This is a genomic window from Capnocytophaga sp. oral taxon 336 str. F0502 (genome assembly GCF_000411575.1).
In the GTDB taxonomy this organism is placed as follows: Bacteria; Bacteroidota; Bacteroidia; order Flavobacteriales; family Flavobacteriaceae; genus Capnocytophaga; species Capnocytophaga ochracea.
Map to the genome: position 1 here is coordinate 115,343 of NZ_KE150490.1, position 57,671 is coordinate 173,013.

At 40.0% G+C, this 57,671-nt stretch carries 52 protein-coding genes, 1 tRNA gene and 2 pseudogenes (2 of these 55 running past the window's edge); 33 read left to right on the top strand and 22 right to left on the bottom strand.

Annotated features, from left to right (window positions below; genetic code table 11):
• The 6 genes from HMPREF1528_RS06345 to carA all read right to left on the bottom strand — a co-directional run.
• Positions 1-636: the 5' portion of an MBL fold metallo-hydrolase gene (locus HMPREF1528_RS06345; RefSeq protein WP_016479085.1), read on the bottom strand. Its footprint begins 126 nt before the window's first position; only the first 636 of its 762 coding nucleotides appear in the window; the start codon lies at positions 634-636; the stop codon falls past the left edge of the window.
• A gap of 80 nt (positions 637-716) precedes the next feature.
• Complete coding sequence (rpmH, locus tag HMPREF1528_RS12265; protein ID WP_002669412.1) at positions 717-875, bottom strand: 50S ribosomal protein L34; 159 nt, start codon at positions 873-875, stop codon at positions 717-719.
• A 104-nt stretch (positions 876-979) separates the two neighbouring features.
• Positions 980-1,738 carry a carboxypeptidase-like regulatory domain-containing protein gene (locus HMPREF1528_RS06350; RefSeq protein WP_009421677.1) on the bottom strand — a complete coding sequence of 253 codons (759 nt, stop codon included), beginning with the start codon at positions 1,736-1,738 and terminating at the stop codon, positions 980-982.
• A 72-nt stretch (positions 1,739-1,810) separates the two neighbouring features.
• The gene (gene eno / locus HMPREF1528_RS06355) at positions 1,811-3,103 is read right to left on the bottom strand and encodes a phosphopyruvate hydratase (protein WP_016479086.1); all 1,293 of its coding nucleotides are present in this window, start codon (positions 3,101-3,103) and stop codon (positions 1,811-1,813) included.
• A 90-nt stretch (positions 3,104-3,193) separates the two neighbouring features.
• Positions 3,194-3,664: a DinB family protein gene (locus HMPREF1528_RS06360; RefSeq protein WP_016479087.1), complete on the bottom strand. Its 471-nt coding sequence runs from the start codon at positions 3,662-3,664 to the stop codon at positions 3,194-3,196.
• Between the two features lie 108 nt (positions 3,665-3,772).
• Positions 3,773-4,873: a glutamine-hydrolyzing carbamoyl-phosphate synthase small subunit gene (gene carA / locus HMPREF1528_RS06365; protein ID WP_016479088.1), complete on the bottom strand. Its 1,101-nt coding sequence runs from the start codon at positions 4,871-4,873 to the stop codon at positions 3,773-3,775.
• A gap of 658 nt (positions 4,874-5,531) precedes the next feature.
• On the opposite strand from carA, the gene HMPREF1528_RS06370 reads away from it, so the two are divergent.
• Together HMPREF1528_RS06370 and HMPREF1528_RS06375 are read left to right on the top strand one after the other, a co-directional pair.
• On the top strand, positions 5,532-6,671 hold the full coding sequence (locus HMPREF1528_RS06370; protein ID WP_016479089.1) for a TlpA family protein disulfide reductase: 1,140 nt from the start codon (positions 5,532-5,534) through the stop codon (positions 6,669-6,671).
• Between the two features lie 28 nt (positions 6,672-6,699).
• Positions 6,700-7,956: a hypothetical protein gene (locus HMPREF1528_RS06375; protein WP_016479090.1), complete on the top strand. Its 1,257-nt coding sequence runs from the start codon at positions 6,700-6,702 to the stop codon at positions 7,954-7,956.
• A 160-nt stretch (positions 7,957-8,116) separates the two neighbouring features.
• On the opposite strand, the gene metK is transcribed toward HMPREF1528_RS06375, so the two are convergent.
• Together metK and HMPREF1528_RS06385 are read right to left on the bottom strand one after the other, a co-directional pair.
• Positions 8,117-9,370: a methionine adenosyltransferase gene (gene metK, locus HMPREF1528_RS06380; protein WP_016479091.1), complete on the bottom strand. Its 1,254-nt coding sequence runs from the start codon at positions 9,368-9,370 to the stop codon at positions 8,117-8,119.
• A gap of 277 nt (positions 9,371-9,647) precedes the next feature.
• Positions 9,648-10,193 (bottom strand): hypothetical protein, encoded by a 546-nt coding sequence (locus HMPREF1528_RS06385; protein ID WP_198010004.1) that lies wholly within the window; start codon positions 10,191-10,193, stop codon positions 9,648-9,650.
• A gap of 476 nt (positions 10,194-10,669) precedes the next feature.
• Between HMPREF1528_RS06385 and HMPREF1528_RS06390 the strand changes: the two genes are divergently transcribed.
• From HMPREF1528_RS06390 to HMPREF1528_RS06445, 12 genes are all read left to right on the top strand, one after another.
• Positions 10,670-13,726, top strand: coding sequence for a SusC/RagA family TonB-linked outer membrane protein (locus HMPREF1528_RS06390; RefSeq protein ID WP_016479093.1), 3,057 nt, complete (start codon positions 10,670-10,672; stop codon positions 13,724-13,726).
• 9 nt (positions 13,727-13,735) lie between these two features.
• Positions 13,736-15,244: a RagB/SusD family nutrient uptake outer membrane protein gene (locus HMPREF1528_RS06395; protein WP_016479094.1), complete on the top strand. Its 1,509-nt coding sequence runs from the start codon at positions 13,736-13,738 to the stop codon at positions 15,242-15,244.
• 68 nt (positions 15,245-15,312) lie between these two features.
• Positions 15,313-16,533, top strand: coding sequence for a DUF6051 family protein (locus HMPREF1528_RS06400; protein WP_016479095.1), 1,221 nt, complete (start codon positions 15,313-15,315; stop codon positions 16,531-16,533).
• A gap of 256 nt (positions 16,534-16,789) precedes the next feature.
• Positions 16,790-17,551 carry a TatD family hydrolase gene (locus HMPREF1528_RS06405; protein WP_016479096.1) on the top strand — a complete coding sequence of 254 codons (762 nt, stop codon included), beginning with the start codon at positions 16,790-16,792 and terminating at the stop codon, positions 17,549-17,551.
• Positions 17,552-17,623: 72 nt separating this feature from the next.
• Entirely contained in the window at positions 17,624-18,757 is a 1,134-nt protein-coding gene (locus HMPREF1528_RS06410) for a 1-acyl-sn-glycerol-3-phosphate acyltransferase (protein ID WP_002673277.1), read from the top strand.
• Positions 18,744-19,772: an asparaginase gene (locus HMPREF1528_RS06415; RefSeq protein WP_016479097.1), complete on the top strand. Its 1,029-nt coding sequence runs from the start codon at positions 18,744-18,746 to the stop codon at positions 19,770-19,772. The genes HMPREF1528_RS06410 and HMPREF1528_RS06415 overlap by 14 nt, the downstream gene beginning before the upstream one ends.
• A gap of 69 nt (positions 19,773-19,841) precedes the next feature.
• Positions 19,842-19,929 (top strand) — tRNA-Ser (locus HMPREF1528_RS06420).
• 72 nt (positions 19,930-20,001) lie between these two features.
• Positions 20,002-20,733 (top strand): MotA/TolQ/ExbB proton channel family protein, encoded by a 732-nt coding sequence (locus HMPREF1528_RS06425; RefSeq protein ID WP_002673269.1) that lies wholly within the window; start codon positions 20,002-20,004, stop codon positions 20,731-20,733.
• A gap of 28 nt (positions 20,734-20,761) precedes the next feature.
• On the top strand, positions 20,762-21,193 hold the full coding sequence (locus tag HMPREF1528_RS06430) for a hypothetical protein (protein ID WP_016479098.1): 432 nt from the start codon (positions 20,762-20,764) through the stop codon (positions 21,191-21,193).
• Between the two features lie 6 nt (positions 21,194-21,199).
• A complete protein-coding gene (locus HMPREF1528_RS06435; RefSeq protein WP_002673266.1) occupies positions 21,200-21,814 on the top strand; it encodes an ExbD/TolR family protein in 615 nt (204 codons plus the stop codon).
• A 12-nt stretch (positions 21,815-21,826) separates the two neighbouring features.
• Positions 21,827-22,306 carry an ExbD/TolR family protein gene (locus HMPREF1528_RS06440; protein WP_002673265.1) on the top strand — a complete coding sequence of 160 codons (480 nt, stop codon included), beginning with the start codon at positions 21,827-21,829 and terminating at the stop codon, positions 22,304-22,306.
• 118 nt (positions 22,307-22,424) lie between these two features.
• A complete protein-coding gene (locus HMPREF1528_RS06445) occupies positions 22,425-22,931 on the top strand; it encodes an outer membrane beta-barrel protein (RefSeq protein ID WP_009410900.1) in 507 nt (168 codons plus the stop codon).
• A 47-nt stretch (positions 22,932-22,978) separates the two neighbouring features.
• On the opposite strand, the pseudogene HMPREF1528_RS06450 reads toward HMPREF1528_RS06445, so the two are convergent.
• A pseudogene (locus HMPREF1528_RS06450) lies at positions 22,979-25,225 on the bottom strand (helix-turn-helix domain-containing protein); the annotation flags it as partial.
• A 362-nt stretch (positions 25,226-25,587) separates the two neighbouring features.
• Here HMPREF1528_RS06450 and HMPREF1528_RS06455 point away from each other — a divergent pair.
• Positions 25,588-27,012, top strand: a complete 1,425-nt coding sequence (locus tag HMPREF1528_RS06455) for a Gfo/Idh/MocA family protein (RefSeq protein ID WP_016479100.1) — start codon at positions 25,588-25,590, stop codon at positions 27,010-27,012.
• Between the two features lie 114 nt (positions 27,013-27,126).
• Positions 27,127-28,212, top strand: coding sequence for an ATP-binding protein (locus HMPREF1528_RS06460; protein WP_016479101.1), 1,086 nt, complete (start codon positions 27,127-27,129; stop codon positions 28,210-28,212).
• 20 nt (positions 28,213-28,232) lie between these two features.
• Here HMPREF1528_RS06460 and HMPREF1528_RS06465 read toward each other — a convergent pair whose 3' ends face one another.
• The 10 genes from HMPREF1528_RS06465 to HMPREF1528_RS06505 form a co-directional block, all read right to left on the bottom strand.
• Complete coding sequence (locus HMPREF1528_RS06465) at positions 28,233-28,901, bottom strand: hypothetical protein (protein WP_034567923.1); 669 nt, start codon at positions 28,899-28,901, stop codon at positions 28,233-28,235.
• On the bottom strand, positions 28,898-29,944 hold the full coding sequence (locus tag HMPREF1528_RS06470; RefSeq protein ID WP_016479103.1) for a WD40/YVTN/BNR-like repeat-containing protein: 1,047 nt from the start codon (positions 29,942-29,944) through the stop codon (positions 28,898-28,900). Before HMPREF1528_RS06470 ends, HMPREF1528_RS06465 begins: the two co-directional genes overlap by 4 nt.
• Before the next feature lie 181 nt (positions 29,945-30,125).
• The gene (locus HMPREF1528_RS06475) at positions 30,126-33,308 is read right to left on the bottom strand and encodes a UvrD-helicase domain-containing protein (RefSeq protein WP_016479104.1); all 3,183 of its coding nucleotides are present in this window, start codon (positions 33,306-33,308) and stop codon (positions 30,126-30,128) included.
• 15 nt (positions 33,309-33,323) lie between these two features.
• Positions 33,324-35,402, bottom strand: coding sequence for an outer membrane beta-barrel protein (locus HMPREF1528_RS06480; RefSeq protein WP_016479105.1), 2,079 nt, complete (start codon positions 35,400-35,402; stop codon positions 33,324-33,326).
• Complete coding sequence (locus HMPREF1528_RS06485) at positions 35,399-35,710, bottom strand: type II toxin-antitoxin system RelE/ParE family toxin (protein ID WP_016479106.1); 312 nt, start codon at positions 35,708-35,710, stop codon at positions 35,399-35,401. The genes HMPREF1528_RS06480 and HMPREF1528_RS06485 overlap by 4 nt, the downstream gene beginning before the upstream one ends.
• Entirely contained in the window at positions 35,698-35,913 is a 216-nt protein-coding gene (locus HMPREF1528_RS06490; protein ID WP_016479107.1) for a hypothetical protein, read from the bottom strand. The genes HMPREF1528_RS06485 and HMPREF1528_RS06490 overlap by 13 nt, the downstream gene beginning before the upstream one ends.
• 46 nt (positions 35,914-35,959) lie before the next feature.
• Positions 35,960-36,886, bottom strand: a complete 927-nt coding sequence (locus HMPREF1528_RS06495; protein ID WP_016479108.1) for a Dyp-type peroxidase — start codon at positions 36,884-36,886, stop codon at positions 35,960-35,962.
• 116 nt (positions 36,887-37,002) lie between these two features.
• A complete protein-coding gene (locus tag HMPREF1528_RS13200) occupies positions 37,003-37,125 on the bottom strand; it encodes a hypothetical protein (protein ID WP_009421682.1) in 123 nt (40 codons plus the stop codon).
• A gap of 32 nt (positions 37,126-37,157) precedes the next feature.
• A complete protein-coding gene (locus tag HMPREF1528_RS06500; RefSeq protein ID WP_016479109.1) occupies positions 37,158-38,429 on the bottom strand; it encodes an adenylosuccinate synthase in 1,272 nt (423 codons plus the stop codon).
• An 11-nt stretch (positions 38,430-38,440) separates the two neighbouring features.
• Positions 38,441-38,938 carry a Fur family transcriptional regulator gene (locus tag HMPREF1528_RS06505; protein ID WP_002673241.1) on the bottom strand — a complete coding sequence of 166 codons (498 nt, stop codon included), beginning with the start codon at positions 38,936-38,938 and terminating at the stop codon, positions 38,441-38,443.
• Between the two features lie 925 nt (positions 38,939-39,863).
• On the opposite strand from HMPREF1528_RS06505, the gene HMPREF1528_RS06510 reads away from it, so the two are divergent.
• The 7 genes from HMPREF1528_RS06510 to HMPREF1528_RS06540 all read left to right on the top strand — a co-directional run bounded on the left by HMPREF1528_RS06510 (position 39,864) and on the right by HMPREF1528_RS06540 (position 48,574).
• Entirely contained in the window at positions 39,864-40,937 is a 1,074-nt protein-coding gene (locus HMPREF1528_RS06510) for a PCMD domain-containing protein (protein WP_016479110.1), read from the top strand.
• Entirely contained in the window at positions 40,930-41,712 is a 783-nt protein-coding gene (locus HMPREF1528_RS06515; RefSeq protein ID WP_034567927.1) for a porin family protein, read from the top strand. The genes HMPREF1528_RS06510 and HMPREF1528_RS06515 overlap by 8 nt, the downstream gene beginning before the upstream one ends.
• Before the next feature lie 34 nt (positions 41,713-41,746).
• Entirely contained in the window at positions 41,747-42,310 is a 564-nt protein-coding gene (locus HMPREF1528_RS06520) for a helix-turn-helix domain-containing protein (protein WP_009418002.1), read from the top strand.
• A gap of 98 nt (positions 42,311-42,408) precedes the next feature.
• Positions 42,409-44,913: a heavy metal translocating P-type ATPase gene (locus tag HMPREF1528_RS06525; protein ID WP_016479112.1), complete on the top strand. Its 2,505-nt coding sequence runs from the start codon at positions 42,409-42,411 to the stop codon at positions 44,911-44,913.
• Between the two features lie 195 nt (positions 44,914-45,108).
• The gene (locus HMPREF1528_RS06530; RefSeq protein ID WP_016479113.1) at positions 45,109-45,783 is read left to right on the top strand and encodes a succinate dehydrogenase cytochrome b subunit; all 675 of its coding nucleotides are present in this window, start codon (positions 45,109-45,111) and stop codon (positions 45,781-45,783) included.
• 4 nt (positions 45,784-45,787) lie between these two features.
• Entirely contained in the window at positions 45,788-47,815 is a 2,028-nt protein-coding gene (locus HMPREF1528_RS06535) for a fumarate reductase/succinate dehydrogenase flavoprotein subunit (RefSeq protein WP_002673221.1), read from the top strand.
• A gap of 6 nt (positions 47,816-47,821) precedes the next feature.
• Positions 47,822-48,574, top strand: a complete 753-nt coding sequence (locus HMPREF1528_RS06540) for a succinate dehydrogenase/fumarate reductase iron-sulfur subunit (RefSeq protein WP_002673219.1) — start codon at positions 47,822-47,824, stop codon at positions 48,572-48,574.
• Between the two features lie 67 nt (positions 48,575-48,641).
• Here HMPREF1528_RS06540 and HMPREF1528_RS06545 read toward each other — a convergent pair whose 3' ends face one another.
• Positions 48,642-49,247 carry a DUF4254 domain-containing protein gene (locus HMPREF1528_RS06545; RefSeq protein ID WP_016479114.1) on the bottom strand — a complete coding sequence of 202 codons (606 nt, stop codon included), beginning with the start codon at positions 49,245-49,247 and terminating at the stop codon, positions 48,642-48,644.
• 85 nt (positions 49,248-49,332) lie between these two features.
• Between HMPREF1528_RS06545 and HMPREF1528_RS06550 the strand changes: the two genes are divergently transcribed.
• The 9 genes and pseudogenes from HMPREF1528_RS06550 to HMPREF1528_RS06590 all read left to right on the top strand — a co-directional run bounded on the left by HMPREF1528_RS06550 (position 49,333) and on the right by HMPREF1528_RS06590 (position 55,575).
• Positions 49,333-49,887 carry a glutathione peroxidase gene (locus HMPREF1528_RS06550; protein WP_016479115.1) on the top strand — a complete coding sequence of 185 codons (555 nt, stop codon included), beginning with the start codon at positions 49,333-49,335 and terminating at the stop codon, positions 49,885-49,887.
• Positions 49,888-49,898: 11 nt separating this feature from the next.
• A complete protein-coding gene (locus tag HMPREF1528_RS06555) occupies positions 49,899-51,038 on the top strand; it encodes a glycosyltransferase family 87 protein (RefSeq protein WP_016479116.1) in 1,140 nt (379 codons plus the stop codon).
• A gap of 19 nt (positions 51,039-51,057) precedes the next feature.
• A pseudogene (locus tag HMPREF1528_RS06560) lies at positions 51,058-51,985 on the top strand (glycosyltransferase family 2 protein).
• 15 nt (positions 51,986-52,000) lie between these two features.
• Positions 52,001-52,405 (top strand): hydroxyisourate hydrolase, encoded by a 405-nt coding sequence (gene uraH, locus HMPREF1528_RS06565; protein WP_016479118.1) that lies wholly within the window; start codon positions 52,001-52,003, stop codon positions 52,403-52,405.
• An 11-nt stretch (positions 52,406-52,416) separates the two neighbouring features.
• Positions 52,417-53,184 carry a polysaccharide deacetylase family protein gene (locus tag HMPREF1528_RS06570; RefSeq protein ID WP_016479119.1) on the top strand — a complete coding sequence of 256 codons (768 nt, stop codon included), beginning with the start codon at positions 52,417-52,419 and terminating at the stop codon, positions 53,182-53,184.
• The gene (locus tag HMPREF1528_RS06575) at positions 53,184-54,104 is read left to right on the top strand and encodes a VirK/YbjX family protein (RefSeq protein ID WP_016479120.1); all 921 of its coding nucleotides are present in this window, start codon (positions 53,184-53,186) and stop codon (positions 54,102-54,104) included. Before HMPREF1528_RS06570 ends, HMPREF1528_RS06575 begins: the two co-directional genes overlap by 1 nt.
• Before the next feature lie 4 nt (positions 54,105-54,108).
• Entirely contained in the window at positions 54,109-54,825 is a 717-nt protein-coding gene (bshB1, locus tag HMPREF1528_RS06580) for a bacillithiol biosynthesis deacetylase BshB1 (RefSeq protein WP_016479121.1), read from the top strand.
• A gap of 7 nt (positions 54,826-54,832) precedes the next feature.
• Complete coding sequence (locus tag HMPREF1528_RS06585; RefSeq protein ID WP_002673203.1) at positions 54,833-55,024, top strand: hypothetical protein; 192 nt, start codon at positions 54,833-54,835, stop codon at positions 55,022-55,024.
• Positions 55,024-55,575, top strand: a complete 552-nt coding sequence (locus HMPREF1528_RS06590) for an RNA polymerase sigma factor (RefSeq protein ID WP_016479122.1) — start codon at positions 55,024-55,026, stop codon at positions 55,573-55,575. Before HMPREF1528_RS06585 ends, HMPREF1528_RS06590 begins: the two co-directional genes overlap by 1 nt.
• Before the next feature lie 35 nt (positions 55,576-55,610).
• Here the strand turns inward: HMPREF1528_RS06590 and HMPREF1528_RS06595 are convergent, their stop codons facing one another.
• A complete protein-coding gene (locus HMPREF1528_RS06595; protein ID WP_016479123.1) occupies positions 55,611-56,969 on the bottom strand; it encodes a suppressor of fused domain protein in 1,359 nt (452 codons plus the stop codon).
• 145 nt (positions 56,970-57,114) lie between these two features.
• On the opposite strand from HMPREF1528_RS06595, the gene HMPREF1528_RS06600 reads away from it, so the two are divergent.
• Complete coding sequence (locus tag HMPREF1528_RS06600) at positions 57,115-57,429, top strand: hypothetical protein (RefSeq protein WP_016479124.1); 315 nt, start codon at positions 57,115-57,117, stop codon at positions 57,427-57,429.
• Between the two features lie 105 nt (positions 57,430-57,534).
• Here the strand turns inward: HMPREF1528_RS06600 and HMPREF1528_RS06605 are convergent, their stop codons facing one another.
• On the bottom strand, positions 57,535-57,671 hold the 3' portion of the coding sequence (locus tag HMPREF1528_RS06605; RefSeq protein ID WP_016479125.1) for a leucine-rich repeat protein. It continues 1,177 nt past the right edge of the window; only the last 137 of its 1,314 coding nucleotides appear in the window; the start codon falls outside the window, past its right edge — the gene reads right to left on this strand; it ends in the stop codon at positions 57,535-57,537.

Below are 57,671 nucleotides of genomic sequence, written 5' to 3' on the forward strand. Positions count from 1 at the left end.
TCCTATAATTTCCAAAGCTTCCGCTAAATTGAGGTGTGTAGGGTGCACATCATCTCTTAGGCAATTCAATACTAAAACATCTAAATCTCGTAGTTTTTCTCTTTCGCTCTTGTCTATATATTTGGCATCGGTAATATAACCCAAGTCTTCTATCCGATAGCCTACGATGGGCAAATTGCCGTGCATTATGTGTATAGGTTCAACTGTTTTACCATACAAAGTAAAAGGTGCTTCGTCTATCTCGTGAGGTATTACCGAAGGAGCTCCTTCATATCGGTTTTCAGTGGCAAAGATATAACCAAAACGCACTCTCAGTTCATCGATTACTCTTTTTAGTCCGTAGATAGGCATATCGCCTTGCAAGCGTACAAAAGGGCGTATATCGTCCATTCCGGCGGTATGATCGGCGTGCTCGTGAGTGAACAGTATAGCCTCCAAATGCTGTACATCGTTGGTGAGCATTTGCTGTCTAAAATCAGGACTGCAATCTATTGCAATATTAGTGTCTTCCCAACTGATAAGTGCCGAAGTGCGCAACCGTTTATCTTTGGGGTTGGTACTTTTCCCCACAGGGTGGTTGCTTGCTATTACGGGAATCCCTTGTGAAGTACCTGTACCGAGGAAAGTAATCTTCATAATGATAAATGATTAATGGTTAATGATTAATTTCACAAGTCATTAATCATTAACCACTAATCTTTAAACAATTAAAATTGTTATTTTTTATGTCTTGGCTCAGAGGATACAGTGAGTTTTTTGCGTCCTTTAGCGCGACGGCGTGCTAATACTTTTCTACCATTGGCAGTTGCCATACGTTCTCTGAATCCGTGTTTATTTCTTCTTTTTCTCTTTGAAGGTTGAAATGTTCTTTTCATTGCTTGTTAATCTTTAAAATCTTATTAAAAATGATACTTTATCTCTCTATTTTATCAATAGCGGGGCAAAAGTACGTCAATTTTTTGGAATGACAAAATATTTTTTATTTTTTCTTGTGTAAAACCCTATATTCTTCGTAACACTGACTGATGGCTTCAAGCACTTGCAGGTCGTTTGCCGTCATTATAAAATCGTTAGAATAGTTGCAAGAGCGAATTATATCTTCTAACTCACTACGGTCTACTTGCAAAAGTTCTAATAGGGTTTCGCGGTCGTAACGGGTGGAAAGAGCATCGCTTAATTCGTTGTCTTTGCGCATCTCTCTCAGTTTGCGCATTTCTTTCCCTTTGGCGCCAAACGAGCGACTCAGCAAGTCGGCAGGGTTCATTACAGCACTTAGCACTCTGCCCACAGCACTTGCACTAGCTCTACTTTCATAACCTATATCTAACCCCGAAATACTATAACGCGTATTGTCATTGATAGGTGCATTTTTAGCGTCAATATCCAAATAACCTGTGAGTTTATAAGGGGTTACAACCACTTCTTGTAAAGTATAAGCAAGCTCTGTCATTCCTATTTTCAACCCTTGATATTTTATCATATCGTTTGTTATGCGTATCTTGGTAGATTTATACCCTAAAAAAGAAATGTATAGCGTGTCGTTAGCACTTACTCTGATACTAAAATCACCTTTGTCATTGGTAGTAGTACCTCTTACTTTATTGAGGTTTAAGATGTGTACATTAGGCATTGGTTTATTGTTTTGCACACTGTAAATATGTCCGTGCAACACTGTTTCTTGAGCTACAAGTGTCGTCACACATAAAAACATACAAAACCATAATATCTTCTTCATCATACTTACTTCTTTTAAGGGTAAAAAAATGGGTGTTCGAGGAGTGCCCTCGAACACCCTAATCATATTAAAACATTAGTTCTTTACATTGAAGGCTTTTTCTTTTGGATAGTAAGCTACTGAACCCAAAGATTCTTCGATGCGGAGCAATTGGTTGTACTTCGCCATACGGTCAGAACGTGAAGCCGAACCTGTTTTGATTTGTCCGGTGTTCAAAGCTACTGCCAAGTCAGCAATAGTGTTGTCTTCTGTTTCTCCTGAACGGTGAGACATTACGGCAGTATAACCAGCACGGTTTGCCATATCTACGGCTGCGATAGTTTCAGACAAAGTACCGATTTGGTTTACTTTGATGAGAATAGAGTTCGCAATACCTTTGGCAATACCTCTTTCAAGGATAGATACGTTAGTAACGAACAAATCATCACCTACCAATTGTACTTTTTTGCCCAATTTGTCAGTAAGGAGTTTCCATCCGTCCCAGTCGTTTTGATCCATACCGTCTTCGATAGAGATGATAGGGTATTTAGCTACCAATTCAGCCAAGTACTCAGCTTGTTCAGCTGAAGTGCGTACTTTACCTTTAGCACCTTCAAAGATAGTATAATCGTATTTGCCATTTTTGTAGAACTCAGAAGAAGCACAGTCTAAGGCGATTTTGATATCTTCACCCCATTTGTAGCCTGCTTCTTTTACAGCTTCTTTAATAGAATCGAGAGCGTCTTCGATATCTTTAAAGTTAGGAGCAAAACCTCCTTCATCACCTACAGCAGTGCTCAATCCTTTTTTGTGCAATACCTTTTTAAGGTTGTGGAACACTTCTGAACCCATTTGGATAGCTTGTGAAAAGTTCTTAGCGTTCACAGGCATAATCATAAACTCTTGGAAAGCAATAGGCGCATCGGAGTGTGCCCCAGCGTTGATGATGTTCATCATTGGTACAGGCAAAGTGTGAGCACTTACCCCACCTACATAACGGTACAAGGGCAAACCGAGTTCTTCAGCAGCGGCTCTTGCTACTGCCAATGATACTCCAAGAATAGCGTTAGCTCCTAATTTAGATTTGTTAGGAGTACCGTCGAGCTCAATCATTGTTTTGTCGATAAGGTTTTGTTCGAAAACGTCCATACCTACGATTTCTTCTGCGATGATATCGTTTACATTAGCAACGGCTTTGAGTACGCCTTTACCCATATAACTTTTACCACCGTCGCGCAATTCAACGGCTTCGTATTCACCTGTCGATGCTCCTGATGGAACAGCAGCTCTACCAAGGAAACCATTCTCGGTCATTACATCTACTTCTACGGTTGGATTTCCTCTTGAATCCAAAATCTGACGTGCGTGCACGCTTACAATAATACTCATATATTTTGTTATTTAATTATTTACTTTGTTTAGGGGTTAGGGATATCGGACTTATCTGACTTTATAATGCTAATTGTCAATTGTCAATTATCAATTGTTAAAGCTTTCTCTTCCCCAAAAGAAAGGCGGTTCGATACCCAAAGCACGGAGGTAAGTATACCCTTGTCCGCGATGGTGACTCTCGTTTTCAATGAAGTATAATATCCATTGGGCAAAGCTGAAAGTCATTTGATAAATAGTGAATGGTTGGGTATAATCACCTACTTTTTGCCATTCACGGTCGAGAATTTCAGTAGCTCTGTCCCACAAAGTCAATACTTCCGCTTTGGTAGTAGGAAAGGCTCCTTCTAAGAAAAGCGTGTGTTGCTCCTGAAATCTCTCTTTAAAAAGATAGTCCATAACTCTCAAAAACTCTTCTACCATTCCTGAAAACGGACGCAGGTTTGCAATGTTGAACTCAAAGAGGTCTTTCTCAGGAAAAGTCTCAATCACTTTGCGGGTAAGGGCACGTACATCTTTTAGGTTAGTGAGCAATGCTTCGGGTGTAAGTAATTCTTTCATATTAATTGTTAGTGTTTAGTCCTTAGTTTTTAGCCTATATTTTGTACTCTTCTTATCCTTTTCACGGCTTGTCCCCCTTCGGGGGTTCGGGGGCAATTTTCACATTTTCTAATTCCTCAATTGCTCCACAAATTGGTCAAACAAATACGTCGCATCGTTGGGGCCTGGGGCGGCTTCAGGGTGATACTGCACACTGAAACACTTCTTGCCTTTCACTCGTAAACCCATCACAGTATTGTCGTTTAGGTGGGTATGCGTGATTTCCACATTAGGGTTAGCTTCTGCCTCTGCTCTATTCACAGCAAAACCGTGATTCTGAGAGGTAATCTCGTCCTTACCTGTAAGCAAATTCTTCACAGGGTGATTTATACCACGGTGACCGTTGTGCATTTTGTAAGTGCTAATGCCGTTTGCCAGTGCAATAATCTGATGTCCTAAGCAAATACCAAAGATAGGCAAATCTTCTGCTATCATCTGCTTTACTTGGGCAATCACCTCGGTGAGCGGTTCGGGGTCGCCAGGCCCATTAGACAAGAAATAGCCATTGGGGTTCCACGCTTTAAGCTCAGCCAAAGGCGTGTTGTACGGAAATACTTTGATGTACATATCACGGGCTGCCAAGTTGCGCAAGATATTTTTCTTGATGCCGAAATCGAGCGCTGCTACTTTGTACTTCGCTTCTGGATTGCCAAAAAAATAAGGTTCAGTAACCGACACTTTCGATGCCAATTCTAAACCTTTCATATTAGGAATCTCATTTAAGCGAGCTTTGAGCAGTGCTAAATCGTCAGTTTCTGTGGAAATAACAGCGTTCATCGAGCCATTGTCACGAATATAACTCACCAAAGCGCGGGTATCTACTTCACAAATGGCTACCAAGTGGTTACGGTCTAAAAAGTCTTTCAAGGTTTCCTCGGCAACAGCACGGGAGGCATCATAACTAAAATTTCTACATACCAGCCCTGCAATTTTCATACCATTCGATTCGTTGTCGTCTTCACAGATACCGTAATTGCCAATATGAGCATTGGTCATCACCATAATCTGACCAAAGTACGAAGGGTCAGTAAATATTTCCTGATAGCCCGTCATACCTGTATTGAAACACACTTCGCCAAAAGCAGCACCTTCATAGCCAACGCTTTTACCATAAAAGGCAGTGCCATCAGCAAGGAGTAATACCGCTTTTTTCTTTTGTTGATACTTCATTGTGCTATTTCCTTAAATCGACTGCAAAGGTACAAAATATTTTTGAAATATAAATAATCAATGATATTTTTTAGCCCCAACCTATTAAAATTATTTCAATATTACCCTGAAATACAATCAATATTCATCTTATCTTCACCTTATCTTCACCTTATCTCCATTCATCGTTCGTTTATTCTTCGTTTATTGTTCGTTGTAGAGCCACTGAAAGACCACTCATTGTTCGTCTTTTGTTCGTCTTTTGTTCGTTCATTGTTCGTCTTTTGTTCGTCATTTGTTCGTCTCACTTTTCCGTTACAACACTCCCTCTCCTTGGGAGAGGGTTGGGGAGAGGATATTTTGTTCGTCTTTTGTTCATTTGCCCGTGCGGCTCGCACCGTCTTTTGTTCCTCCTAGCTTCCAATAATCTTCAATTTGCAACCTTATTCCCTTCTTCTAAAAACTTTTCACACTTCATTTCTCATTTACTAATTTTCAAATTTGCTAATAGTACCTACCCTTGTACTACCCTTTACCTTTTACCTTTTATCTTTTACCTTTTACCTTTTACCTTTTAACCCCTTCATTAATCATTAACCATTATTTAAATATTCATAAAAAAAAGTTCCTATTTCCAAAAAAATATTATACCTTTGTCATTATTTTAAATTCTAAAGCTATGAAACAACTATTTATTGCATTTCTCATTGTGTTAGGATTGAGTGCTTGTACCAATCCTGAAGAAGCTATAAAAGCGTATCAGCAACAAAAGGAAGCTATAGGTTTGCAAACTCCCGAAAAGCAAAATGAACTTTTAGGGCAGAACCCCGTTGCTTTTCAGCAGAACCTACAAGCGATAAGTAAACAATGCGCTGAGGTGTTAACTAACGCTAAAGGATTACCTTCTGATTTTGTAGTTAAAGAAGAGAAAGAGAACCAATACGAACTCTTGTCTCTTACTTCTGCTTATTTACTGAATCATCGTAAATATACCGAAGAAGAAGCCCCTGCTATCAAAGCCTTGGAAGAATCTCTTAAAGATGTAGATTTAGATAACGCTACCGATTTCGATGCGTATAATACTTATAAAACCTTAGTGCATAATTGCTTCCAACTGAAAATCTATCGCTATCAAGTGCAGTATGAGTTCAACGACCCGTGGGGTAAGATTTTAGCCGATTTCAATACGCTCAAATCACAAAATATTAAAGAAGATCTCACCCCTTTGCTCATCGAAGGCGTATCGGCTACCTCGGCTGAGACTACCAATGAACAGATTATAGCCTTAGTGCAAAAGGCAGTAAAAGATAACGAACTGTTAAACGCTCTTTCAGGACGCATTGCTACAGTAAACCGACTTAAAGCAGGACAACCTTTCCCTCTTTTTAAAGCTCTTACCGACTTGAACGATAAAGAAGTGAAATATGAGAGTTTACCCCTCAAAGGTAAATTGCTATTTGTAGATATATGGGCTACTTATTGTCCTGATTGCCGTAAAGAGTTGCCCGCCTTAGAAGCCTTACAGCAATCCTATAAAGGTAAGCCTATTGTCTTTCTCAGTATTTCAGTAGACCGTGATAAAGAAGCGTGGAAAGAGATGGTAAAGAATGATAAACTAAGTGGTATTCATCTGTATACCACCCCAGAAGTGAAAGATACTTATAAGTTTTTGTACGACTTGCGAAGTATCCCTCGCTATATGCTTATCGATGCACAGGGTAATATCATCAATAGCAATGCACCAATGCCTTCCGATGAGAATTTAAAGAAACTCATAGATACCCATTTGATGGCTATTAACAATCCCAAAGCCAAGTAACTTTTTTAAACCATAAACATACCATAAAATGAAAAGAATTCTATTTTTAGTAGCTTTATTGGTGGCAATTCCTGCCTCAGCTCAGTTGCTTCGTCATAATTTCGACGAAGAAGGCGACACTTTTATTCAAGGTATTGTACGTGGACAGTTTTGGGCTCGTCTTACCGAAACAAACCCTGGTACTACCGTACAAGGTGAACCTGCCGATAAGGTATTCGACCTTTCTGTAAGGCGTTATCGCTTAGGTTTCTTCGCCCAAGTAGAAAAGAAATGGTTGTTCTATATCCTAATGGGAAATAACAATCTCAACCAAAGTACCCTCCAAAGCTCCGATTTCCGTCTGCTTGACGTGCTCGGTCAGTATACTTTTAGCGAAAAATTGAGCATTGGGGTAGCCAAGACCACCTTTGCAGGAGCTGGGCGCTTTTCCAACGCTTTCTCTAACGGCTTTATGCTCACTCTCGACCCTTCCGTTTATTATCTTAACACCCTTAATCATTTCGATGATATGGGGCGTAGGATAGGTGTTTACGCCAAAGGTCAGTTAGGAAAAATTGATTATTTTGTGTCTTTGCAAAATTCACCTGCCCCCTCTGATAATGTTCGTACAGCTTTTAATTATAGCAAAGGGCAACCCAAAGTGCTTACTTCCTCTTACCTAAAATATGAGTTTTGGGACGATGAGAGCAACAAATTGCCTACTAGCGGAGGTAATGGCACTTATTTAGGAACTAAACACATAATGAATCTCGGTATTGGCTATGAATATCAAGCTAAAATGAGAGAAATCACTGATGGAACTAATACTTCCTATCGCGATTACTTCAATTTAGGAATCGACTTTTTTATAGATACTCCTATTTCTGAACGCAACGACGCTATTACCGCTTATTTAGGCTTTAACAGCACTCATTTTGGTAGTGATTATGTGAGAAGTGTGGGTGCTAATAGCATTTTTGCAGGAGGAACCTCTCTTAATGGAGCTGGCAATGCTACTCCCGCCATAGGTACAGGTAGTACCTTATTCTTGCAATTAGGCTATCTGCTTCCTAAATGGGAAAATTGTAATATCCGTGTACAACCCAATGCAGGCTGGCGATTTGCTAACTATAAAGCCCTCAACAGCAACGTGAATATCTATTCAGTAGGCGTGAATACTTATTTTAACGGACAAAAGAGCAAACTCTCCTTAGGCTATGAGAACCGCCCTATCTTCGATGCTACTGATAAAAAGGTAAGTACTCGCTTAGGTACTTTTGTATTGCAATACCAAATAGAGCTTTAAGAGAGAATATTAGAAAGTGAAAAGTCGTTTTTCTATCATATATTCTCCCTCCTAACTATTTAATTTGCATTGTATATCACCTCCTAAAAAATAAAAGAAGGCTGTCTGTTTTATATCAGACAGCCTTCTTTATATTAGTATTAACATTAACTGCTAATCATTAATCATTAAAAAAAGTGTTTTTTACTTTCTCTACAAAGTCTAACTTTTCCCAAGTAAAAAGCTCTACTTCTATCTTTTTTGTCTTGTGATAAGGTGACGAGAACACTTTGGTTACCACCTTAGGTGTACGTCCCATATGTCCGTAAGATGCTGTTTCGCTATAAATAGGATTGCGTAGTTTCAGGCGTTGTTCTATGTCATACGGGCGCAAAGGGAAGATTTCTTGTATCTTCTTCGCTATTTCACCATCGGTGAGGTTTACCTTAGCTGTACCATAAGTATTTACGTACACGCCCGTAGGTTCGGCTACCCCTATGGCGTAACTCACTTGCACCAATATCTCATCGGCTACTCCTCCAGCTACTAAGTTCTTAGCGATGTGTCGCATAGCATAAGCTGCACTGCGGTCTACCTTGCTCGGGTCTTTGCCGGAGAAAGCGCCTCCGCCGTGAGCTCCTTTACCGCCATACGTATCTACAATAATTTTACGACCAGTTAAGCCCGTATCGCCGTGAGGGCCTCCTATCACGAAGATACCCGTAGGGTTGATGTGGTAAATAATCTTGTCGTCAAAGAATGGCGCATATTGAGGATACTTTTTAATCACACGCGGTATGAGAATGTTCACAATGTCTTCTTTTATCTTTTGAAGCATCTTCTTTTCCGTGTCGAACTCGTCGTGTTGGGTAGAAATCACAATCGTGTTCACGCGCACCGGTTTGTTATCATCGCTGTATTCAAGGGTTACTTGGCTTTTCGCATCGGGGCGCAAATAGGTAATCTCTTTGTTTTCACGACGTAAATCGGCTAATTCTCTCAGCAAAGCGTGCGAGAGGTCTAAGGCAAGAGGCATATAGTTTTCGGTTTCGTTTACCGCATAACCAAACATCATTCCTTGGTCGCCAGCCCCTTGTTCTTCGGGGTTACCGCGGTCTACCCCCTGATTGATATCGGGCGATTGTTCGTGAATTGCCGAAAGCACACCACACGATTTGGCTTCAAACATATAGTCGCTTTTAGTATAGCCAATTTTCTCAATCACGTTGCGCGCAATTTGCTGTACATCTATGTAGGTGTTCGATTTTACTTCCCCAGCCAATATTACCTGACCGGTAGTAACTAAAGTCTCGCACGCCACCTTCGAATGAGGGTCGAAAGCAAGAAAGTTGTCGATTAGAGCATCGCTTATTTGGTCTGCGATTTTGTCGGGGTGTCCTTCAGAAACGGACTCAGAGGTGAATAAATATCCCATTGGTAATTATGATTTAGTAGAGGACGCAATTGTAAAGAAGAATGGGGAACCGACGTGAAAAGCAAGTAAAGATTACTGTTTTAGCATTTTTCGGGGAGTACCCCAAGAGGTTGCAATCAGTACAAATTTGTCCTCTTGTTATGTTTTTCGGTGCAAAGGTATAAAATAATTATAAATGAACAATTATAAATAAATAAATTTCTCTACTGTTCATTCGCTCACACCTGTTTGTCGTGCTAATTGCCTGTGTGGCTCGCACTTCACTGTGTGGCTCACACTAAAGTCCTATCACTATCCCAACACTCGGTATAAAACCACTGCTGAAAACACTTTTGTCCTTCTTGTAGAGCACATTGTAGCTCACACCTATCTGTATATACACATTACCCCCCATATTTTGCATATAACCAGCTCCCACATACAAGGCATCTTCCTCAGTATTGTATTTGTAATCGGTGCTTTTATGCTTCTGAGAGATAAAATAATGCTGATAAGAACTACTCACATACGCCACCCTACCTATGTAATAGGTTAAAGCAGGACCTACGCCCACTAACAAACTGCGGTAGTATTCCGAGTTTTGAAAAGAACCATTCACCACAGCAGCAAGCTCCAAATCCTCAGTGATTTTGTACCCCAAGCGTGGCGATACATCAATCCCCAATCCATAAGTAGAGTAGCCAATGCCTATATTTCCCCCATAAGTCCAAGGGTTAGGACGGCTGTTTTGGTAATCAGGGTCTAAAATGTTAGGACTTTGTGACCAAGCTAAGTGGCTCATAACAAGAAGTGTGATAGCTGATAAAAAGCGCTTCATATTCATATGTTTATATTTTTCGGCAAAGATAATAAATAATTACAAATAGCCAAATCTTACCTTATCAATAAACAATGGCGTATTTTTCTATAAGATAACACTTTTTTAGAAAAACCAATAACAGAACATAAGTGTAACTACCTTATAGCGCTCAGCCAAGGTGTACAAAGGCTTTCAGTAACATTCCTATATCTATCTTCCAAGATTCGTTCAAGCTTCCTATAAGCTTCCTATAAGCTCCATATAAAAATTTTTTTACCCAAAAAAATGCTCATAAAAAATATATTCATCACATTTTCAGTATATAAACTCTCAAAGTTCTAAAAACGCCATTTTGTCAATAAAGAGGCTATGAAACATATTTATTTTCTGTTTTAAAGTATATTTTTAGAAAAATATTCTAAAAGAGGAATCTCTTTTTTCTTTTGTTTGTTTTTCTCATTTTTTTTTAGAAAACTTTGCACTGAAAAATAAAGCGATTTATGAATTTGAAAAATTTATTAGTTTTTGTAGGTATTTTCCTTTTGGTATTACCTTCCTTAGCGCAAAATGTAACGATTAAGGGCTCGGTGAAAGACACGAAGGGTGAACCTATGATGGGCGCTTTTGTCTTTATAAAAGGCACCCAACACGGTACTTCTACTGATTTTGATGGCAACTATACCCTCAATGCCCAAATAGGCGATGTACTCAAATATTCATTTTTGGGAATGAAATCCGTCGAAAAGAAAGTAACGGCAGGTGTAACCCAGATAGATATCGTCCTTCAAGACGATATTCAGCAATTAGAAGGTACAGTGGTAACTGGCTATGGAGGCAAAAAAATAGCCAGTCGCACGGTGGCTTCGGTAGCTACTGTAAAAGGCAAAGATTTTGCCGAGACCCCTAATGCTAATATCACCGATGCGCTACAAGGTAAAGTGGCAGGTATGGTGGTAACTACCGAGTCCGGAAGACCAGGAGCAAGCTCTTCGGTACTCATTCACGGGCTCAACACGTTTATGTCAGTTTTTGATAAGACGATAGTCTCAGAACCTTTGTATATAATAGATGGTGCCCCTGTGAGTGGCGATATAATGACGATGTATAACCCTACCGATATAGAGAGCGTAACAGTACTCAAAGACGCTGCTTCTACTTCTATTTATGGAGCTCGTGCTGCCAATGGGGTGATTTTAATTACTACCAAAAGAGGTAAACGCAATGAGCGCACTCATATTACTATTAATCATCAGTTGGGCTTCTCAATGCGCACCAATGTAACTCGCAAATTCTTTGATAATATGGCGAGCCCACAAGAGTATATGGACTTTTGGGTAAAAAAAGACCCCAATGCTATTGTAGCTTTCGGTAGGCGTTCGGGCTACACTCAAACTACGGCAAGAGCTATCGCCGATAGTATCTTGGCGGCAAATCCTTATAATACACGTTGGGATAAAGTTTTCTTTCGCGATTTCGCTCCTATCTCACGTACCGATGTGTCTATTTCGGGAGGAAGTAATACTACTTCTTATTACATTTCGTTGGGCTACTTAGACCAACAGGGTATTAAGGCGCGTTCGGACTACAAACGCTATAACCTCAATACTAATTTAGACACTCAAATAACCGATTGGCTTAAAGCAGGACTTTCAATCTCCTTAGGAACTACCACTGCCGAAGGAGTATCGAATGCTGGTAGTGAAACCGATATATTGTCGCTCCCTATTTATTCTCCCAAAGAGAGCGATGGGAAGAGAAAGAATTACATTCCTTCTTTTATTAATCGTCAAAATGGCTTTTTTCACCCTGATTATATGGCTGAAAAATACCCTTCTATTGATTATACTGAGGATATATTGCCTATAGGGTATTTATTAATAGAACCTATCAAGAACTTAACATTTAAAAGCCAAGTAGGGATACAGTATAATGTAAATGAAACTGAAAGCAAAGGGCCTCTACCTTCTTATATAGATTATCGTTATAGTAATGATAGTAGCAAAACGGTAGCACAAACCTTTCGCTATCTCAATAAATACATACAGCGTACTTATACTAACCTATTGCAATACAAATGGAATATAAAGAACTTACACGATTTTGACTTCCTATTGGGGCAAGAATCTATCGAAACGCTGTGGCGCTCGTTCAACGCATCGTCTAAGGGGCAACCTTCTGATGCTTTATCAATGCTCAGCCACGGAACTAAAGAATATAATGTAGGAGATAGCCAGTCTGAATCAGGATTTAATTCCTATTTTACTCGTTTGGAATACTCTTATAAATATCGTTATTTTATAGACTTATCAGCACGCCGTGATGGTTCATCAGCTTTTGGTTCAAATAATCGCTATGCCAATTTCTGGGCGATAGGAGGAATGTGGAAACTCAAAGAAGAGAAGTTTTTGCAAAAGGTAAATTGGCTTACCAGCTTAGATTTGCGTTTTAGCACTGGTATTTCCGGCAACTCTTCTATTGGTGATTATCGCAATAGAACCTTGGTAGATGCTTCAAAATTATATAAGCAAACCCCAGGTTATTTTATTGCGATGCTCGGTAATCCCGATATTATGTGGGAAGAACAACAGAAAACAACACTCGGCTTGCATATCGGTATCGCCAAAGGTACTACTATCAATTTTGAAGTGTATGAGCGTAATACCCATAAAACTCTTGCACAACGTTATATAAACTCAGCGTCGGGCTTTACTTCTATTCCGGATAATATAGGTGATATGCAAAATAGAGGTTTTGACCTTACTATTTCAACGATTGCGTATAGAAGTAAGAATAATGATTTAAGCATACGTCCTTATTTCAATATGAATTACAATGAACAGAAGGTAACCTCGCTATTTTTGAGCAAAGATAATTTTGTGAATAGACTTTTTAATAATGGATATAGGCTAAATGAACCATTACAATGGGCATTGCCAATATTTAAGGGTATCAATAAAGATGGAGATGCCGAATGGTATCAACGAAACGAAGATAACCCTATGATACAACAAAAAGACGACTCCAAAGTTACGACCCAATTCAGTGAAGACCTAATACAAACTACAGGTAAGAAAATGTTTGCACCTATCAATGGTGGTTTTGGGCTAAGTGCTACTTATAAGAATGTATCACTCGATTTGGCATTTTCTTATGCTTTGGGCAAATGGCTCATCAATGAAGACCGATACTATACTTTAAACCAAAGCACTTTTGGAGGTAAGAATTTCAATAGAGAATTGTTTAACTATTGGAAACAAGAAGGTGATGATACAGAGTTGCCTAAACTCAGCAGTGCTTACTATATGCGCAAAGATACCCGCTTACTCGAAAATGCCTCTTATATGCGCTTGAAGAGTATAAGTCTAAGTTATGCGCTTCCTCAGGAGGTAATAGACCAAATGAGATTCTTTTCAGGGGTGCGCCTATATGCATCGGCACGTAATATTTTCACCATTACCAAATATTCAGGAGCCGACCCTGAGTTTTCTAATACGTTATCAAGAGGAGGTTATCCGCCTGCTCGTCAATTTACTATAGGTGTAGAACTTAAATTCTAAAAAGGGAAAATGAAAAAAATAATATATATAGCACTTTTATGTTCTTTTTTGGTGTCGTTGCCTACGGGTTGTGCTCGTTTGGACTTAGACCCCTATAATTACGCCAGTGAGAATACTAGCTTTAAAAATAAACGCGATGCCGAGATGTGGGTAAACGGGATGTATAACGCTTTGCGTGATTACAATCAGGGGCAACAGATGTATGCCTCAGACCTCCAAGCCGATTATCTCAATGCAGCTGCGGGAGCAATGGAAAAGTTGCCCGATATGCATCGGTGGTCTACGTTTGCTTCTTCAGAGCACGCTACTGCCTCTATATGGAAAGAACGCTTTCTTATCATTCAAGATATAAACACAGGTATTAAGGGGTTTCCTAATATACCTGAGCAATCAGAAATACAAGAACTTACAGGAGCTCTTTACTTAGGGCGAGCCTATTGCTTTACCTATTTGGTTACGCACTTCTGCAAGCCTTATAACAGTAGTACAGCAACTACCGATTTAGGTTTACCTCTGCTTACAGCTCCTACACTCAAGAACTTTCCTCCGCGCAGTAGTTTAGCCGAAACCTATGATTTTATACTCAGTGATATTCAGAAAGCCGAAACCTTATTGGCAAACCAAACAGGAGCAGCAGGAGCTGATACTTTCACCCTCGATGCTGCCAGAGCTCTCAAAGCAAGAGTCTTGCTCTATAAAAATGACTGGGCACAAGCCTACCAAGTAGCAGTAGCACTTATCAATACTAATCGCTATCCACTGGCTACCTCTGCCGATGCTTTCAAGAAAATATGGACAGAAGATGATAATACCGAGAGTATTATCCAGTTATACGCAGCTGTCAATGCAGGAGTTTATGAAACTTCCGATAATACCAATGAGCTCTATTTAGGCGAAAGTGAAAGTTTCTTTTTCCCAGGACAGATAGACGCTAATCCTAATGTGTTGCCTACTCAGGATTTTATAGATTTATTTACTACTGACGACTGGCGAAAAGATGTTTTCTTGAAAGAAGTAACCGTAGGGTTTAGCTCTCTTTATGCTGTAAACAAGTACCCTCGAAATAGAGAATTAGAACCTATTGATAGTTATAATTTTTATTATGGGCATAAGGCTAAGCTTTTCCGCATAGCTGAGACTTACCTTATAGCAGCCGAAGCTGCCTATAAAAACAATGATGAAACTAATGCTAAAAAGTACTTAAACCTATTACGTGCTGCAAGAGGGCTCAGTGCTATTACTACCTCAGGAAGCAACCTTTTTGCCGACATACAAAACGAGCGCAATAGAGAGTTAGCTTTTGAAGATTTCCGCCTGTATGACCTTAATCGCTGGGGATTGCCTGTAAAAAGAGGTACCCCTCAGGATGTAACGGCTATTAGGAATACTCCTGCCTCTGATTATAGTGAACTCAATATTCAGGTAGGAAGTAATTACTATTACAAAATAGTATGGCCTATGCCAGTAGATGATATAGACTACGAACAAGGCAATTGGAAACAAAATCCTAATTGGTAATCCTAATAATTAGCAAATTAGTAAATGTGAAAATTTGCTAATTTGCTAATTTTCTAATTTATAAAAATATGGAATATTACGAATTATACAAAAAACTAAAAACAGTTTTCGATACCCAGCGCGATACCGAATTACCCGAGCTGGGTATTCGTATTTTGCATAATAGCTTCTTCTCCGAAGGGGCTAAGTATTACTTGCCAGGAAGTCCGCATTTGTTTTGCCAAGAGCATAACTTATCGTTTCCTTCTCAGCTTAATGATGCGCAAGACGACCTCCATTGGGCTGATTATGATGTGGATTGTAATATTCATTTCCAGTATCATATAATACAACCTTTGGGAACTCCAAAAGCTGAAGGGGTGATTATTGTATTCCACGGACTCAACGAAAAGAAATGGGATAAATACTTACCGTGGGCTTATGGATTGGCAACACAAACAGGTAAGGCAGTAATGCTCTTTCCAATAGCCTTCCATATGAGTCGTGCCCCTGAGCGATGGAGCTCTCGCCAAGAAATGTACATTATTGCACAAAAGCGTATGAATGAGTTTCCGGATAATTCGGAAACCTCTTATGTGAATGCGGCGACTTCTACGCGTTTAGATGCCTTTCCTCAACGTCTCTTTTGGTCGGGTTTGCAAACGTATAACGATATAGTACAGCTCATCACCGACCTGAAAGCGGGCTTGCTCCCTACCATTGCACCTACGGCTACGGTAGACCTATTTGGGTATTCCATAGGCTCTTTCCTTTCTGTAATATTGATGATGGCAAATCCCAAAGACTATTTTACTAATTCCAAACTCTTTTGCTTCTGCGGAGGTATGACTATCGACCGTATGTTCCCCATCTCTAAATACATAATGGACGGACGTGCAGCGATAACAATGCAGAAAACCTTTGCCGAACTGCTTAGCACCAATTTCAAAAACGACGACCGCCTAAGACATTATCAAGACAGTAACCTTCATTTTGGTGAGGGTTGGTTCAAAACGATGTTGCGCTACAACTATTACCAGAAAGAACGTGAACAGCGCTTTTTGCAGTTGGAGAAGCAAATCAAAGCTTTAGTATTGGAGAAGGACGAGGTAACACCTCCTATTGAGGCACTCAACACTCTTAAAGGAGGCTACAGAAATATCAATATAGAGGTACAAATAGAAGATTTTCCTTATCCGTATACCCATATGAGTCCGTTTGCTCTCACTACCAAGAACGCTCCTCAAGTAACCGAGGCTTTTGAGAGGTTTGTAACATCGGCAGTAGCGTTTTATTTAGGTAAAAGATAAAAGGTAAAAGGGAAGTACAGGAATAACGAATGATAAACAAAAGACGAAGGGAAGGTGAACGAAGAGTGGGTCTACAGTGGGTCTACAGTGGCTCTACAGTGGCTAAAGGACGAACAAAAGACGAAGGAAAGACGAATCTATACCGAGGATAAGGCAAAGAAAGGTTATAGAAATATTGGCTATTAGGAGTTGCACTTGTGATGTATTTAACCTATATAATTGTAAATAACTACTAAACACTAACGGCTGACAACTGATGATAGATACACATACACACTTATATTCAGAAGAATTTGACGCTGACCGTACTGAGATGATCGCACGAGCCAAAACAGCTGGCGTAACCCGTTGTTTTATCCCAGCTATTGATGCGAGCTATACCCAGCGAATGTTTCAGCTGAAAAACGATTATCCTGACTACGTTTTCCTAATGAACGGTCTGCACCCTTGTAGCGTGAAAGAAAACTATCAGGAGGAACTTGCGCACGTTGAGAATTTGATGCAATCGCATTTCTTTTGTGCTATTGGCGAAATAGGCATCGACCTTTATTGGGATAAAACTTTTCTCAAAGAGCAACAAGAGGCTTTCCAGTGGCAAATACAGTTGGCTAAAAAGCATCAGTTGCCTATTGTTATTCACTGTCGAGAGGCTTTCGACGAAGTGTTTGAGATTTTAGAAACTGAAAAAAGTGACGACCTTTTTGGCATTTTTCACTGCTTTACGGGTACAGAAGCGCAAGCTCAGCGCGCTATTGGCTACGGCTTACATTTAGGTATTGGCGGAGTGGTAACTTTTAAGAACGGAAAGATAGACCAGTTTTTAAAAAATATAGATTTACAGCATATCGTTTTAGAAACCGATTCACCTTATTTGGCACCAGTACCTTACCGCGGGAAACGCAACGAAAGTGCTTATATAGTGAAAGTTGTAGAGAAATTATCGGATATATATGCTTTGCCCGAAAGCGAGATTATACGCCTTACTGACGAAAATGCTACAAATATATTTAAGATTTAATTAGGTATTATCAAATATATTTTGTTACTTTGCCTTTCGTTATCCAAAACAAGAGAATATAGAGTATCTGAAATGACCGATTATTTCAAGTCCATACGTCCGTTTAACGACAACGAAGTAGCACGTGCCTTGTCGCAAATTAAAGATAATCCTTTGATTCGAGCGATGATGGCTTATGCATTTCCTGATGAAACTCCTGAGGAGCGAGAGCGACGACTGCTTGCTTGTCAAAAGGTATCAGATTTTCAGGAGGATATAATGTATCAAGTGGTTACTAAGGCGATTGAGAAAAGTATTTCGGAATTTACCTGTGATGGGTTTGACGGTTTAGACCCCCGCAAAGCTTATGTATTTGTTTCCAATCACCGCGATATTGTTTTAGATACTTCCTTATTAAACGTTGCCCTATACGATAATCACCTCTCGATGACGGCTTCGGCGATGGGCGACAATTTGCTCAGGAAAAAGTATTTGAAGATATTGGCGATGCTCAACAGAAATATCATTATATATAGGAGTCTGCCCCCACGAGAGGCTTTGGAGCATTCTAAATTGGTATCGGAATACATTTACCACTGCATTACAGAAGAGCATCGCAATGTGTGGATTGCGCAACGAGAAGGGCGTACTAAGAACGGCGACGACCGTACCCAGCAAGGGGTTTTGAAGATGCTCACCCTTAATGCTCCCGAAGATATATCACCTTTGCAGTACCTGAAGACACTTAATTTAGTACCGATGTCGATTTCCTATGAGTTTGACCCCACCGATGTGTTGAAGTTGCCTGCACTTATTGCCCAACATAACGGGGTAGAATACGTGAAATCTAAAAAAGAGGATTTTGAGAACATCATTCAAGGCTTGTTGGGACAAAAAGGACGTGTGCATATTTCGGTAGGACAACCGCTGTACGACCAGATAGACACTATAGAAGCCACACATCAGCATCTTAACAAGCAATTGCAAGCCTTAGCTGAATGTTTAGACAGAGCTATTCATCAACAGTACAAGTTGTTTCCTGCGAATTATATTGCTTATGATTTGCTGAACGACACCTCTATATATAAGGAATACTACAACGAAAAAGATTTTCGACGTTTTGAACGCCGAATGAACAACCGAAGCAATTCTGAAGACCTTTCACAAAAGAAGTTTTTAGAGATGTACGCCAATCCTGTAAAGAACAAATTCGATGGAAACCAATAATTCAAAAGTGCTCCTCATCTATACGGGGGGGACTATCGGGATGATAAAGGACTACCAAACAGGAGCCTTGCGCGCTTTCGAGTTTGATAATCTTTACAAGCGTATTCCTGAGCTCTCGCACTTAGATTGTGAAATTTCGGTGCACTCGTTTGAGAAAGTGATAGACTCCTCGGATATGAACCCCCAGCATTGGATTGAAATTGCTGAGGTGATTGAAAGAGAGTATAATCACTACGATGGTTTTGTAGTGCTCCACGGCAGTGATACGATGAGCTACTCGGCTTCGGCTCTAAGCTTTATGCTACAAGGGCTTACTAAACCTGTAATATTTACCGGTTCACAACTTCCGATAGGCGATTTGCGCACCGATGCCAAAGAGAACCTCATTACCTCTATACAGCTGGCAGCCCTAAAAGAAAATGGTGAGCCGGTGATACAAGAAGTAGGACTCTATTTCGAGTACAAGCTCTACCGAGGCAACCGTACTACCAAAATAAACGCCGAGCACTTTCAAGCTTTTGCATCGCTGAACTACCCTCTGTTGGTAGAAAGTGGTGTACATTTAAAGGTAATGAAAGAGAACCTTTTACCCCGCAAGCAAAAGCAACACTTAGAAGTGTGGAAAGATTTTGAAACTAATGTAGCGATTATCAAGATGTTCCCAGGCATTACTGCATCTATACTGAATGGTATTTTCAATATCCCAAATCTGAAAGGGGTAGTGTTAGAAACCTACGGTTCAGGTAATGCTCCTACCGATGCGTGGTTTGTAGAGAGTTTGCAGAGTGCTATTAATAAAGGAATACATATAGTGAATGTTACCCAGTGTTCTGGAGGTAGTGTGATGATGGGCAAATATGAAGCGAGTGAAGCCCTCAAAAAGATGGGAGTGATAGACGGAAAAGACCTCACAACCGAGTCCGCAATCACAAAATTGATGCTTTTGCTTAAAAAAAATATTTCTCATAAACTATTCAAAATCAAGTTTGAAGAAAATATAGCTGGAGAAATTTAGCAAAAAATTAAGAAAAAACTTGTGGGATAGAAAAATAATTTGTTACTTTGGCATTCAGAAACAGCATAGAGAGAGGTGTCCGAGTGGTCGAAGGAGTACGCCTGGAAAGTGTATATACGCCACAAGCGTATCGAGGGTTCGAATCCCTTCCTCTCTGCTTCTTTCTAAAAAAAACAGAATAATTATTAAACATTAAATTATTAACTAACAATTTAAAAAGATTAAACAAATGAAAAAAATGTCATCTAAGCTACTTCTAGTAGCAATGTTAATTTTAAACGTGGCTATGGTTAGCGCTCAGGAAGCAACTGAAGCGATGCAACAAAGCAAAGGCTTCCACCAAGTATTTAAAGAGCGTTTCATTGAAGGGGGTCCTGCCTATATGGCTCCAATCTTGCTCTGCTTGATTATTGGTTTGGCAGTAGCTATTGAGAGAATTATTTACCTCAATATGGCGACTACCAATTCTAAAAAGCTAATTGCCGATATTGAAGAGGCATTGGATAGCAAAGGTATTGAGGCAGCTAAAGAAGTGTGCCGTAATACAAAAGGCCCTGTTGCATCTATTTTCTATCAAGGTCTTGACCGTTCATCAGAAGGTATTGATATGGTTGAAAAATCAGTAGTATCTTACGGAGGTGTACAGATGGGACAATTAGAAAAGAACGTATCTTGGATTTCGCTCTTTATTGCTATTGCACCGATGTTAGGGTTTATGGGTACGGTAATTGGTATGATTGAAGCGTTCGATAAGATTAGTTCAGCTGGTGGTTTGGACGCATCATTGATTGCTGGTGATATCAAGGTTGCCTTGCTTACTACAGTGTTTGGTTTGATTGTAGCGATGATTCTACAAGTATTTTACAACTACATCATTGCTAAAATCGACGCTATCGTAAATGATATGGAAGATGCTTCTATCTCATTGATAGACCTTTTAGTAGCAAGAAAAATGAAATAATTTATTCACCCATTAAACAACTTTAAGTATGTATAAAATAGCAAAATATGGAGCTCTTGCTTTGGGCGTAATTGGGGTGGTTCTATGGATTGTTTTGTCTTTCTTTACAAACGCTGAGGATCCCAACAATGGTACAATGCAAGCTTTGTTTGTGCTCACTTATGTTCTTTTAGGTATTGCTTTGTTGGCAGTAATCATATCAGCGGCACAAAACATTTTAGCTTCACCAAAAGCACTTAAGAAAACGCTTATCTATACAGGAGGATTTGTGGTAGTTCTTCTTTTAGCTTATATCTTCTCATCAGGAGCTGTAGAAGCTAATGCCAGTGACGAAGTGAAGAAAGCCAGCGAATCTGTAAGAAAATGGGTAAGCACAGGTTTAATCGCTTTGTACATATTGGTGGCGACAGCCATAGTAGCTCTTATAGCTTCCAATGTGAAAAAAGCACTAATGAAATAAGAAATTATGGCAAAACGTTCCGCACCCGAGGTAAATGCAGGTTCAATGGCTGATATTGCTTTCTTGTTGTTGATATTCTTTTTGGTAACGACAACTATTGAGAGCAACTCAGGGATTACTGTAAAGTTACCTCCTAAACCACAAGAAAATACGCCACCACCTCCACCAGTAAAAGAGAAAAACGTATTGGTAGTGGTAGTGAACAAGTACAACCAGTTGTTAATAAACAACGAAGTTAAGGAACTTAAAGACGTAAAAGAAACAGCGCTTAATTTCTTGGATAACAATGGAGATGGTTCTTGTACTTACTGTAAAGGTAAAAGAGACCCTCTATCATCAGACAACCCAGATAAAGCAGTTATTTCTTTGCGCAACGACCGTGAAACTTCATATCACACTTATATAGCTGTACAAAATGAATTGATTAAGGCATATAATGAGTTACGTGAGCGTGAACGCAGACGTTTGTTCCCTAACGAAGTACCTTACGTTCAGATAGAGGAAGAATTTAACGCAGCTCGTACTCCTAAAGACAGGAAAGATGCGTTAGAACCTAAAATCGTGAAATTACAGGAGCTATTCCCAAGAAAATTGCTTGAAACAGCACCTAAGAAACACTAAAATTAGAAGGATATGTCAAAATTTACAAAAAAGAAAAGTGGCGAAACGCCCGCTGTTTCTACGGCTTCTTTGCCAGATATCATCTTTATGCTTTTGTTCTTCTTTATGACAGTAACAGAATCTAAAGATAGTGATTTGATGGTACAAAATAAGTTGCCAGTGGCAGATCAGGTACAAAAATTGGACAAGAAAGACCCAGTTGTGTACATTTATGCAGGGAAACCACTTCCTAAGTATCAGGCTAAGTTTGGTGTAAACGCTAAAATCCAAGTGAACGATAAATTCATTGATGTTTCGGAGGTAAGCCACTATATATTGAATTATAGAGAAGGTTTACGCGATGCACTAAAAGATGTATTTATGACCGCTTTGAAAGTAGATGCTGATACCAATATGGGATTAGTGAGTGATATTCGTGAGAAATTACAAGATGTTAATGCCTTGAAATTGACTTATATCGCTCGTGAAGGTTCTCCTTTAAATCAAAAATAAATAAGAAACATATTTCTGTGTTAAAAAGACTACCTTAAAAATTAGGGTAGTCTTTTTTTGTTATTATCAATAAAAATATTACTTTTGCATTATTAAAACAAGTTAATAGTAATTATTTATGAGAAAAATCGTTTTACTTTTTGGATTACTCCTCAGTGCAGGAGTAGCTTCAGCACAGTCGTTTGGGGCTGGTGATGTACAAATTAATGGAGGTCTTGGTGTTTCAGGTCCAGGAGCTATGATATATGGTTCAGTGGACGTTGGGATTAACGACCAAATAACTGTAGGAGGTGAGTTATTTTACCGTGGTAGAAACTACAATAGCGTAAAATACAATAATATAGGTGTTTTAGCTACGAGTAATTACCACTTCAATAAACTTATAAGAAGACTTCCTTCAAACGTAGATTTGTACGGTGGTTTAAGTTTGGGATATTACAATTGGAATAATGATTATAAATATGACAATTGGGATCCTTATTATGACTCAGGATTTGCAGTGCGTCTTCAAACAGGGGGGCGTTACTTCTTTACAGAAAACTTCGGTGTGAATGCTGAGTTGTTTGTAGAACACAACTCTTTTGCAACAGGAGGTTTTAAAGCAGGTGTTACTTATAGATTTTAATAACTTAAAAAATGAAAAAAGGGACTTCTGAGGGAGTCCCTTTTTTATTATGTTTTTTTAGCTTCTTTTAGTAAGTAAGCTCTGAATAAACGCAATTCGTCCCAACTGTATCTTTCTTCTGTCTTTTCATAAAGACTTTTCAGGGTAGTAAGTTCTTCGTTTTCTTTAAAAATTGTATTCAGTTCATTGATAGTTTCCTCAGGAAGTACCTCAGTAATAGCAATTTTGTCTTGTTCTATGCATTTGGCTATGTGAGAATAGATAGTAGCCTGTGATAGTGTACGCTCTTTGGCTATTTCGGCTACTGTTTTACCTTCTTTCCAAAACTGAAGTGTAATATCATAAGTAGAGCGTTTTTCCTTCTTGGGCTTATCGTCTTTGGAGAGAGGATATTCGCCTATAAAGAGTTTTTCGTTCTTTAAAATATTATTAATTTTTCCGGTGAGTTCACTGTACAAAGTTTCTAATTTGGCTGAATGTATCTTTTCTTTATCAAAAGGTTGGTCGGATTGTACTAATTGTATCATTTGTTCTAAGCGGAAGAGCTTCTTTAGCGTTTCGGAAAGACTATTGTCTAACTCTTTTAGTTCGGTGAAAAATTGTTTGACTTTTTTCTGATTGGCTATCTTTCCTTCAACTAATAGCACTTCATACCACAATTGTTCTAAGAGCGGTGTAAAATAAGTGATACCTTTGGCTACGCGTTCGAAAATATGCTGAACATCGGTTGCATTATTGAAAAGTGTTTTGAGTTGCTTGATGAATTTTTCGGAGACGGTAACGAGTTCTTGCACTCTTACTAACTGCTGTGATGCCCAATCTTTATATAGGTTCTTATTGCCAATTTCACCTGAATAACTATTGCGGTGTAACACCCATTCTTCTAAAAGAGTATTCCATTGGAAAGTGTTTAGAATATTCTCCTGCAAAAATTCGGTTTTTCCTGTATAACAAGCGGTTTGTACTTCTTTTTCGGAGGCTTTGTTCTCGGCATAACCTATCACTTCACCATTGTTGTTGATACCATTAGCACTTACTGAGGAAAGCAAAATCAAGCCGTCTAACGAGCGCAGGCGCGAAAATGCTACATAGGCTTGACCTGAGGCAAATACGCTTGCCAAATCTAAGATGGCTTTCTCGAAAGTGAGCCCTTGACTTTTGTGTATGGTAATTGCCCACGCCAAGCGCAATGGGTATTGGGTAAACGAGCCCAGGCGCTCTTCTTCTATATCTTTGCTTGTTTCATTCAGTTTATATCGTACGTTTTCCCATTCGTAGCGTTCGACGTTTATGACCCTTCCACCGTCTAATTTCACGGTAATTTCACCTTCGGAAAGAGAGACCACTGTACCCATCTTTCCGTTGAAAAACAGGTGTTCTCCTGAAATGTCATTTTTGATGAACATTACTCTTGCGCCTTCTTTTAGCTGAATGACTTTTTCGATAGGGTAGAGGTATTCGGGAAAATCATCAACAATATCAGCCTCGTAAGAGAATAGGGGAGAAGTGAGCTTACTCATTTCGCGTTGGTTCATTGCATCGGCTTTAGCGTTGTGAGTGGTAAGAGTGATATAATCTTTTAGGTGTTTTTTAGGGAAATCTGGCTGTACATACTTTTCTAACTGTTTGATATCGTCAGAGGTAAGTTGGTTTTCACGCAAGTGATTTAAAATGGAGATAAATAGCTTATCAGTTTGTCGGTAAATGGTTTCGAGTTCTACATATAGCAAAGGATTTTGAGTTATGACTTCGGACTGAAAAAAATACATTCCTTTATAATAATGTTTGAGCACTTCCCATTCCTCTTGTTTAACTACGGGGGGCAACTGTAATAAATCGCCGATGAAGAGCACTTGTACGCCTCCGAAGGGTCGTTTGTCTTTTCGGATAAACTGCAACATATAGTCCATAGCATCGAGCACATCGGCACGGAGCATACTCACTTCATCTACAATTAGCAATTCCATATTGCGGATAACCTGCTGTTTATTTTTGTGCATTTGGAAGTGTTTTCGCAAAGAAAATTGGTTTTCGAAGCGCAAGAATTCATTCACAATAGGGGGATTGCTGAGTGTTGGTAAGAAAGAAGCAAAAGGGAGTTGGAACATCGAATGAATGGTTACGCCACCAGCATTGAGAGCAGCAATACCCGTAGGGGCAACTACCACCGTATTTTTATAACAAGTATTGATGATTTTGTGTAGCAGAGTAGTTTTACCTGTTCCTGCTTTCCCTGTGAGAAAAATATTTCTATTTGTTTGATTTACAAGTGTAAGTACGTACTCTTCCATACCATTTGTTTGGTTGTTATCATTTAAAACGCAAAGATACGAAACTTATTTTAATTAGCAAATTAACAAATTAGGTGTGAACTACACAGCCAAATTTTGGTAGGAAGGAGGGTAGGTTTAGCTTATAGAAAGCTTATAGGAAGCTTATAGGAAGCTTATACGAATCTTGGACGATTGGTATAGAAAGGGTATATAAATAGTTGAAAGTGAATGGTTAAGAGTGAACGTTTTTTTGTAAAAAAGGTACTGAAAAGTAATTGTAAAGGAGTGGATAAATAAATCTTTTTTACTTTTCTTTTGTTACTATTAATTTTTTTTGCTACTTTTGTCACATTAATAATCAACCTTTAAAAATATTCACAGCTATGATTAAAAAAATCTATCAAGTAGCCATAGGCATTGCTGTATGTCTTGGCTTTGTGGCTTGTAACTGCAATCAAGCTACTTCTAATGAGAATAAGAGTAGAAGTTCTTATCAAATTAAAGTAACTACCCCCCCCCGTCCAGCTGGGCAAACAGATGTACTAAACCTTACTACACCTAAAATGGATACGGTGCGTATAGGAATCATCGGTCTTGGAATGCGCGGACATAGTGCGGTAGAACGTTATATGCACGTGCCCGGAGCGAAAGTTACAGCTATCTGCGATATACGTCCTGAAATGGTAGAAAAAGCGCAACAAGTAATTGAAAAAGCAGGGCATAAGCGTGTAGCCCAGTACACAGGTGATGAAAATGCTTGGAAAGCGCTATGTGAGAGCAAAGATGTAGACCTCGTGTACATTGTAACTGACTGGAAACATCACGTACCAATGGCGCTTTATGCTATGGAACACGGTAAACACGTGGCAATAGAAGTGCCCGCAGCTCTTGATATGGAACAGATTTGGGCATTGATTAATATGAGTGAAAAGAAACGTTTACACTGTATGATGCTTGAGAACTGCGTGTATGACTACTTTGAAATTACTACTCTTAATATGGCACAACAAGGGCTCTTGGGTGAAGTGATTCACGGCGAAGGTTCTTATATTCATAACTTAGACGACTTTTGGACTGAGTATTGGAACAACTGGCGTTTAGACTACAATGTTAAAAATCGCGGAGATATATACCCTACGCACGGTATAGGTCCTGTATGCCAAGCGCTTAATATTCACCGAGGAGACAAGATGAACTATTTGGTTTCATTCGATACGCACGCTTTTAGAGGTAAAGAAGTCTACAAACGCGTAATGGGCAAAGAAGATCCTAACTTCCAAAACGGTGACCTTACTGTTACAATGATTAAAACTGAAAAAGGGAAAACCATACAAATACAACACGATGTGGTAACACCACGTCCATATTCACGTATGTATCAGCTTACTGGAACAAATGGATTCGCGAATAAATATCCAATAGAAGGTTATCTTATTCAGCCAGAAAGTATAGCAAAAGACGAAGTGCCTAACCACGAAAATCTTTCGACACACAGCTTTATGCCCGAAGAGGCTAAAAAAGCAATGATGGAAAAATACAAACCGCGTATTCTTAGAGAATTGGAAACTAAAGCAAAAGAAGTGGGCGGTCACGGAGGTATGGATTTCATTATGGACTATCGCCTCATCTACTGTTTGCGCAATGGTTTGCCTTTGGATATGGACGTGTATGACCTTGCTGAATGGTGTTGCTTAGCTCCTCTTTCTAAACTATCATTAGAAAACGGTAGTGCTCCTGTAGAAATACCTGATTTTACTCGCGGAGCTTGGAATAAACAAAAAGGTTACAAACACGCGTTTGCTAATTAGAATCCCCACCCCTTTCCCTCCCCCAAGGGGAGGGGGTAGGATAATATATTTTTCTAACTATTTATATTGCATTCTCTCTTCCTTGGGAGGGGGCGAGGGAGGATTATATAACTTATGTCAAACGTATTACGTCTTCCTGCGGAACAACTATATGCAAAAGAATTAGAGGCTTTAAAAGAAGAGGATAAAAAACAAGAAAAGCCCATAGGCTGGCAATTGTCGCCTAAAGCTGTGCTGAAATTTGTAACTGGAGGTACTGCCAGCGGGGTAGAGATTACCCCTAAATATATCGGTCATAACCGCTTGGTGGAGATAGCTATAGCTACACTCCTTACCGACCGCTCACTATTGCTTATAGGCGAGCCAGGAACCGCCAAATCGTGGCTTTCCGAGAACCTTACTGCAGCCATTTGCGGTGATTCGGGCAAAGTGATTCAGGGTACTGCGGGCACCAGCGAAGAACACATTCGCTATTCGTGGAACTACGCAATGCTCTTGGCTAACGGGCCATCGCACGAAGCCTTACTTAAATCACCTATTTATCGCGCGATGGAAACAGGGACTGTCGCTCGTTTTGAGGAGATTTCACGTTGTGCCTCCGAAGTGCAAGACGCACTGATTTCTATTCTATCGGAGAAGAATATTGCCATTCCAGAACTCAGTGAAGAATTACCTGCTCAGCGCGGTTTCTCTATTATTGCCACAGCTAATACCCGCGATCGTGGTGTAAACGAAATGTCATCGGCACTCAAAAGACGTTTCAACATTATTGTGCTACCTGCCCCTGCTACTTTAGAAACTGAAGTGTCTATCGTAACCAAGCGCGTAGCCGAGATTTCTAACAATTACAAACTGAAAGCTGCCTTGCCAAGCAATGAAGCTATAGAGAAGATTGTAACTATTTTCCGCGAATTGCGCGAAGGAGCTACTTTAGACGAAAAACAAAAGCTCAAATCTCCTAGCGGAGTTATTTCTACCGCCGAAGCTATTTCGCTTATCACCAATAGTATGGCATTAGCAGGCAGTTTTGGCAACGGCACTGTTACCGATGAAGATTTAGCATCAGGATTGCAAGGAGCTGTAGTAAAAGATGAAGATAAAGATAAAATGGTGTGGAAGGAATACCTTGAAAATGTAATGAAGAAACGTGGAGCATCGTGGCGTGAACTTTATAACCAATGTTCAGCAATGAACAATTGATAATTGACAATTGATAATTATCACATTGGCAAATTGGCAAAATTACACATTTCCACATAGTAATAAATAAGTGAATTGTATTCAGGGTGTGCTTGAATCCACTGATGCAAGATAGGTATAAAGGTGGCGATAATCTCTTTATCGCCACTTTCTAATATATGTTTGCTATAAGCAATATAGATTTGTTCTGCCAAAGGCATAATAAGTATACCTTGGTATGACTTAGGTGCGAAATCCTCAGCGCGCAGAAACGGTATCACGTCAGTAATTACTTCCAAATATTCCTCACGATCTTTATACGCTTTGTGCAACTGCTCTGCTAAGGCAGAAAACGCTTTTGAAGGCATCGTGAAATACATACCTTTCAAATTCTCGTACAGCACATCAATAAGCGCTATTTTTCCTGTTTTGCGCAACTGTGCAAAGAACTTCACGTATTGCCAAAGCAGTTGGTCAGTGATGAGCACTTCTTCAATGCTAAAACGCAGGTTTTTGAGTGCTTGCACATATTGCAGAAAAGTGTCTAAGTCGTTTTCGACTACTGCCCTCTTGCAAAAATCGTAATACACCCAGCCCAACGAATATTTGTTGATACTGCTATCGTTTTCCTTAAATTCCTCAAGAGCGATGCGCAACGCCTCTTCTAAGTCACCTGCTTTGCGCAAAGCCGTTACCTCACTTATCATCATTTCTTTACAACTCTAAAAAGGGTGATTTTCTCATTGCCCGAAGCAACCATAGTTTGCTCATCTACAAAGAGTAGCGCGTGATAGACTTTATCTGAAAGTTGTTGCCAGCTCCTACCTTGGTCGTTAGAGAAGAAAAGACCATTAGGCGAAGTTGCCACCAAAGCATTTCCCTCACTATTAGGAATGTATTGCACACAACTGGCATAGCCAATAGCCTTGTCGGTCGCGATAGGCTGCCAAGTTTTACCCCCATCAAAAGTGAGTGCGCCAGAGCCTTTGCGCTCTGTAGGTTGTTCATAATCGCCACCGAGAACAATACCCTGCTGGTCCTTGTAGAAAGCTATGGTGAAAGCCCCTTGAGTAGCTTGCCCTTGGGCGAGAGGTAGGGTAGCGAGGGCTTGCCATTTATAGCCCTTGTTGTCAGAGAACAACACCCTGCTCTTACTGCCGCCTGTTACTACCCATAGTTTGTTGCCATAGTGCGCCAAAGCTGAGTTGCTAGCTGCGAATACACTTTCACCCTCTTCGAGTTTGGGTGATTGTGACCACGAGAGTTTCGTCCATTGTTGTCCGCCGTTGAGCGTTGTTACTACCGATAGGCGATTATCGATAGGGTCGCCTATAGCGATGCCAAATTGGTCGTCCGTAAAGCGCAATACATCGTAAAATACATCGGGGTGTTCCTCGCGATACACTTCTTCCATACCACTTTGTTCTGCTTTGTAGAGCAATGCAGGGTTGCCGATAGAGAACATAAAAAAGTTCTGACTCGTTGCTGCCACCGCGCGAAAATCTGAAATCACCCCGCGATTCTTCAAGTTAGAAGTCGCAATGGTTTGGTTTTGCGTGTTGATAAAACCAAAGGTAGCATCGGAGCCTGCAAAAGCTACGTTTTTCTCTAAGAGTACCATTGCACGCACGCTTATTTTTTCCAATGAAAAAGACTTTACCTCCACCAATTCGATAGTAGTGTCCTTATAAGGATTAGAGTGCTTACACGCCCCAAGGCAAAGCAATGTAAAAATAATAGCAATATGTTTCATATCTCAGTGATAAACAAGGACAAAAATAGTGTTTTTGGTTCAAATAACAAAGAAAGGATATATTTTTTCTCAACACTGACACGATTTGTCACAGTAACGCCCTACTTTTGCACTGTGAAACTAAAAAGACAATCATTACTAAAACTTTTTTGAACAATTCTAAGACGTATTTTAGAGAGGATTAGAGAATCTTTATCACTTCTCCTAAGTCCAAATACACTAAATATTTTCCTTTTACTTGCCAGCCTATGGCTGTTAGGTTTTGTTGGTAATGCTGTAGTTGGGTGCAGTATTGGTCGTTGGGTTGTCCGGTTTTGTAATCTATGATATAGACTTCGCGAGTGGTGGGGTTGTAGGCAAGCCGGTCGGGACGGAAATAGTTGCCGTTAGCGTCTATAAATTCACGTTCGGTAAAATATTCGTAGTCCTTGCTAAAGAAAGGTGCTAAAGTGCTGTCGCTAAGCAATCGTGCCATTTGAGGTTGCAATAACTCGTATTGTTCGGTAGTAATAGTGTCCTCTTGTAGTGCATCGTTGAGCACAGCGTCGAGGTCGGTAGCGTAAGTGATTTTCGAGAATAACTCGTGAATGAGGTTGCCGCGCTCCAAGGCTTCTTGTTGGTGAGTGTCCCATAGCAGGGAAGCCCCTGTCGCAATCTTGTAGTTCGGATGCTGCCAACCTTTTTGGAAAGGAATAGATGATTCTTCTGTAGCTTCTTTCTCTTTCTTCTTAGGAAATACAGCACTTCCAAAGGTATATTCCACTACATCGCTATTCCACTGTCCGTTTTCTTCTAAAAACTCTTTAAAGAGTGTGCCATAAGTCTCGGCACTGCTTTTGGAGAGTGAGGTGATTACATAGAGAAATGATTCGGGACGCGTCATCGCTACATATAACACATTTAGCTGGTCGAGGAGGTTTTGTTCGTGTAGTTGCATCATAAGCTCTTCGGCTTGTGCGTCGTAATTCACTAAGCTTTTATTGCTGTTTACCAGCAGATAGTCAAAACCGTTAAACTGCTCGTGATTTACGGGAAACCAAAGTTTTTCGGTGTGAGTATCGATGAGTTTGCTATCGGCAAAAGCGTAGATAATCACGGGGGCAGAAAGTCCTTTGCTCTTGTGAACCGTCATCACGGTAATGGCGTTTAAACCTTCGGGTGAACTGATGCTGAGCTTTTCTTGTTGGTCGTCCCAGAACTCTAGAAAATCAGCTAAACCTCCTTTGCGTGCATTCTTAAAATCGAATACAATATCCATAAAGTGAGTGAGATAAGCATCGGAAGGGCGAGCGAGATCAAAACAATTCACCGCCAAAGCTACTCCTTCGTATAGAGAATATTGGTTGAACAACTCTATAGAAAACTGAAAATCGGCAAGGAAAGTGTTTATGGGTTCTTCTACATATTTGCTGAGGAATAGGTGAGGGTCTTTCGTTTCTTTAAAACGAAGATAATCAAAGAGTAATTGCAGTTTGAGTTCTTTACTTTCAGGGTGGTAGAGCAAACGTAATAGGGTGATGAGAAACTGTACCGATGCCACGTTTTTCAGAAATAGCGAATCGGGGGAAATTACATTTCTTTGTTGTTCTGAAAGGAAAGAAGCTACGGCAGCCCCTTCGCGGTTTGTTCGCACCAATATAGTAATATCCTTATCGGCAGCCCCTGCTCGGTTAGCGTGCTCTATTTTTTCTAAAATTGCTTCACAATAACTCCGTTCGCGCGGTGAAAGTACTACAACATTGCTGTTGTCTTCTTCTGTAGGCACTTCTTCTTCTCCGACTTCTATAAACGAAAGATTGAAATAGCCTTCGGGTAAGGATTGGTCTCTTTTGTTTTTGGGATAATCCTGTATGGAGTTCTCATAAAGTTTTTTGTATGTATCACTTTGGAAAAGGTCTGCAGCAAACTTAAAAAAATGGTTGTTAAAATCGATAATGGCTTCTAAACTGCGAAAGTTTTCATTGAGGTCTTTCACTTCTCCTTTGATGCGGAAAGGGTTTACTTCATTGTTATACAGACTCATAAACTGCTCCGCTTTTCCTCCTCGCCAACGGTAAATCGATTGTTTGGCATCGCCTACAAGTAATACCGACCCGCACTTATTGTTCACCTCACTTTGCACTGCATTGAGGATAAGCGGTATAAAGTTTTGCCATTGCAGTACTGAGGTGTCTTGAAACTCATCGATAAAATAGTGGCGGAATTTCTCACCGATACGCTCGTAGATAAAAGGTGCAGGCTGATTGCTGAGCTCTGAGGAAATCACTCCGTTGAACTCCCATATAGGCAAGATGTTTTCTTCTTCTTTAATGTTCTCTATTTCTTTTTGTATGCGGTTGAGTAAAGCCAAAGGCACAACATATCTCAGTGCGTTGTTCGCAAAGGCAAGAGCACCAAAAGCCTTTTTGATTGCCAAAAACAAGTTGGCAATCATCTCTTGCAAACTATCTATCAGAACAGTGTCGTACTTCTTAGCCGCTGAACCAGAATAAAGAGGTTCGCCTTCTAATAGATTGTTTTGCCAACCACTGCCCCACGAAGGCTCCTTAGAGTTGTCGGCAGTGAGGTTATCGAAGAATTTGTATAAATGTCCTCCATTAAAAGCGCCTTTATCCAAACCGTGCTCACACATCAGTTGCATAAAGTCTTGGGCAGAAGTTTTAATGCTTTTCAGGGCATTGTTGCGTTGTTTGAGTAAGGTATTTTTAAGGGTTAGAAAATCAGGTATTTCCTTGTCTTTCAGTGATTGTAATTGCTCGTAATGGTTCTCATTGGTAAGCATTTCAGCTACGCCTAATAATTCTTTAGTAGTATCCCAACTCTTGTCGTCATCTATCTTTTCATTGGCAAAATCGATGAGCAATTGGGTAAGCTCGGGGTCGTTTCCTGCCTGATTCATCAAATTATCAACCGCTCGCTCTAGTAAAGCCTTGCTGTCCAACTGTACTTCAAAGAAAGGATTGAGATGCAAATCCTGTGAAAAGTGGCGTATCAGTTGGTGATTGAACCCATCGATAGTACTGATATTAAAGGCCGCGTAATTGTGCAGTATATGCTCCAAAGCCTTAGCCGAACGCGTTCTCAGTTCTTCGTCGGGGAGATTCAATTCCTTTGCTAATTCAGTAAACATAGTGTGAGGTTTAGTGAGCATTTTGTCCTCACTGAATACCCCCAATAACTCTATGATGCGGTTCTTCATTTCAAAGACCGCCTTATTGGTAAAGGTAATAGCGAGTAACTGCCTAAACAAATCGGGTTGCTTACTGCCGAGAATAATTCTCAGATAAGCTTTCACCAGACTGTAGGTCTTTCCAGACCCTGCCGAAGCGTTGTATATAGTATAATTTGCTGAAGGTGTATTCATTTTTTACCTCTTACCTTAAAACTGCGCTGCAGGAGCAGTATCGTTGTTGAGCTTCTTGTCTACCGAATTGTTCTTTCCTTTGGAGAAATCGTAGCTAACCCCTAATACAAACATATTGCGGTTGTTCTCTATGTACGTATAGCTATGCTGGTTTACCAAACCTTCGTAACTGCTCTTCATCTTGTATTCCGAAGGCATTCCTAACCAAAACACACCACCTTTAAGTGTCCAACTACCTAACTGGTATTCTATAAAAATATCATTGTTATTTTCATAAGTGCTCATAGTGTTGCCGTCTATGTAATAAATAGGAAAGTTGAAACTGTAATCTACCCTCAAATCTTTATAGGTAAAAGTAAGTGATAGGTTGTTGTCGATATAATCATTGCGAGCGCGTAGTCCAGCATCAGTAACCAAAGTCTCACGTGTAGGGGCTATATTAGCTGAAAATACAAATAAATCATTCCTTAATGGTTTAAAAGTACCATCTAATGAAAAGCCAAACTCCTCGTGATATTTACTGTTTTCATAAGTGCTGAGTAGTCCATTGCGTACAGGGTCTTTGATATAAATATCAGTAATTACTCGTTGGGTGTTTTTGTAGAAGGGTTGAAGGTTAAAATCGGTGTACTCATTGTTGAAAGTATAAGAGAGTCCAGCCCAAAATATATGTTGTGATTTTAGGTAAGGATTTCCTGTCTCCAAGATGTTCGGCGCTTGTTGTGCTATATTGCTACTGAGTTCTGCACTACGCGGACTGCGGGGTACATAGTAACTTGTGAGGCGCAAACTCTGGTTATTAGCTAATTCATAACCCAACACTACCTTCGGCGTAAACACCCATTCGGTAAAAGTGTTTTCGGCACTACGGTTGTGGGTGTGGGTAAGCCCAGCACTGGCTCTGTACATAAAATTAGCCTTTTTGCCTACAAACTCGGTGTACAAATACTGATTGGTATAGGTAACATCGTAAGCCGAAATACCTGCCAAGTTACGTAAGTCGTTGTCGATAAAAGTACTGCTAATGCGGTAGCCCGAATTGAGTTTGCCTATAGTAAACTGATGAGTATGTGCTACTTCACCTACCCAACCGCGTTGTTTTACTTTCAAATTCATATCATCGTCGTACACATTCTGCTGGGTTGCGGTCTCCCATTCTTTTGAGAGGTTCTCTTTGGTAGTGTTGTAATAACTCCCCACGGCGTTCACGCTCAATTCATCACGTCTGCCTAATTTTTTAGAGAAGTATAGGTCTACTTTGGGGCGCAGCCAGTGGTCGTGACTTTTACCTGATAATGTGTGATGGCTAATGGTTGTACCTTGTGTAAATAGGTTTATGCCATTGCTATGTGCAGAGCGATTCAAAAGCTCCATTCCTGCTTTAACTTGAAAATTGTAGTTTTGTGGTACTACTGCGCTATAACGTACCGAAGCGTTGTGCGCATTATAGCTAAACCCTGATTTTGACTGTTGGTCGTTTGCATAACGCACACCCGATAGTTCATAATCGGAATGTTTTTCATAGTATCTATCGTTGTAATCGCGAAACTCCAATTTGTATTCCACTCCCAACGTATGCTTGCCTTTGGTGTAGTTACCATAAGCCGAAGCATCTACAAAACCCGTAGTAAATGCCGAAAGCCCATCTACCCCTACCGAATACCCTTCTTCAGCCGAACGTGTGATGATGTCCACCACAGTATCAGCCCTATTGCTCCAGCGCGCAGGCGGAATATCGTAATAGTCTATGCGTGCCACGTTTTGAGGGGCGATACCGCGTATTTGCAGGTCGGTTACTTCTACACCATTTACCAATACCAAGAGCGTACCCCTTTTAAGGGTAGCAATCTGGTTGGTTACAGGATTGAGGTGCAGGTTAGGCAAACTGCGCAAGAGGTCTTTGGCATAGCGTGCTTGTTCCACAGCTTTCTTTTCAAAGGTAAAACTCGCCTTATCGGTATATTGTGTTTTGTGCTGTGCTTTTACAATTACCTCATTGAGCACAATCGTATCCAAAGGTGTTTCAGGCACTACTTCTTGCGCTGTAGTGGTCATAAAATAAACTAATAGTAAGCTGGTTAAAAGGAGTTTCATAGTGTTAATCTTTCTAATTTTGCAGGGTCATTTCTATTATCCCAAAAAGAAAGTATTTCAATTCTGTCGGTTATGCGGTAAATAATAGAGAAATTTTTAAGAACTAATAGACTCCTTATCTTGAAATATGGAGTGCTCAAATAATGCTCTTGTCCAATAAAGGGATTATATATAAGCAAATCCTCACTTTTCTCCACTTCATTCATAATTTTTATAGAATAAGAGTTTGATTTATTATGGTTTGTCCAATAAGACAAAATATCATAATACTGCATTTCTGCTTCTGGTGTCCATTCTAATTTCCACATACTATTTCACGTGCTTTTTTTCTAACTTCAGTATAAGGTTTTAACAATCCATTATTAGCTTGTTCAATACCTCTTTCTATGGAAGTTAATTGTGCTTCAGTGAAATGTGTTTCACTCCTTTCAAAAGAGATTTGTTGTTCCTTGAGCCATTCTTCTACTAAAAGTTGCTCTTCTGTGTTTAAAGGTTGTACTAATATATTCATAGTTTTTTAGGTATATTGTTAAGGATAATTAGTTGTATAGTTCCTTTTATCCTGCAAACTCGTCTAACATATCCAAAGATGGTACAAAGAAAAGTGTTCCTGTTTCGGCTGTGCTGAAATCTAATAAGCGGTCGTAATTGCCAGCGGGATTGCCTATAAACATATTGGTAAGCATCTTTTCTACCGTGCTAAACGTATTGGCATAGCAGATGAAGTAAGTGCCCATTTGGTGACTTACGGGGTCGTGGAAAGGCATATTGTCTCTCACTACTTTCAAATCATCGCCTACATTGGCAAGTGCCGAGTGCGCATTGGTAGGCTTGGTATCCTCGTCCATTTCTATGTCCATTTCTTTGCTACGCCCTATTACTTTTTCTTGTTCGCTAACGGGGAGCGCACGCCAAGCGTTCATATCGTGTACGTATTTTTGTACGAATAGATAACTTCCTCCTTGGTAATCGGGGTCTTCATCACCCACTACCGCAAACTGTTCGCGTTCTGCGCCACGCGGGTTTTCGGTACCGTCTACAAAACCGATGATAGCGCGTCCGTCCCAATATCTAAAACCTTGTACGTTTACAATACCATTGGCGATGGGTTGCATTACCTTGCTAATGGCAGCTGCCATATCGTAAGCCAAGCTGGGGTTGTGTGCGCGGATATGAAAGTGTAAGTCGCCTTCGGTGGCTACAGCGATGTGTTTACTACCTCTGATGGGCTCAAAATCTTTGAGTTCTTTGGGGAGCGGTTTGGGTAACCCTAAAGTAAGCCACGCCCTATGGCTAATGCCTATGGTTACACTGGCACGACCTTCAGGAAAGCGGTCGGCTACCGAGTTGTTGAGGTTTCCTACCAAACCACATACTTTTGCAAAAGTATTATTAAGCAATGTCTTGTCTATATCTTTTTTAAATGCCCATACCAAAAATATGGTATTGTTATTAGGCAAGTCTGTTACATTCTGATAATTCATTATATTAAGTACTTTTAATTTTTTAGGGATATTTCACGTGCTCTTTTCTTAACTTCAGTATAAGGTCTCAACAATCCGTTATTAGCTTGCTCAATACCTCTTTCTGTGGAAGCTAATTACCCTCTTGTGAAATAAGTTTTTCTTCTGTCAAAAGAAATCTGTTTTTCCTTGCACCATTCTTCTACTAATAATTGCTCTTCGGTATGTAAAGGTTGTGTACTATGATGTTCATAGTTCATTCATTTTATAACTCCCTAAATTCACTAATGTTCTACCGAATAATCGTTTGAGTTCTATCAGGCCCCACCGATACTACTTTGATGGGCACTTCGAGTTCTTTCTCTAAGAAACTGATATAATCCAAAAGTTCTTTGGGTAGTTGCTGGTAATTGGTGAGTTTGGTAAGGTCTTGTTGCCAGCCTTTGAGTTCCGTATATATGGGCGTTACGTTCTGTTCTTCTATATTGTAAGGCAAGTGCTTGATTTCTTTTCCTTTATAAAGATATGACGTACATACTTTTAAAGTCTCAAAACCGCTGAGCACATCGGCTTTCATCATTGTAAGTTCGGTAACTCCGTTTACCTGTACAGCGTATTTAAGGGCTACCAAATCAAGCCAACCACAACGGCGACGCCTACCGGTAGTGGCTCCAAATTCGCGACCTACTTGGGTCATTGTTTCGCCCACTTCGTCAAACAGTTCGGTAGGGAAAGGTCCACTGCCCACACGAGTAGTATAAGCCTTAAAGATACCTATTACCTCACCAATACTGCGAGGGGCTACACCTAAGCCCGTACAAGCTCCAGCAGCCGTTGTGTTCGACGAGGTTACAAACGGATAGGTGCCAAAATCAATGTCCAACATAGAACCTTGTGCTCCTTCGGCAAGTATTTTCTTACCCTTTTTGAGGGCTTGGTATAGGTATTCTTCACTGTCGATAAGCTGAAACTCTTTCAGCACTTTTATCGCTTCAAAAAACTCGGCTTCCAACTCTTGTAGGTTATACTGAATATCTACCTTGTAGTTAGCGAGCATTTCTTTGTGTTTATCGGTGAGGTTACGGTAACGCTCGTTAAAGTCACTGAGCTCTATATCGCCTACGCGCAAGCCGTTACGACCTGTCTTATCCATATAAGTAGGTCCTATGCCTTTAAGAGTAGAACCTATTTTAGCTTTACCTTTGGAAGCTTCCGAAGCAGCATCTAAGAGGCGGTGGGTAGGTAAGATAAGGTGTGCTTTACGAGAGATAAGCAAATTCTGTTTCAAATTTACCTCGTAAGGAGCGAGTGCCTCTATTTCTTTTTTGAAAATGATAGGGTCTATCACTACCCCATTGCCTATAATATTTACAGCACCTTTGTGGAAGATTCCCGACGGAATAGTGTGTAACACGTGTTTAATACCGTTAAATTCAAGAGTATGCCCTGCGTTAGGACCTCCTTGAAAGCGTGCGATAATGTCGTAGTTTTGCGTAAGGACATCTACTATTTTCCCTTTTCCTTCGTCTCCCCACTGAAGACCTAATAATAAATCTACTGCCATTTTTGTTTCTTTTATTTAGTTGCTCTCTCTTCTTTTGGGGCATCTGCTTTGCGTGTACCGTAAAAATAAAGAGAGTGATTGCTAATATTAATGTTAAAAACCTCTTCTATGGTTTTCTGTATTGCTTGAATACGAGGGTCGCAAAACTCCACAATCTCACCCGTATCGGTAAGGATTACGTGGTCGTGCTGACGGTCAAAATACGATTTCTCGTAATACGCTTGGTTTTGTCCAAACTGATGTTTGCGCACCAAACCACATTCCAGCAAGAGCTCAATCGTGTTGTAGAGGGTCGCTCTACTCACCCGATATTTTTTCTTTTTCATATTTTCATAGAGCGTCTCTATGTCAAAATGGTCGTTGTATTCGTAAATCTCCTTCACAATCGCATAGCGTTCAGGGGTCTTACGGTGTCCGTTGTCTTCCAAATATTTGGTAAGTACCTTTTTTACAATCTCCAAGTTCTCTTCGGAGGTGTTTTTTTTATCTTTCTCAGCTATATTTTTCATATATTAAATATGTTTTTCAATAAAGGGCAAAAGTACTATTTATTTTTCAGAAAACAAAACACTACTATTATTTTTCAAAGCAAACACACCTCAGCCTCGCTACATTCGCCCTTTTAGCATTGCATCAACTCCTCCTTTGAAGGTAGCCAGCGATAGCTGGGTATGTGCACTGCGAGAGCGGAGTATGTGTAAAGGGAGAGGTTTGTCACCTTTTCCAGCTTGTCCCCCTTCGGGGGCTCAGGGGCTTACCGAATAAATGCCTCGCTACATTCGCCCTTTTAGCATTGCGTCAACTCCTCCTTTGAAGGTAGCCAGCAATAGCTGGGTATGTGTAAAGGGAGAGGTTTGTCACCTTTTCCAGCTTGTCCCCCTTCGGGGGTTCGGGGGCTTACCGAATAAGTGAGTCGCTACATTCGCCCCTTTCCTTCATACTCCCTCCTAGTGCCTATGTCCTAAGGCCTAGCACCTCTTCCTCTTTCTTTCGCCTCGAAACCCTTATTTTAACATTTTTAGCCTTGTTGTATTGTGCTATGAATCAATTATTTGTATACCCTTTCTATACCAATCGTCCAAGATTCGTATAAGCTTCCTATAAGCTCTCTATAAGCTAATCCCACCCTCCTCATAGTCTTTTTTCACCAAAATCTCTCTCAATCCTCTTCCGAACTTCTCCGTTTCCTTCCGAATTCCTCAACCCTTCCCCATTTGCTAATTTCTCTTTTCCGTCACTACATTCCCCCTTTGAAGGGGGCTAGGGGGATGTTTTTCTTCTATTGTCTAGTACCCCTCCTCATTTACTAATTTCCTCATTTTCTAATTCTCTCATTTCCTCATTTTCTAATTCTCTCATTTACTAATTTCTGGCATTATTGGTATTAAAAAATTATTTCCTACCTTTGCAGTCTAAATTCATTGAACAGCATATATGAAACTTCAAAACATTATCATTACCATAGCCTCGCTATTCACATTGCAAAGCTGTATCAAAAGCGAAGCCCCAAATACCGAAGCCGATATCCTAACCTGTGAGGTCGACGGCAATCTGCTCATTCGTGAGCCCATAATCCAAAACACTGAGGTAAAACTCTATGTAACCGATTTAGATAAAGTAAAAAACCTCGCCCCTCGCTTCACCCTTACACAAGGGGCAACTATCAGTCCTACCAGTGGTACAGCACGCAATTTTTCTACCCCTCAAACTTATGTGGTAACCTCTGAGGACGGTAATTGGCAGAAAACTTATAAAGTGAGCTGTCTTACTAACGAAATTATCGCTCACTATCACTTCGAAAACGCTCGTGTTACTGATGGTTACTACACTTTTTACGATACCTCAGTAAGCGGACAAGAAATCGCTTGGAGTAGCGGAAATGCAGGTTTTAAATTTACCAACAGTAATGCTAAACCCGATGAGTTCCCTACAAGTCAGAGTGAGAGTGGATACAGAGGGAAATGCGTGAAACTCGTAACACAAAGCACAGGGGTTTTAGGAAAAACTTTTGGTGCTCCTATCGCAGCTGGTAATCTCTTCACAGGAAGTTTTGAAATAAATTTGTTCACCCCTGCAAAATCTACCCATTTCGGGATTCCTTTCAAAAGAAAACCTACCCATCTCTCAGGATATTACAAATACAAAGCTGGTGAAAAACTTACCGATAAAAACGGCAATGTAATACCTAACCAAAAAGACAAATGTGATATTTATGCAGTGCTCTACGAGGTAACTTCTCAAGAGCCTCATTTAGACGGTACTAACATCAAAACGCACAATAATATAGTGTTAATGGCACAACTAACCGACAAGAGAGAAACCGATAATTGGGTACAGTTCTCTATTCCTTTTAAAACAATAAAAGGTCGCTCTATCGATGCTAAAAAACTAAAAGAAGGAAAGTATAGTCTCGCTATAGTGCTTAGTTCCAGTGAAAAAGGCGCTGATTTTACAGCAGCCGTAGGTAGTACTCTTTATGTAGATGAAATGCAATTGTCTTATGAATAATGAAGTTATGAAAAAGAATATCGTTATTGTATGCTTAATGCTATTGAGCTGTTTTTCATACGCGCAAAACGAACGTACTGAAACGCTTGTACAATCAGAAGCTAAAGGTTGGGAATACGAACTAAAAGCTGGCGTAAATATAGGAGGTGCAAGCCCAATACCACTCCCTAAAGAAATAAGGAAGATAAAGGGATATAGCCCAAAGTTTAATGGCTCATTTGAAGGGACTGTAACCAAATGGCTTACTCCTAAATGGGGTATCTCAGCTAGCTTACGATTCGAAGAAAAGGGTATGGAAACCGATGCAAATGTAAAGAACTACGGAATGGAGATTATAGAACAAGGTAACCACGTAGCGGGCTATTGGACGGGTGATGTACATACTACCTACAAAAGTTCATTTGTTACCCTGCCCATATCACTGAACTATCGCCTTGCTAATCGTTGGAAACTGCGCTTAGGTACATTCGTTTCTTATCGTATGGACGGCAATTTCTCAGGCTATGTTACCGAAGGTTATTTACGAGAAGGTAGTCCTATCGGTGAGAAAGTAAGTTTCACTAACGGACAGATAGCCTCTTATGATTTTAGCAATCATCTCCGCCATTGGCATTGGGGCACACTGATAGGAGGCTCTTGGCAAGCGTTCAAGCATTTCAATATCAATGTTGAATTATCCTATACAACAAACAATATTTTCAAAAAGGACTTTAAAACAATTACTTTTGATATGTATCCTATCTATATGAATATAGGTTTTGGGTATCACTTTTAAGCACTTTATAATATCTTAATCCTTAAAGGAATATATGACAAAGTTATTTGTAAAAAATATGGTCTGCCATCGTTGTATAATAGTACTCGATGAACAGTTAAAAGCATTAGGCTTAACACCACAAAGCATCAATTTGGGTGAAATTACTTTTACACAGGAACTTTCGTCTGATGAGATACAAGCTATCAAACAAGCTCTCTTACCCTTAGGATTTGAGGTGATGAACGATAAGAAAAGTGTTGTTATTGAAAAAATAAAATCTATCATTATCAATTTGGTACATCAGCAAGACAACAAACTATCGTTTAACCTTTCTGAAATACTCAGCAGTGAATTAGGTCGAGATTACGGGGCTTTATCGCGTTTGTTTTCTGAGGTAGAAGGCAGAACTATTGAAAAATTCTTTATTGCTCAAAAGATTGAGAGAGTAAAGGAACTCTTAGTATATGACGAACTGACGCTTAGTGAAATAGCTTATCAACTCAACTATTCAAGTGTAGCGCACTTAAGCAATCAGTTTAAAAAAGTTACAGGACTCACCCCTAGCTTTTTCAAGCAGATAAAAGATAACAAACGTAAGTCTTTAGATGAGGTTTAAAATCTTACAAATTAAATACAAAATTGTGTAATATCCAAGTAGATGTTTTGCTGTATCTTTGCAGTGTAAAACAAATAACTTTTTAACATTTACAATTTATGGAATACAATATAGAAGGTATGGGGTGCACAGGTTGCGCCAATACCGTACAAAAAAAGCTCTCTGAAGTAGCAGGCGTAACAGCCGTTACCGTAGATTTCGCTACTAAAAAAGCTACTGTCGAAACCGATAGAGAAATCCCTTTTGAAGCTCTTGAAAAAGCCTTAGAGGGTACTCATTATAGCATTCATCAGGCTTCAAATTCTGAAGGCTCTGGTGTTTTCTATTGTCCTATGCACTGCGAAGGCGATAAAACCTACGACCACCCTGGTGATTGCCCTATATGTGGTATGCACTTGGTAGAACAAGTAGGAGGAGCTCAACAACAACATCATCATCACCACGAAAAATCCCCAAAAAAAACTAAAGGCTCTGGTGTTTTCTATTGTCCTATGCACTGCGAAGGTGATAAAACCTACGACCACCCCGGTGATTGCCCTGTATGTGGTATGGATTTAGTAGAGCAAGTAAGTACAGAGGCTCCTGAAGGTGAAAGTGCAGAAGACCAAAAACGCAAAAAGTTACGTCGTCATTTTTGGGGTGCTGTAGCCTTTACGCTCCCTATCTTTATCATCGCAATGAGCGGAATGTGGCACGACAATCCGCTGTATGAGCTAATGCCCGTAAGTGCTTGGAACTGGGTGCAGTTTGCGCTTTCTTTACCAGTAGTTTTCTATTTCTGCTGGATATTCTTCGAAAGGGCTTGGCGCAGTATCAAGACCTTGCACTTCAATATGTTTACCCTTATAGGGATAGGTGCTGGTGTAGCTTGGCTTTTTAGTGTAGTAGGACTGTTAGTCCCTGATATGTTCCCTGAACAATTCAAAGAACACGGCACAGTACACTTGTATTTCGAAGCTGCTACCGTCATTCTCACTTTGGTACTCTTAGGACAAGTGCTCGAAGCCGATGCCCACAGTCGTACCCAAAGCGCTATCAAAAAACTATTGAACTTAGCGCCTAATGAAGCTACTAAAATTATTCACGGCAAAGAAGTAACCGTCTCTGTAGAAGAAGTGAAAAAAGGCGATTTGCTTCGGGTAAAACCTGGGGAGAAAATCCCTGTTGATGGTGTAATTACCGAAGGCAGTGCCAGTATAGACGAGAGTATGATTACAGGCGAACCTATTCCTGCTGAAAAAGAAGTGGGCAATAAGGTATCGGCAGGTACGCTCAACGGTATGCAGTCCTTTGTGATGCAAGCCGAAAAGGTAGGTAGCGATACCCTGCTCTCTCAAATCGTACAGTTGGTACAACAAGCCAGCAGTAGTAGGGCTCCTATTCAAAATTTAGCCGACAAGATAGCCTCTTACTTTGTACCTATTGTGATAGGTATTTCAGTGCTTACCTTTGTGATATGGTCAGTTTTTGGAGGTGAAAATGCTTACGTATACGCCCTGCTCAATGCCGTAGCAGTATTGATTATCGCTTGTCCTTGTGCACTCGGTTTAGCCACCCCTATGTCGGTAATGGTAGGCGTAGGCAAAGGAGCTCAAAACGGTATCTTGATACGCAATGCCGAAGCCTTAGAAGTGATGAACCACGTCAATACTTTGGTTGTAGATAAAACGGGTACCCTCACCGAAGGTAAACCCAGTGTGAGTCGCGTGCTCACTTTTGGCAATACTACCGAAAAAGACTTGCTACAAACGCTTTACAGTCTTAACAAGCAAAGCGAACACCCGCTTGCCAAAGCTACCAATACATATGCTCAAGCACAAGGTATTACTTCCTTACCTTTCACCCACTTTGAAGCCATAGCGGGCAGAGGAGTAAAAGCCTCTTTTGAAGGAAAAGATTATTTCTTTGGCAACGAACGCCTAATAGAAGAACTCGATATTGCTTTGCCCGAAGAAGTAAGCACTGCTGTAAAAGCGGAACAGGCGCAAGGAAAGACCGTTTCGCTCGTAGTCGTAGAAAACCAAGTGATAGGGGCAGTCGCCATAACCGATAAAGTAAAAGCTTCTACTGCTGAAGCGATACAAGAGTTGCAAGACTTAGGGGTAGAAATCGTGATGCTCACCGGTGATAATCCGCTTACAGCTGAGGCTGTAGCCAAAGAAATAGGTATCACTCAGTACAAAGCGGGAATGCTTCCTCAAAACAAGCAAGAGCAAGTAGCGCGTTTGCAAGCGGAAGGCAAAATCGTAGCAATGGCAGGTGATGGTATCAACGATGCTCCTGCTTTGGCACAAGCTAATGTAGGTATCGCAATGGGTAACGGAACTGATATTGCGATAGAAAGTGCTAAAATCACTTTGGTAAAAGGCGATTTGAGCGGAATTGTAAAAGCCAAAAAACTCAGCAAAGCGGTGGTGAAAAACATACGCGAAAACCTTTTCTTTGCGTTAGTGTATAACAGCGTAGGTATTCCCGTTGCGGCAGGGGTACTATACCCTATCTTTGGTATCCTTCTTTCTCCTATGTTGGGTGCTTTAGCAATGAGCTTTAGCTCTGTAAGTGTTATAAGTAATGCTTTAAGATTAAGAAGAACGAAATTATAAAGAATAAAAAAAGCGATACAGAATGTTAATATCCTCTTAATAAATCAATTTCAGCTACTAACTCTTATTTCCTTCTTTAAACCGAATATAAATTAAGGTTTTTGTTCATTTTTTATTGTACAACTGATAAAAATGCCGTACTTTTGTAGCGAAATTGTTTAACGTAATATATACATATATAAAACTATAAAACGAATGGCAGGATTATTTAAAACATCTGTTGCAAGAAAGGTGGCGATGGCTCTTTCGGCACTCTTTCTCATTCTCTTTCTAATCATTCACTTTGCGGTAAACATCACCTCTGTGATTAGCGAGAGTACTTTCAACGAGCTATCTCATTTTATGGGCACCAATCCTCTTATTCAGTTTGCTTTGCAACCTGTATTGCTCGCTGGGGTGTTGTTCCACTTCATTATGGGATTTGTCTTGGAAATCCAAAACAAAAAAGCTCGTGGTAGTGAGGCATATTACAGCTATAATGGGGGTGCTAACTCCACTTGGATGTCTCGTAATATGATTATCACAGGAGTGGTGATTCTTCTCTTCTTAGGGTTGCACCTCTATGATTTTTGGGTAGGCGAAATGAACTACAAGTACATCGAGCAATTACCTCCAAACCCCGACCGCTACTACGGAGAATTAGTAGAGAAATTCCACAACCCTGTGCGTGTAGGTATTTATGTGTTAGCCTTTATCGCTTTGGCTTTGCACTTGCTACACGGCTTTCAATCATCTTTCCAATCTATGGGCTGGAAAGACGATGAGCGCAAAAAGTTTATCAGTTGCGTTGGCAATTGGTATTCTTACATTATCTGTGGAGGCTTTATCTTCATCGCCCTCTTCCATTACATTAAATTTTTAACAGCTTAATCTTATGAGTACATTAGATTCTAAAATTCCTGAAGGTCCTATAGCGGACAAATGGACGAAATATAAAGACCATATCAACCTCGTAAACCCTGCTAACAAGCGTAATATCGATGTGATTGTGGTAGGTACTGGCTTGGCAGGAGGTTCGGCTGCAGCTACCCTCGCTGAATTAGGCTACAACGTGAAAGCATTTGCTTACCAAGATTCTCCTCGTCGTGCGCACTCTATCGCCGCTCAAGGGGGTATCAATGCCGCTAAAAACTATATGGGCGATGGCGACTCTATCTATCGCTTGTTCTACGATACTGTAAAAGGGGGCGACTACCGCGCTCGTGAAGCAAACGTATACCGCCTTGCTGAAGTATCTGGCAACATCATCGACCAATGTGTGGCGCAAGGCGTACCTTTCGCTCGTGATTACGGCGGACTCTTAGACAACCGTTCTTTCGGTGGGGTATTGGTTTCTCGTACTTTCTATGCCAAAGGTCAAACAGGACAACAGCTCTTGCTCGGTTGCTATGCCGCAATGAATCGCCAAATCGCTCGTGGTAAAATTGATATGTACAACCGCCACGAAATGCTCGATGTGGTAATCGTAGACGGCAAAGCTCGTGGTATCATCGCTCGTAACCTTGTTACTGGCGAAATTGAACGCCACTCTGCTCACGCTGTAGTTATCGCCTCTGGTGGTTATGGTAATGTATACTTCCTTTCAACCAACGCGATGGGCTCTAATGCTACCGCAGCTTGGAAAATCCACAAAAAAGGTGCTTACTTTGCTAACCCTTGCTTCACTCAAATTCACCCTACTTGTATCCCTCGTTCAGGTGACTATCAGTCTAAATTGACATTGATGTCTGAATCTTTGCGTAACGACGGACGTATTTGGGTACCTAAGAAAATGGAAGATGCAGTAGCGATACGCGAAAAACGCAAAAAACCTACTGAAATCCCTGAAGAAGACCGCGATTACTACTTGGAGCGCCGTTACCCTGCTTTCGGTAACCTCGTGCCTCGTGACGTGGCTTCACGTGCTGCTAAAGAGCGTTGCGATGCAGGCTATGGTGTAAACGAAACAGGTGAAGCTGTTTATTTGGATTTCTCCTCTGCTATCGAACGTTACGGTAAAGAACAATGTAAAATCCACGGGGTAGAACCTACTAAAGAAGAAGTTACTAAACGTGGTGAAAAAATCGTAGAAGCCAAATACGGTAACCTTTTCCAAATGTACGAAAAGATTGTAGCCGAAAACCCTTATAAAACACCAATGATGATTTATCCTGCTACTCACTACACTATGGGTGGTATTTGGGTAGATTACAACTTGATGACCACTATTCCTGGTTGTTATGCTATCGGTGAGGCAAACTTCTCCGACCACGGGGCAAACCGCTTAGGGGCTTCTGCCTTGATGCAAGGTTTAGCTGATGGTTACTTTGTATTACCTTACACTATTGGCGATTACTTATCTGCTGATATCCGTACCGGTAAAATCCCTACTGATACCCCTGAATTTGACGAAGCAGAACGCATCGTAAAAGAGCGTTTGGCTTACTTCATCAACAATAAAGGTACGCACTCTGTAGATTACTTCCACAAAAAACTTGGTAAAGTGATGTGGGATAAAGTAGGTATGGCGCGTAACGCTGAAGGCTTGAAAGAAGCTATCAAAGAAATACGCGAAATACGCGAAGATTTCTGGAAAAACGTAAAAGTACCTGGTGAACTCACTGGTATGAACGTAGAGCTTGAAAAAGCGGGTCGTGTAGCCGACTTCCTTGAACTTGGTGAGCTTTTTGCCAAAGACGCTTTAGAGCGTAATGAGTCTTGTGGTGGTCACTTCCGCGAAGAGTATCAAACTCCTGATGGTGAGGCCCTCCGCGACGACAAAAACTATGCTTATGTAGCCGCTTGGCAATACACTGGTAATCCTAAAGAAGTAGTGAATACCTACAACCCTAGTGAAGAGGTAATGCATAAAGAACCTCTTGTATTTAAAGATATTGAACTTAAACAACGTAGTTATAAATAGAAAGATATGGCAACGATGAACCTAACACTCAAAGTGTGGCGACAAAAAAACTCGCAAGAGAAAGGTCGTATGGTAGATTATAAAGTAACCAACATTTCAGACCATATGTCTTTTTTGGAAATGTTGGATGTACTCAACGAACAACTCATTGAAAAAGGAGAAGAACCTGTAGCATTCGACCACGATTGCCGTGAAGGTATTTGCGGTATGTGCTCTCTCTTCATCAATGGGGAAGCTCACGGACCCGACCGTGGGGTAACTACTTGTCAGTTGCACATGCGTATGTTCAAAGATGGTGATACCATCACTATTGAACCTTGGCGCGCTACTGCTTTCCCTGTTATCAAAGACTTGATGGTAGATAGAACTGCTTTTGAACGCATTCAACAAGCAGGAGGATATATCTCTGTAAATACTTCTGGTAATACCCAAGATGCCAACGCTATTCCTATCCCTAAACGCGATGCCGACCGCTCTATGGACGCTGCGGCTTGTATAGGTTGTGGAGCTTGTGTGGCTACTTGTAAAAACTCTTCGGCTATGCTGTTTGTAGCTGCCAAAGTATCCCAATTTGCCCTCCTTCCTCAAGGTCGTGTAGAGGCTACTGAGCGCGTACTCAATATGGTAAACCAAATGGAACACGAAGGTTTTGGTAACTGTACCAACACTGGTGCCTGCGAAGTAGAATGCCCTAAAGGTATTTCACTTGAAAATATCGCACGTCTCAATAGAGAATACCTCAAAGCAAGTATTCGTTAATTAGCAAATTTGAAGATTAACAAATAAAAAACTGCCTCAAATTGTTTGGGGCAGTTTTTATTATCTCTTATTTACTTCCTCTCAGTACTGGGTTCAACTCATCATCATTGTACATTTTCATTTGTTTATACACCTTCATATACTTTCTGCCAGTGGCGATATCGTCTAAAAGCTGGTTGAGAGCGGTAGAGAGGTCTTTTTTCTGTTCGAGGAGAACATTCAGTTTTTCTTGACATTTAGCGCGATGTTCAGGGGTGGCATCGGGGCGGTTTACTTCTTCTTGCATATGGTAAATTTTCAGTGCTAAAATAGAAAGCCTATCCACTGCCCACGCAGGACTTTCAGTATTGATAGTAGCCTCAGGAAGTGGTTTCACCTCCTTATATAAATCTAAAAAATAGCTATCTATATACTCTACCATATCAGTTCGATCTTGGTTAGAAGCATCGATTTTGCGTTTAAGGTCGAGGGCAGCTACTGGGTCAATATATGGGTCGCGAATAATATCCTCATAATGCCATTGCACGGTGTCAATCCAATTCTTGCGATAGAGCAAGTGATTGAGCAAGTCGGTTGATGGATAAGGGTTTGTAAAAGACTGATATACATCGTCGGTAATGTGGTATTGCGCAATACTTTCTTCAAATATTTTAAAAGCTTTTTCTGAAAACATAGTCATTAATTTTTGGGCAAATATAAAGTTTTTCTTTAATAAATCAAACCTTTTACGTAACTTTGCCACAAATTTTAATTTTTCTATGAAACACTTCATTTTTATCATCACTTTATTCACCCTCATTATGGAAAACCTACAAGCACAAAACAACGCTGATAATCAAACTATTTATCAGTTTATTGTAGAAGATATCAACGGCAAACCCTTTGCCCTTGCCGATCTCAAAGGCAAGAAAGTAATGATTGTAAACACTGCCTCAAAATGCGGTCTCACCCCTCAATACAAAGAACTCGAAGCGCTTTATCAGCAGTATAAGGACAAAGATTTTATCATTATAGGATTCCCCGCTAATAATTTCTTAGGACAAGAACCAGGTAGTAATGAACAAATCGCTTCATTTTGCAGTATCAACTATGGAGTAACATTCCCGATGATGAGCAAAATATCGGTAAAAGGAAAGAATATGCACCCTCTATATCAGTTTCTTACCCAGAAAGCGAAAAACGGTGTAGAAGATTCTAAAGTAAAATGGAATTTTCAAAAATACCTCATCGGGCGAAACGGCAAATTAGAAAAGGTAATCGACCCTAAAACCTTACCTTCTAGCGATGAAGTAACACAATGGATTGAGAAATAACACTGATAACAATGCTAAAAAAACTATTTGAAAATTACCGCTTTATCACAATACTATGGTTTGCTCTTGCGCTGGCGACTGTAGTGCAGAACGTATGGATAGCAGGCAAGTTCAACAACTACCTAATTTTTGACGGGGTATTTTGGCATACTCTCAAGCAATTGCCCTTATACCTCCTCTATCCTGACGAGTATTTTGATGCAAACCATTACGGTATCTTATTCAGTGCGATTATCGCTCCGTTTGCCTTGTTACCCAAGTGGATAGGTTGTACTTTGTGGATAATGGCAAATGCAGCTTTCTTATATTGGGCAATTAGGCAATTGCCTCTCTCTAAAAAGGCAATTATTGCGGTACTGCTTATTGCTGCTCACGATATGTATACCGCTGCTGCTATGCAACAGTTCAATATCAGCGTGATAGCACTACTAGTAGGTGCTTTTGTGTTTATAGAGCGTCGGCAGAGTCATTGGGCAACCTTGCTCATTGTAATAGGTACACTCACTAAACTCTATGGCATTGTAGGCTTAGCATTTTTCTTCTTTGCTAAGGACAAATGGCGATTTATTTGGTCAGGGGTATTTTGGCTCATCGCTTTATTTTGTTTGCCAATGTTCTACTCTTCACCCGATTATGTAGTTTCACAGTATTTTGATTGGTATGCTTCTTTGGCTGAAAAGAATGTATCCAACCTAAATACCACCACTTACAACTTACAAAACCTATCACTTTTAGGCTTTTTGCAACGCACAGGCATTTATAACAACAACAGTATAGTCATTCTCATCGGGTTAGGGCTATTTGCGCTACCTTATTTACGCATTCGGCAGTATAAAAATCTCAATTTTAGATTGCTTTTATTAGCTTCAGTGAGTATTTTCCTCTGTTTGTTTAGTACAGGTACTGAAAATAGCACTTATGTAGTAGCTTATGTGGGAATTGGGATATGGTTTATGGTAAGCGAGCTCCATCCTAAACTCAAAATCACTCTATTGGTATTGGCTATGTTAGGCTCGTTATCACCTACTGATTTATTCAAACCGCTGAAAGAGCCCTATATCATTCGGTATTCACTAAGAGCTGTTCCCGTAATGCTGATTTGGCTTGCGATTATATACGAACAACTCAGTTGTCAGTCATCAGACATTTAGTAGACTAAGAAATTAGAAGATGAAAACAATAGGAATAATAGTACCGTGTTATAACGAAAGTGAAAATATACATCCGTTATATGAAGCTATACAGAGTGTTTTTGCTGAAAAGCTCTCTGAGTATAGTTATACTTTGCTTTTTGTGAACGACGGTAGCAGCGATAACACCCTTGAGGTACTCAAATCTTTAGTTAAAAGTGATGTTCGCGTGAAATATCTATCGTTTTCGCGTAATTTTGGTCACCAATTAGCAGTAAAAGCAGGATTAGACTACTCGTTTGCTGATGCTGTTATCTCTATGGATTGCGATTTGCAACACCCTCCTACCCTTTTGCCAGAGCTTATTGCCAAATGGGAAGAAGGCTATCAAGTAGTGGCAACTTTGCGTACCTATCCCGCCGATACCCCTAAAAAGAAACAAAAGAGTTCTCAACAGTTTTACAAACTTCTCAATCTGCTTTCGGATATAGAAATCAAAGAAGGTTCAACTGATTTTAGACTCTTAGATCAATCGGTAGTAGAGGTAATTCGCTCGATGAGAGAAAATGAACCTTTCTTGCGGGGTATGGTACCTTGGGTGGGATTCCGCCAAACTTATATCCCTTACACTTCAGCTTCTCGTTTTGCAGGTGAAAGTAAATACACTGTTAAAAAGATGCTACAACTAGCAATTACAGGTGTTACTGCTTTCAGCATCAAACCCTTATATTTCGCTGTATTTTTAGGCTTTGCATTCTCCGCCCTATCACTATTGTACATTCCTTACGTGATATATGCCTTTGCGAGTGGTACTGAAATATCGGGGTGGGCGTCACTGATTATGACGATTGTTTTCTTTGGCGGACTACAACTCATCATTTTAGGTATCATAGGTATTTACATAGGAAAAATCTTTAGACAAACTAAAGACCGACCTTTGTTATATTATTCAAGAAGAGAAATTATAAATAAAACATATAAAAATGAGAAATACAATTCTAATATTGCTAATATTTTTTAGTTCATTTATTCAGGCACAAGAAAAATATCAATTGTCAAGTCATATTTTAGATATTTCACAAGGTAAACCTGCTCCAAATGTAAAAATAGCTCTATTTAAGCAAGATAAAAGTCAAAATTGGATATTGATAGATGAAAAATACACGGACAACAATGGGAGAATTAAAGATTTTTTGAAAGAAGAATCTGATAAAAATAATAACGGAGTCTATAAACTCACTTTTTATATCACTCCTTATTTTGAAAGATTGAAACAAAAAACATTTTATCCTTTTATAGAAGTAGTTTTTGAGATAAAAGATAATCAGCATTATCATATTCCGATTACATTATCTCCGTATGGTTATTCTACTTACAGAGGAAATTGATAATTATAAAAATGATTTATTTAAGTTTCGACATAGAAGAGTTTGATATGCCCAAAGAATACGGCTACGACATTGCTTTCGAGCGACAAATAGCTATATCACGCGAGGGGCTTACCGCTATATTAGACCTACTCAAAAAACACAACGCCAAGGCTACTTTCTTTTCGACGGTAGTCTTTGCCGAGCAAGTCCCTGACCTTATAGAGCGACTCCTCCGTGAGGGACACGAATTAGCCTCACACACTTATTACCATTCTGAATTTGAGAATGCGCACCTCAAACGCTCTAAAGAAGCTTTAGAACAACAATTTGAGGTAACTATTGAGGGATTGCGTATGCCCAGAATGCTTGAAGTAAGTGCTGAGGAGGTAAAAAAAGCCGGTTATCAATACAATTCATCGGTAAATCCTACATTTTTACCAGGGAGATACAACAAATTGCACGTGCCAAAACGATTTTTCAACGAAAATGGCTTATGGCAAATCCCTACAGCGGTAAGTTGGTTTAGAATTCCGCTCTTCTGGTTATCTTTTCACAATTTTCCTTTGTGGATTTATAAGTTTTTGCTGAACAGATGTGTAACCTCTACGGGCTATGCTACTTTGTACTTTCACCCTTGGGAGTTCACCAATTTACACCAAAAAGAATTCAATTTTCCAGCGTATGTAATGCGTAACAGTGGTGAGCAGATGATAGCGCATTTCGACCAATTGTTGCAATATATTGATAAAAAAGGCTGGAAAACGAGCCTCTATAAACAATTAACAATTGAGAATTAATGACGACAAGAGAACTACTACACGATGCTCTTAAACTCACAGAGCAAGGCTTTGCTAAGGAGCATCCTAAATACATCAAAAAACAAAAGAACAAGATACTCTTCCACACCTTGTTAAACATCCCATTTGCTAAAAAATGGTTCAGTTTGATACAATCGGAGGAGTATAAATGGGTGCTTTCACACCGTCCTCGTATTTATTTTAAGCCTTTTAGGGTGTATATGTCTACCAAATGGGGCAAGAAAGAACGAACTAAAGCCTTGCTGAGTTGTTATGCTTTTATCAAGCAACAGTCTTTTTTGACGCGTGTTATCCAAGAAGAAAAGCCTATCAAATTGGCAGAGTTCACAATGAAATACAACGGTGAAAAGGGACAAATATACCTCGGATACAATGAACGCTTCCGCAAAGAGGGGGAATTAGTGGTCTCGTTGCATTGTGATAGTTATCAAGAGGCTATCTGTGAAGCTTCTTTTGTGATTGACAAAGAAAATAAGGGATGGGTATGTCGTATAGGCTGTGTGCAAGGTAACAAAAGTGCCGAAACCGAGAATGCTATCAAGGAATTACAAAAACAGATGTATGCACTTCGTCCTAAAGCCCTGATGATATTTATCATTCAAGAGCTTAGCAAGCAGTTAGGGTGTACCGCTCTGTATGGGGTCGGCAGTAAGATCCAAGCGCATAATAAAAAGCACTTTATCCATATAGAATGGTTGCACAAACTCACTTTTAGTTATGACACGTTGTGGAAAGAAGCCGATGGCACTCCCGATAAAGATGGATGGTTCAAACTACCCATTCAACTGCAACGCAAGTCAATGGAAGAAATCAAATCAAGCAAACGCTCTCTTTATCGCAGTAGATATGAGATGTTAGATAAAATTGCAGCAGAAATACAGGAAACAATTAACAATTAACAAGATGAAATTAGATATATTAGCTTTTGGAGCGCACCCCGATGATGTAGAATTAGGGGCAGCAGGCACCATTGCCAAAGAGATTAGCTTAGGCAGAAGTGTAGGCATTATCGACCTAACACAAGGCGAATTGGGCACACGTGGCAGTGCTGAAATACGTCACCAAGAAGCAACCAAAGCTAAAGAATTATTAGGGGTAATCATACGAGAGAATTTAAAATTCCGCGATGGCTTTTTTGTAAATGATGAAGCTCACCAAATGGAGATTATCAAGAAAATACGCCAATATCAACCTGATATAGTGCTTTGCAATGCTGTAGACGACCGCCATATCGACCACGGCAAAGGTAGCAAACTCGTGAGCGATGCTTGTTTTCTCAGCGGTTTGCGACGTATCGAAACTACTCTCGACGGTGTAGCACAAACGGCTTGGCGTCCTAAAGTAGTGTATCACTACATTCAGTGGAAGAATATAGTCCCTGATTTTGTGGTAGATATCACAGGATTTATGGAAGCCAAAGTAAATGCTGTGTTGGCGTACAGCTCTCAGTTTTACGACAGTAATAGCAATGAGCCCACTACTCCAATTTCTGACAAGAACTTTTTAGATAGCGTTACTTACAGAGCACGCGATTTGGGTAGGCTAATTGGTACAGATTTTGCGGAAGGTTTTACGTGTGAGAGAGTTCCCGCCGTGGAATCTCTTTTTAATCTTAAATAACTGAAAAATGAAATTAATATTATTAACTATTGGTATATTACTGCTATGTGTAGCAGGTATGGCAATTAAGATTTGGGGTAAAAAAGGCGGTAAATTTGCTGGTACTTGTGCGAGCCAAAATCCACATTTAAACCCTGAAGGGGAACCTTGTAGTTTCTGCGGTCGCTTACCCGACGAACAAGAGTGCAGAAATAAATAATGACAGAAGCACTTGCTGAAAATATAGTCGCTGCAAAAGCAGGTAAACAACGAGCTTTTAGTTGGTTGTTAGACGAGTTTTGGACTGATGTGTACAACTTTCAGCTCAAGCGTGTGAATGATGAAGTTGAAGCAGAGGATATTAGCATACAAACATTTGCTAAAGCATTCGACAAGCTCCATACTTACGACGAGCGATACTCTTTCCGTACTTGGCTTATCACTATCTCTAAAAATATTCACATAGATAACCTGAGAAAGCAAAATGAGTCGCTGTTGCATTTAGACCGAGAGGAAAAACAATCTAAAACGCTGATAGATGAGACCCCTATTATAGAAGATAGCCTCATAATGGAACAACAATTTGACTACCTCCTAAAAAGTATCAAGCAACTGAAAGAACCTTACCGAACGGCTATACAACTGCGATACTTACACGAGAAAAGTTATAAAGAGATTGCCGAAGAGATGCAATCACCGATGAGCAGTGTGAAAATTACCTTGCTAAGAGCTAAGAAAATGCTGGCAGAGATATTAAAGAAAAACAGATGAGACCTTTATGTTTCATCTGTTTTTTTATACTTGTTTTATAAAGCTACATTCTTGCGGTGGATATCTATAACTTCGGAGATTTGGTATTCATCAAAAAGACTGAGAAGCTCATCTACACCTTCTTCTAATTTTAAATCCATTTCTTCTGGATAAATAGGCAAAATACAATAGAAATTGATAATCGTACCGTCTTTGGTGTGTAACTTTAAGAAGTCCTGTGGCGCCGATAAGTAAGGGGGCATTAGCAGTATACAACCGAAATCGGTATTAGCAATAGGCTCGGCATCGGGACCATTGGGAATAGTGTGCCCTTCAGCCATCCACGTTTTGTACTGATGAGGAAAACGCGCTATCATTTTAAGAAAGTAGATAGGCCAATAGTTATCGTCGTCTTTAAAAGCCTCATCGCTGATAGTCCAATTGGCGGGGAGGTAGACCATTAGCTCAGCGTGGCTGTAGTCGTTCGGGTCATCCAAGCCTTCGGGCAAATACATCGGGTAGTCGCTCATACCGGTCGTAAAGAGTACATTGTAAGGCGTTTCGAGGGTAGGTTTAATCCAATGTACATCTATATGCACATATTCTGAGACGATTTCGTGGAATACGCTGTCTATTTTGCCGATATATTTTTCAAAATGGTCGCAAATTTCGTCCATATACACACAAGTGCGGTCAGGCAATACAAAATCGCTTCTGTCTTTTTCCGAATAGTTATAAACGTTAGAGCCTCCTTCCGATACATAATCGGGGGTAGGAGCGAAGATATTAGGCAAATCGTTTTCTTCGTCATAAGAAACGGCTTCAATGAGCGAGTGCATCTCGTTGTCGTAGTACACGATTCCCTTTTCAATATCATCAGTAAGGAATTCGAGCCAATCTTCCATAGAGTCGTGGTGCAAATCCATAAAAGAGTCTTCTATAGAATCCAACACCAAATCTATTTCTCCTATCTGACCTATTACACCTTCTTCATCGGGGTCGAGGTCTATGAACATAAAGCGCGCCCCATTGGAGAGGAATGGAATCCATTTAGGATTATAAAATTGGTTTTTTATTACCTTATCCCAGCACATATCAATTGCTTCTTCTTCATCAAAGCGGAGTGACTGCCAATTAGGCACACTCTCCAATTGCTCAAGCCAGTGTTCTTGGGTGCGTTTGATTTCTTCTAAAGGGATAAAGCGCAAACCGTTAAGGAAGAATACATCGTTTTCGCCTTCTTTTTGTCCGTTGAAAGTCTGGTATAGCTTTCTCACCTCAGAAGGCAAAGTAATACCCATTTCCCCCTCAAATACCGCTATTTGGGTATCCGAAACACCTTTGTTGAGACTTGCAATAAGAGGAGTTGCTTGTTCAAGTATTACGTCTAAAAAACGTTTGACAGTTTTTTCCATAGTCATTTTATACAATAGTTTTTCGCAACAAATGTACGACTTTTCTATTAAAAAACAAATATCATTTTATATTTTTCCGTTTTTTCTTTTTAAATATTAAAATATTGCATATCTTTGCGCCAAATTTTAATAAAACAAAAGACGTATGGACAGTAAAGTTACATCAGTTTTGAGCTATTTTGGCTTACTTTGGCTTATTGCCTTTTTTTTCGGTAAGAAAGATGAGAAATCTATCTATCATTTAAAACAAGGATTTGGGTTATTCGTTGTAGGATTCCTCTTCGGTATTGTACTCCAAATTTTATTTAGTGTTTCGCCTACTATTGCTGGAATTTTTTCTCTTCTTGGTATCGTTCTTTTGGTATTGTTTATCATTGGGGTAATCAATGCTGTAAAAGAAGAGCAAAAGCCACTTCCTCTTATTGGTAAATCTTTTGAAAATATTAGCTTTATCAAATAAGTAAGGTATTTAAAAGTACAAAAGAGGCTGTTAGGATCTTTCCTAACAGCCTCTTTAAATCTTCAGAAGGGGATTCAAAAACAATAATAATTTACTGATTTAAAATTAATTAAGTTCTTTGATTGTTCCTAATTTCTTCCAATTCGCATTAGCTTCATAAGCAGCTTTAGCTCCTTTAGGAACATACACAGTAATCCCTGTTGTATTAAAAGTTAAACGCTGAATAGTAGGCGGTGTACTTG

Coding starts and splice junctions, on each gene's coding strand:
- rpmH (WP_002669412.1), bottom strand. CDS start 875: ATGAAAAGAACATTTCAACCTTCAAAGAGAAAAAGAAGAAATAAACAC.
- HMPREF1528_RS06350 (WP_009421677.1), bottom strand. CDS start 1,738: ATGATGAAGAAGATATTATGGTTTTGTATGTTTTTATGTGTGACGACA.
- eno (WP_016479086.1), bottom strand. CDS start 3,103: ATGAGTATTATTGTAAGCGTGCACGCACGTCAGATTTTGGATTCAAGA.
- HMPREF1528_RS06360 (WP_016479087.1), bottom strand. CDS start 3,664: ATGAAAGAATTACTTACACCCGAAGCATTGCTCACTAACCTAAAAGAT.
- carA (WP_016479088.1), bottom strand. CDS start 4,873: ATGAAGTATCAACAAAAGAAAAAAGCGGTATTACTCCTTGCTGATGGC.
- HMPREF1528_RS06370 (WP_016479089.1), top strand. CDS start 5,532: ATGAAACAACTATTTATTGCATTTCTCATTGTGTTAGGATTGAGTGCT.
- HMPREF1528_RS06375 (WP_016479090.1), top strand. CDS start 6,700: ATGAAAAGAATTCTATTTTTAGTAGCTTTATTGGTGGCAATTCCTGCC.
- metK (WP_016479091.1), bottom strand. CDS start 9,370: ATGGGATATTTATTCACCTCTGAGTCCGTTTCTGAAGGACACCCCGAC.
- HMPREF1528_RS06385 (WP_198010004.1), bottom strand. CDS start 10,193: ATGAATATGAAGCGCTTTTTATCAGCTATCACACTTCTTGTTATGAGC.
- HMPREF1528_RS06390 (WP_016479093.1), top strand. CDS start 10,670: ATGAATTTGAAAAATTTATTAGTTTTTGTAGGTATTTTCCTTTTGGTA.
- HMPREF1528_RS06395 (WP_016479094.1), top strand. CDS start 13,736: ATGAAAAAAATAATATATATAGCACTTTTATGTTCTTTTTTGGTGTCG.
- HMPREF1528_RS06400 (WP_016479095.1), top strand. CDS start 15,313: ATGGAATATTACGAATTATACAAAAAACTAAAAACAGTTTTCGATACC.
- HMPREF1528_RS06405 (WP_016479096.1), top strand. CDS start 16,790: ATGATAGATACACATACACACTTATATTCAGAAGAATTTGACGCTGAC.
- HMPREF1528_RS06410 (WP_002673277.1), top strand. CDS start 17,624: ATGACCGATTATTTCAAGTCCATACGTCCGTTTAACGACAACGAAGTA.
- HMPREF1528_RS06415 (WP_016479097.1), top strand. CDS start 18,744: ATGGAAACCAATAATTCAAAAGTGCTCCTCATCTATACGGGGGGGACT.
- HMPREF1528_RS06425 (WP_002673269.1), top strand. CDS start 20,002: ATGAAAAAAATGTCATCTAAGCTACTTCTAGTAGCAATGTTAATTTTA.
- HMPREF1528_RS06430 (WP_016479098.1), top strand. CDS start 20,762: ATGTATAAAATAGCAAAATATGGAGCTCTTGCTTTGGGCGTAATTGGG.
- HMPREF1528_RS06435 (WP_002673266.1), top strand. CDS start 21,200: ATGGCAAAACGTTCCGCACCCGAGGTAAATGCAGGTTCAATGGCTGAT.
- HMPREF1528_RS06440 (WP_002673265.1), top strand. CDS start 21,827: ATGTCAAAATTTACAAAAAAGAAAAGTGGCGAAACGCCCGCTGTTTCT.
- HMPREF1528_RS06445 (WP_009410900.1), top strand. CDS start 22,425: ATGAGAAAAATCGTTTTACTTTTTGGATTACTCCTCAGTGCAGGAGTA.
- HMPREF1528_RS06455 (WP_016479100.1), top strand. CDS start 25,588: ATGATTAAAAAAATCTATCAAGTAGCCATAGGCATTGCTGTATGTCTT.
- HMPREF1528_RS06460 (WP_016479101.1), top strand. CDS start 27,127: ATGTCAAACGTATTACGTCTTCCTGCGGAACAACTATATGCAAAAGAA.
- HMPREF1528_RS06465 (WP_034567923.1), bottom strand. CDS start 28,901: ATGATGATAAGTGAGGTAACGGCTTTGCGCAAAGCAGGTGACTTAGAA.
- HMPREF1528_RS06470 (WP_016479103.1), bottom strand. CDS start 29,944: ATGAAACATATTGCTATTATTTTTACATTGCTTTGCCTTGGGGCGTGT.
- HMPREF1528_RS06475 (WP_016479104.1), bottom strand. CDS start 33,308: ATGAATACACCTTCAGCAAATTATACTATATACAACGCTTCGGCAGGG.
- HMPREF1528_RS06480 (WP_016479105.1), bottom strand. CDS start 35,402: ATGAAACTCCTTTTAACCAGCTTACTATTAGTTTATTTTATGACCACT.
- HMPREF1528_RS06485 (WP_016479106.1), bottom strand. CDS start 35,710: ATGTGGAAATTAGAATGGACACCAGAAGCAGAAATGCAGTATTATGAT.
- HMPREF1528_RS06490 (WP_016479107.1), bottom strand. CDS start 35,913: ATGAATATATTAGTACAACCTTTAAACACAGAAGAGCAACTTTTAGTA.
- HMPREF1528_RS06495 (WP_016479108.1), bottom strand. CDS start 36,886: ATGAATTATCAGAATGTAACAGACTTGCCTAATAACAATACCATATTT.
- HMPREF1528_RS13200 (WP_009421682.1), bottom strand. CDS start 37,125: ATGAACTATGAACATCATAGTACACAACCTTTACATACCGAAGAGCAA.
- HMPREF1528_RS06500 (WP_016479109.1), bottom strand. CDS start 38,429: ATGGCAGTAGATTTATTATTAGGTCTTCAGTGGGGAGACGAAGGAAAA.
- HMPREF1528_RS06505 (WP_002673241.1), bottom strand. CDS start 38,938: ATGAAAAATATAGCTGAGAAAGATAAAAAAAACACCTCCGAAGAGAAC.
- HMPREF1528_RS06510 (WP_016479110.1), top strand. CDS start 39,864: ATGAAACTTCAAAACATTATCATTACCATAGCCTCGCTATTCACATTG.
- HMPREF1528_RS06515 (WP_034567927.1), top strand. CDS start 40,930: ATGAATAATGAAGTTATGAAAAAGAATATCGTTATTGTATGCTTAATG.
- HMPREF1528_RS06520 (WP_009418002.1), top strand. CDS start 41,747: ATGACAAAGTTATTTGTAAAAAATATGGTCTGCCATCGTTGTATAATA.
- HMPREF1528_RS06525 (WP_016479112.1), top strand. CDS start 42,409: ATGGAATACAATATAGAAGGTATGGGGTGCACAGGTTGCGCCAATACC.
- HMPREF1528_RS06530 (WP_016479113.1), top strand. CDS start 45,109: ATGGCAGGATTATTTAAAACATCTGTTGCAAGAAAGGTGGCGATGGCT.
- HMPREF1528_RS06535 (WP_002673221.1), top strand. CDS start 45,788: ATGAGTACATTAGATTCTAAAATTCCTGAAGGTCCTATAGCGGACAAA.
- HMPREF1528_RS06540 (WP_002673219.1), top strand. CDS start 47,822: ATGGCAACGATGAACCTAACACTCAAAGTGTGGCGACAAAAAAACTCG.
- HMPREF1528_RS06545 (WP_016479114.1), bottom strand. CDS start 49,247: ATGTTTTCAGAAAAAGCTTTTAAAATATTTGAAGAAAGTATTGCGCAA.
- HMPREF1528_RS06550 (WP_016479115.1), top strand. CDS start 49,333: ATGAAACACTTCATTTTTATCATCACTTTATTCACCCTCATTATGGAA.
- HMPREF1528_RS06555 (WP_016479116.1), top strand. CDS start 49,899: ATGCTAAAAAAACTATTTGAAAATTACCGCTTTATCACAATACTATGG.
- uraH (WP_016479118.1), top strand. CDS start 52,001: ATGAGAAATACAATTCTAATATTGCTAATATTTTTTAGTTCATTTATT.
- HMPREF1528_RS06570 (WP_016479119.1), top strand. CDS start 52,417: ATGATTTATTTAAGTTTCGACATAGAAGAGTTTGATATGCCCAAAGAA.
- HMPREF1528_RS06575 (WP_016479120.1), top strand. CDS start 53,184: ATGACGACAAGAGAACTACTACACGATGCTCTTAAACTCACAGAGCAA.
- bshB1 (WP_016479121.1), top strand. CDS start 54,109: ATGAAATTAGATATATTAGCTTTTGGAGCGCACCCCGATGATGTAGAA.
- HMPREF1528_RS06585 (WP_002673203.1), top strand. CDS start 54,833: ATGAAATTAATATTATTAACTATTGGTATATTACTGCTATGTGTAGCA.
- HMPREF1528_RS06590 (WP_016479122.1), top strand. CDS start 55,024: ATGACAGAAGCACTTGCTGAAAATATAGTCGCTGCAAAAGCAGGTAAA.
- HMPREF1528_RS06595 (WP_016479123.1), bottom strand. CDS start 56,969: ATGGAAAAAACTGTCAAACGTTTTTTAGACGTAATACTTGAACAAGCA.
- HMPREF1528_RS06600 (WP_016479124.1), top strand. CDS start 57,115: ATGGACAGTAAAGTTACATCAGTTTTGAGCTATTTTGGCTTACTTTGG.